Source organism: Halobaculum sp. EA56 (assembly GCF_051195075.1).
Lineage (GTDB): Archaea > Halobacteriota > Halobacteria > Halobacteriales > Haloferacaceae > Halobaculum.
Window position 1 is genome coordinate 1 of record NZ_JBNTJX010000010.1, and the last position, 55,340, is coordinate 55,340.

Genomic DNA, 55,340 nt, shown 5'->3' on the forward strand with positions numbered 1-55,340 from the left:
CGCAGGCTCCTCCGGTTGTAGTGCTCCCCCGCCAATTCCTTTAAGTTTCATCCTTGCGGACGTACTTCCCAGGCGGTCTGCTTCTCGGCTTCCCTACGGCACAGCGCTGGCTCGTAGCCAGCGCCACACCTAGCAGACATCGTTTACAGCTGGGACTACCCGGGTATCTAATCCGGTTCGAGACCCCAGCTTTCGTCCCTGACCGTCGGATCAGTCCTCCCGAGGTGCTTTCGCCATCGGTGGTCCGTCCAGGATTACGGGATTTCACTCCTACCCCGGACGTACCCCTCGGGTCTTCCTGTCCCAAGCCGAGCAGTTTCCGCCGGACGCCTACCAGTTGAGCTGGTAGATTTCCCGACGGACTTGCCCGGCCGGCTACGGACGCTTTAGGCCCAATAAGATCGGCCATCACTCGAGCTGCCGGTATTACCGCGGCGGCTGGCACCGGTCTTGCCCAGCTCTTATTCGTGCACCGCCTTAGGGTGCACAAAAGCGAAGGCACTATGCCTCCGCACTCGGAGTCCCCCTATCGCACTGTCGTGCAGTGTAAAGGTTTCGCGCCTGCTGCGCCCCGTAGGGCCCGGAATCTTGTCTCAGATTCCGTCTCCGGGTTCTTGCTCTCACAACCCGTACCGATTATCGGCACGGTGGGCCGTTACCCCACCGTCTACCTAATCGGCCGCAGCCTCATCCTACGGCGTCGGAACGTTTCCGGCTCCCTGCGTTCCAGCGTGGGAGCAGTATCCGGGATTAGCCTCAGTTTCCCGAGGTTATTCCGGTCCGTAGGGTAGATTGGCCACGTGTTACGGAGCTATTCGCCACGGGTCTGAACCCGTGCGACTAGCATGGCTAAATCGGACTCCGATAGCAATGGCCTCCGGCAGGATCAACCGGAATGTCTCCCCGTGAAGGGAGGGGTGGCGGGAAATCACGCGCGAAGCGTGACTTCACCATTGCGTGGTCCATGTTCGGCGACACCGATCGGGTGACACCGAACTATCGAGGCTCACATCAGATACCGTCTTGCGGCGGACCGCAGGGGCGGAATCCTCATCTCTTGCGGATTTGAACCAACACGTCCAGGGGACTTAATCCCTTCGGAGCGTGTCGGACGAGGCGAACCGCGGCGGGGTCGAACCGCCCTGGTTCGCGTCGTGTCTTCGCGTTCCGTTCGGACGCCCCGTTTACTGAAAAGGGCATCGGAACGGACTCCGACACACCCCGAAGGGGTGTGCCGTGTCGCCCGGGAGCGTCCCGTGCGACCTTCGCATCCTATCGGATGGGAGGGGAACATAAAAGGCCGTCGTCTCGGCGCCGCTACGTCATGCGGTTTCACGGCGGGGGTCGGGGAAGGACCGTGTAGGATCGGCCGGGTCCGGCCGGAGAGGCGTCGCCGGCGACCTCGGCGGCGACGGGGGCGCTCCGTGACGGGCGCTGCGGCTGCCGGGTCGGGTCGAAAGAACCACGGCGCGTGTCGGGATCAGCTCTCGAGGTGCTCGATGCCCTGTTTCGAGACGTTCGCCTCGGTGATCTCGTCGGGCATCCAGTCCGGCTTGTTGTCCGGCGCGGTCTCGCGCCAGGACCAGCCCTCGTAGATGTGGACCTTGTCGGTCCCCTTCTCCCGCAGCCGGAGCTCGACCCGTTCGGCGTCGTCCTCGGAGCTCGCCGGCTCCAGTCGGCGAGCCGCCTTCAGCGCGGCCTGTCGCGGCGTGTTGCCGGAGAAGACGCTCTCCTCGGTGCCGTCGCCCTCGCGCAGCGCGAAGTTCCGCTTACCGTCCTCTCGTACCATGGTTTTTGCCTCCGTGTGAACGGAACACACACGGTGTCATAAACGTATCGGGGAAATTACCGCTCGTCGGCGAAAATTATATATATCGGATCGACGCCCCCGGGCGGTTTTGCGGGGTTGGACGCCGAGCGTCGGGGGGTAACACCCCCGCCGCTCGCTCGCGCGTGCGGAGGTCGACCGTGGCGGGCGATCGACCGCACGGAACCGACCCTCCGTAAACAACACTTATGTGTCTCGTCCGGCGACTCTCGGGACACCGAAGGCGATGGTCCGGAAGAAGACGCTCAGCCCGAGTGGCGCCAAAGACGAGGACGGCGAGTACCACAACGTCCACGTGAACCTCCACGAGGACGAACTCGCCGTCGCCGGCATGGACATCGGCGACGAGGTGTTCGTCCGCGTCCGTGACGGCAAGATCATCATCCAGAAAGCGGACCCCGACGAGGTAGAACACGACTTCTGAGGCCGGGCGACCCCCGCAGTTCAAGAGCGTGCCGCCGCGATGCACGGTCGAGCACCCCGATGAAGGCCTACGACCTGGCGAAACCGGCGCTGTACGCGCTTCCCGCCGAGACAGCCCACGAGGGTACCCAGCGACTCCTGCGCGCGGTGCAGGGGACCCCGGTCGAATCGTTCCTCCGCGACCGCTACGCCGTCGCCGACGAGCGACTGGAGACGGAAGCGTTCGGCCTGTCGTTCCCCACGCCCGTCGGCGTCGCCGCCGGCTTCGACAAGAACGCCCGCGTCCCCCGCGCGCTGGCCGCACTCGGCTTCGGCCACGTCGAGGTGGGCGGCGTCACGGCCGAACGCCAGGCCGGCAACCCCCGTCCCCGGATGTTCCGCCTGCGCGAGGACGAGGCTATCGTCAACCGGATGGGCTTCAACAACGACGGCGCCGACCGCGTCGGCGACAGGCTCGACCGCGAGCCGGCGCCCGAGGTCCCCCTCGGCGTCAACGTCGGCAAGTCGAAGGCCACCCCGCTCGCGGAGGCGGCCGACGACTACCTGTACACGTTCGAGCGCGTCGGCGACCACGCCGACTACGTCGCCGTCAACGTCTCCTCGCCGAACACCCCCGGGCTCCGATCCCTGCAGAACCGCGAGTCCCTGGAGCAGATCCTCGGGACGCTCTCGGACGCGGGCGCCGACCCCCTCCTCGTGAAGTTCTCCCCCGACCTCCCGGAGCCCGCCGTCGAGGAGGCGCTCGCCGTCGTCGACGACCTGGACCTCGACGGCGTCATCGCCACCAACACCACGACCGAACGGCCAGACGGCCTCCGGAGCCCGCAGCGGGCCGAGCGTGGGGGCCTCTCGGGCAAACCAATCGAGGAGCGGTCCACGCGGATGGTCCGCTTCATCGCCGAGCGGACGGACGTGCCGGTGGTCGGCGTCGGCGGCGTCTCCGACGCCGCGGGCGCGTACGCGAAGATCAGGGCGGGCGCGAGCCTCGTCCAGCTGTACACGGGTCTCGTCTACGAGGGGCCGAGCGTCGCGCGCGACATCAACGAGGGGCTGGCTGAACTGCTGGAGCGCGACGGCTTCGACTCCGTCGCCGACGCCGTCGGCGCCGACCTGTAGCCGAGCGGGGCGGGCAGATCCGATCCGGTCCGGTCCAGCCCGGTCCGGTCCGGTCAGGCCCCCAGGAGCACCGCCCCCGTGAGGGCGGCCGAGAGGACGCCGGAGGCGACGCCGACGGCGACGAACAGGGGCCGGGTCGCGAGCCCGTTCAGGTCGTCGCCCCGGACGAGCGCACGCGCGAACACGCCGGCGACCAGGAGGCCGCCGAGCACGGAGAACAGCGGGTTCGCGGGGGCGTCGCCGCCGGCGTACATGGCGACCCCGAGGAGGACCTGCGAGACGCCGGCGAGGACGAAGCCGCCGAGCGAGAGGGCGCGTCGGTTCACGGGTGGACGTCCGGCCGCGCCGAGAAGACGGTTGGGGTCGACGGAGGGAACGCCGTCGGGACCGACCCCGTGAGACGCCCGAGGTGGACGCCTACCCGTCGTCGTGGACGACGACGACCGCGTCCTCCGGCTGGAGCAGTTCGCCCTCGCCGGAGTACCGGCGCTCGCGCTCGACCTCGAAGAGATCCGCGCCGAGCGTCTCGCCGGCGACGCGGAGCTCGCCGTCGACGATCTCGTACTCCTCCCGCGCGATCGCCGCCTCGATGTCGCCCACCTTCTCGCCGAACTGCGGGCCGACCTGCGCGTAGTCGAGGTCGATCCCCGCGATCACCGACTCGATCTCGGGGGCGTCCTCGAGCACGGTCAGCTCCCGGACGTTCATCACGCCGCGGACGTCGTCGGCGAACGCCGCGAGGTCGCCCTCGCCGTACACCTCGACGCGGTCGATCTCGGCGTTGAGCGGGAGCCCGCGGTCGCTCTTGTACCGGCGGAGCGCGCCGACGACCGACATGGCGGCGACGCCCGCCTCGTGGTCGGCCTCGACGCCGAGCGGTTCGGGCCAGTCGCGCAGGTGGACCGAGTCGAAGTCGTCGCCGGGGCGCTCCTCGGCGTACATGTCCTGCCACAGCTCCTCGGTGACGTGCGCGAGCATGGGCGCGAACAGCTTCAGGAAGCGCTCGTGGGCGACCGACAGCGTGTACCGCGCGGCGGGGTCGTCGTCCTCGGCCTCCCGGACGCGGGTCTTGGCCACCTCGAGGTAGTCGTCACAGAACGTGTGCCAGAAGAAGCTCCGGAGGCCGTCGCGGGCCTTCGAGAACTCCCGGTTCTCCAGCTGCTCGGTGAGCGTCTCGGTCAGGTCGTCCAGCTCCGCGAGCAGCCAGCGGTCCAGCTCCCGGAGGTCCTCGTGGGCGAGGTCGGGGCGCGCCTCGCGGCCGGTCGCGTCGCCGTCGCCGCCCACGAGCGACTCGACGAGCTTCGAGGCGTTCCACAGCTTCTGGAGGAGCTTCTCGCCGGCGCGCAGCCCCTTCTCGTTGTACGGGAGGTCGTCGCCGACGGCGGAACCGGCCGCCCAGAAGCGCGCGGCGTCGACGGGGTACTGTTCGAGCACCTCCTCGGGGAGGACGACGTTCCCCTTCGACTTGGACATCGCCTCGCGGTTCTCGTCGAGGACCATCCCGTTGATGAGCGTCTCGTGGAACGGCACCTCGCCGGTGTGCTCGTAGCACTTGACGACGGTGTGGAACAGCCAGAAGCTGATGATGTCGTGGCCCTGGGGCCGCATGTCGAAGCGGTACAGCTCCGGGTGCTCCATCGTGTACTCCCCGGTCTCCTCGTCCCAGTCCCAGCCGGCGTTGATGAGCGGCGTGAGGCTGGAGGTGGCCCACGTGTCGAGCACGTCGTCCTCGGGGACGAACTCGTCGTGGCCGCACGCGGGACACGCGTCGACCGGCGGGTCGTCCGAGAGCGGGTCGACCGGGAGGTCCGCCTTCTCGGCGATGACCTCCTCGTCGCAGTCGGCGCAGTACCACACCGGGAACGGGATGCCCGAGGAGCGCTGGCGGGAGATGAGCCAGTCCCACTGCAGGCCCTCGACCCAGTGCTCGTACCGGGTGAACATCTTCTCGGGGAACCACTCCATCTCCCGGCCGGCCTCCAGGTACTCGTCGGCCTTGTCGAGCATCCGGATGTACCACTGCTCGGTGACGAGGAACTCGACGCTCGTCCCGCAGCGCTCGTGGACGTTGACCGTGTGGGTGATGGGCCGGCGGTCGAGCAGCGCGCCCGCCTCGTCGAGGTCCTCGACGATGGCCTCGCCGGCCTCGGCCGAGTGCATCCCCTCGTACTCGCCGGCGACCTCGGTCATGTGGCCGGACTCGTCGATGGCGACCCGGAGGTCCAGGTCGTGGACCTGGTACCACTCGATGTCGTTCTGGTCGCCGAAGGTACAGCACATGACGATGCCCGACCCCGTCTCCACGTCGACGCGGTCGTCCGCGAGGATGGGGACCTCGTGGCCGAACAGCGGGATCTCGGCGGACTCGCCCACGAGGTGCTGGTTCTCGTCGTCGTCCGGGTGGACGAAGACGGCGACGCAGGCCGGGAGCAGTTCCGGTCGGGTGGTGGAGATGGTGAACTCCTCGTCGCTGTCGGCGACGCCGAAGGCGATGTCGTGGAAGTGGGAGTCCTGCTCGTCGTCCTCGGTCTCGACCTGCGAGATGGCCGTCTCGCACTCGGGACACCAGATCGCGGGCGCCTTCTCGCGGTACTCGCGTCCCTGCTCGTAGAGGTCGACGAACGAGAGCTGCGAGATGCGCTGGACGCGCGGCTCGATCGTCTGGTAGGTGTGGTTCCAGTCGACCGAGACGCCCAACCCCTGGATGTTCTCGGTGAACTGCTCCTCGTACTGCGCGCACACCTCGCGGCACTTCCGCTGGAACTCCCGGCGCTCGAAGTCCTGGTGGCGGATGCCGAGTTCGTCCTCGGTCAGCCGCTCGGAGGCGATCCCGTTGTCGTCGTAGCCGAACGGGAAGAACGTCGTCTCCCCGTTCATCCGCTCGAAGCGGGCGACGAAGTCCTGCAGGGTGAACCCGTACAGGTGGCCCATGTGGAGGTCGCCGGATACCGTCGGCGGCGGGGAGTCGATGGAGAAGACGGTGTTCGGGTCGGTCGCGGCCTCCTCGTCGTACGCGTACGTCTCCTGGTCGACCCAGCGCCGCTGCCACTCGGGCTCGGCGGTCTCCGGGTCGTAGTCCCCACTGGGCATTACACCCCGTATTTTCCCGGAACGCCTGTTAAGCGACTCGGTTGTCAGGGGGACGGTGACACGGTCCGGCGGGACGCGAGCGCGGCGGCCCGGGACGGAACGAGCGGGCGCGAGGGACCCGGCGGAGCCGGGGGCCGCGCCAACGGTTATGGATCGCGCGGCCGACCGCCGGACCATGCAGACCGCAGTCATCGCGGGCGTCGGACCGGGACTGGGCGAGTCGATCGCGCGGCGGTTCGCCGCGGAGGGCTGTGCCCTCGGGCTCATCGCGCGCACCGAGGGGTACGTCGAGGAGCTGACCGCCGACCTGCCGACCGATGCGGTCGCGGCCCCCGCGAACCTCGCGGAGCCGTCCGACATCGAGGCGGCGTTCGACCGGATCCGCGGGGAACTCGGGCCCGTCGACGTGCTCGTGAACCACGCCAGCGCCGCCGGGTGGACCGGGCTGCTGGACACGGACCTCGACGCGTACGACCGCGCGTACAAGGTCGGGCCGCGGGCGGGCTTCCTCTGCTCGCAGGAGGCGGTCAAAGACATGCGCGCCGGCGCCGCCGCGGGCGAGGACGGCACGGCGGGGACGATCATCTTCACGGGCGCGACCACGTCCGTGCGCGGGCGCGAGGGCGCGGTGGGGTTCTCGATGGCGAAGTTCGGCTCCCGCGGCCTCGCGGAGTCGATGGCGCGGGAACTGGGCCCGGAGGGGATCCACGTCGCCCACGTCGTCATCGACGGGGGCATCCTCACCCCGGGCGTGGAGACGGACACCCCCGAGGAGTACCTCGACCCGGACGCCATCGCAGACAGCTACTGGCACCTCGTCCAGCAGGACCGCAGCGCGTGGACGCTGGAACTGGACCTGCGGCCGCACGTCGAGGACTTCTAACGAACCTCTTTTCTGACGAGGGGTTTCCTCGGTCGCCTCCGGCGACCTGCGGGAACCCCTCGTTGAAAACCCGTTCATGTCGTCGGATTCCGTAGGAATCCGACTACTAACCAGAATCGCGAAGCGATTCTGGTAATGCCAAAACGTCCGCTCGCTCGGCCTACGGCCTCGCTCACGGTTCGAGACGTAGTGACCCGCTGTGGCGCGCGGCCGGCCGCGCCCCGTGCGCGGCCGCCGCGCGCGAGGGATGAGCCGAGCGGTAGCGAGGCGAATCGGCTGGGGAGGACGTGGGCGTAGCGGTGCTGTAGGGTGGGACTGAAGAGGGTCGCGGCTGTGCGCGAAGGCGCGAACCGGCGAGCACCGCAGCGAGGCCGAAGGCCGAGCGAGGAGCGTAGTTCGAAAGGCCGGCAGAGCCGGCCGTTCATCATCACGAGAGAGCTTCGCTCTCTCGAACGACAGCGCTCGCACCGAGCGCACAGCCGCGAAGGCTTTCACGGTCCGTCGGTACGATTCGGACACGATGACCGATCGACCGCGGAGGGAAAGGTTCATCCGCCGAACCGCCCCGACGTACTCGTAGTTGCCGGCGCGGTCCGCCGACGCGATGTGATACGACGTGACTCGGTCCGACTCCGCCGGCCCCGACCCGCGCGGACTGCGCCACCCCGAGAGCCAACCGCCAATGACGACACCCAACGAATGAAAGTCGCAGACGCCGTCCCGGAGTTCGCCGACGCGTTCGGGTTCGAGGAGTTCAACCGGATGCAGCGGGAGGCGCTGCCGGCCATCCTCGAGCGCGACGACAACGTCGTCGCGGCCGCGCCCACCGCCTCCGGCAAGACCGCGCTCGCGGAACTGGCCATCTGCGAGACGCTGAAGGACGGCGGCACCGCGCTGTTCATCGCGCCCCTCCGGGCGCTCACCAACGAGAAGGAGGCCGAGTGGGACCGCTTCGAGGAACTGGGCTACTCGGTGTACGTCGTCACCGGCGAGCGCGACCTCAACCCCCGGCGCGCCGAGCGCGCGGACATCCTCGTGATGACGCCCGAGAAGACCGACTCGGCCACCCGGAAACACGAGTCCGCCCGCTACGAGTTCGTCACCGACGTGGACTGCTGCGTCATCGACGAGGTCCACCTGCTCGACTCCGACAAGCGCGGCGCCGTCCTCGAAGTGACCGTCTCGCGCCTGCGCCGCCTCTGTGACCCCCGCGTCGTGGCGCTGTCCGCGACGATGCCCAACGTCGGCGACGTCGCCGAGTGGCTCGACGCGCCCCCGGAAACCACCTTCCAGTTCGGCGAGGAGTACCGCCCGGTCGACCTGGAGACGGGGGTGAAGACGTACACCCACGGCGACAACTCCTTCGCGGACAAGTACCGCCGGCTCTACCGCGCGCTCGACCTCGCGGAGCCGCACATCCGCGAGGAGGGGCAGGCGCTCGTGTTCGTCTCCTCCCGGCAGGACACCGTCATGGCCGCCAAGAAGGCCCGCGACGAGGTCGGCGAGCGCGACCTCGAGATGGGCGCCCGCGGCGACTACGACTTCCACACCGCCGCGAAGGAGCTCGACAACGACACCCTCCGGCACTCGGTCGTCGACGGCGTCGCGTTCCACCACGCCGGGCTCTCGAAGAACGACAAGGACCTCGTCGAGGAGTGGTTCAAGGAGGGGAAGATCCAGCTCCTGTTCTCCACCTCGACGCTCGCGTGGGGCGTGAACCTCCCCGCCCGCTGCGTCGTCATCCGGGACACGAAGTACCACGACCCGCTGGAGGGCGAGGTCGACATCAGCCCGCTGGACGTGCTTCAGATGCTCGGGCGCGCCGGGCGGCCGGGGTACGACGACGTGGGCTACGGCTGGGTCGTCTGCGACCGCGCGGACGCCGACAAGTACCGGAGCCTGCTCCGGGAGGGCAAGGAGATCGAGTCGCGGCTGGCGGCGGATCTGGACTCACACCTGAACGCCGAGATCGCGCTGGGCACCATCTCCGGGCTGGACGACGTGATGTCGTGGCTGGAGACGACGTTCTACTACGTCCGCGCGGGCACCGAGCCCGAGGCGTACGACTTCGAGGGGATCCGCGACCGCGTCCGCGACACGCTGGACTCGCTGGTCGACCGCGGGTTCGTCGAGACCGACGACCGCCTCGGTATCGAGGCGACCACGCTGGGCCGGCTGGCCTCGAAGTACTACCTGCGGATGGAGACGGCCGAGCGCTTCGCCGGCCTCGGCGACCGCGGGGCGATCGACGAGGACGCCGTCCTCCGGACGGTCGCCGCCGCCGCGGAGTTCGACTCCGCCTCCTCGCGCTCGTCGGAGGCCGACGCCGTCGACCGCGTGCTCTCGGACGTGGACACCGACCTGGAGGGCGGCAACCGGAAGGTGCTCGCGATCCTCCACGCGGCGGTCCGCGGGTCGACGCCCTCCGACCTCCGGTCGGACGCGTGGATCATCCGCCAGAACGCCCTGCGCCTGCTCGCGGCGCTGCGGGAGTTCGCCGACGCCGTCGCCGGCCCGCGCGCCGCGAACCTCGTCCGCCGGGTCGAGGCGCGGGTCGAACACGGCGTCAAGCGCGAGGCCGTGGGGCTCACCGCCATCGAGGGCGTCGGCGAGGGGCGCGCGGAGTCGCTGGCGGCGGGCGGGCTCACCACCCCCGCCGACGTGGTCGCCGCCGGCGCCGAGCGCCTGACCCGCGCCGGGCTCTCGGAGGGGGTCGCCGAGCGGGTGATCGCACAGGCCGAGGACCTCCCGAACGCCGTCGTCGAGTGGGGCGAGTTCCCCGACGCCATCGGGACCAGGGAGAACCAGATGTGCGAGGTGACCGTCCGGAACGTCGGCGGGAGCGCCCGCGCCGGGATCCGCGTCACGGCCAACGACGTCGAGATGACCGAGAAGACGCTGTACCTCAGCGACGAGACGACCGTCCCCGTCGGGGTGTTCGGCGCGCCCGGCGAGGCGGAGATGCGCTACGAGGTGGAGGTCGTCTACCCGGACCTGCCGCTGCTGCCGGAGACGGACTCGCGGATCGTCCGGGTGGAGTGACGCACCGCCCGGTACAGCGCCTCGGGGTCGTCCCGGTCGAGCGCGACGACCTCGTCGGCCGCCGAGAGGTCGCTGTCGGCGTTGTGGTCGTCGCGGACGGCGATCGTGTACGCGCCCGAGCGGGCGGCCGCCCGAACCCCGTTCTCGGAGTCCTCGACGGCGACGGCGCGGTCGACCGTCCCGCCCAGGTCGCGGATCGCCTCCTCGTACAGGCCCGGCTCGGGCTTGCCCGGGCCGTCGAACTCCTCTGCGGGCGCGACGAGGTCGAACGCGAGGCCGAACCGGTCGAGGACCACCTCGATCCAGTCGCGCGGCGACGACGAGACGAGCGCGACCGGAACCCCGGCGTCGCGCAGGTCGTCGACGAACGGCCGGGCGCCCGCCAGGAGTTCGACCCGCTCGCCGTAGATGTCCTCCGCCGTCTCGTCGTACAGCGCCATGAACTCGTCCTTGTCCACGGCCACCTCGTAGTGCTCGGCGAGGTAGTCGTAGATCTCGCCGTAGTACATCCCCGTCACCTCGTCCAGGTCGGGGGTGGGAGACCCGTCGGCGAGCACGCGCGGCAGGATCTCCTCGCGCTCGGCCGCGTGCCAGTAGTCCTCGGAGTCGACGAGGACGCCGTCCATGTCGAAGCAGACGACGACCGCGGCGCCCTCGGGAGGGTGTTCCGCGGCCGAGCCGCCGGCCGAGTCGGGGACGTCCGACGCCGAGTCGGTCGTGTCGGCCGCGTCCGTGGCGTCGGGGGAGTCGGTGCCGCTGCGCGAGTCGGCGGCGTCGCCGCCGGATGACTCGGACATACCGGACCGTTCCCGCCCGGCGGGATGTGCGTTCCGGCCCGCGGGGGCGGCGGCGGGGTCCCGGACCGAGGCGGCGTCCCGCGACCTCCCCCTCCCTCGCTGCGAGGGTCCAAGTAGGGGAACGGCACCAGCACCCCCATGCCAGCGACCTCCACCGTCCTCGCGGGCGACTGCACGACGCGGTTCGAGACGACGACCGGCGACACGCGGGTCCAGCGCGGGCGCGTCGTCGTCCTCGCGAAGCCAGACCGCACGCTCCTCGTCCACGACCGCTCGGGCTACCAGCCGGTGGCGTGGCTCACGCGCCCCGACTCGCTCACCGTCGAGGCCGACGACGAGGGCTTCGCCGTCACGGCCCGCGACGCCGGGCGCACCCTCTCGGTCCGGTCGCACGACGCCGGCGAGGCGGTCGAGTTGCCGGTGAGCGACGCCGGGGTCCCGGTCGGCGAGTGTCCGGACCCCGACTGCGGCGCCGCGATGGTGCGCGCCGGCGGCGACGTGGTCTGTCTCGGCTGCGGCGACGCCTACGGCCTGCCGTCGGGCGCGACGGTCCACGACGACGCCACCTGCGACGACTGCGGGCTCCCGGAGATGACCGTCCGCCGCGGCGAGGAGTTCCGCCTGTGTATCGACTACGCCTGCGACTCCCTCGTCGAGGTCGTCCGCGGGGCGCTGGACCGCCGGTTCGACTGCCCCGACTGCGGGCGCGACCTCCGGGTGCGGGAGCACCGCGGCCGGGCGTTCCTCGGCTGCGACGGCTACCCCGACTGCGAGGCGGCGTTCTCGGTGCCCGCGGGCATCTTCGCGGGCGAGTGTGCCTGCGGCCTCCCGCGCTTCGAGACGGCCACCGGCGTCCGCTGTCTCGACGGCACCTGCGACCTCGACCGCCCGGCGGACCCGGAACACGGTCCCTGAGCGGCCGTCGACGCGGCGATGTGGCGACGCGGCGACAGCCGGATGCCCGGCGCGGACTCGTGCGAGCGGTATCCCACGAGCGACGGAGCCGGAGAGCCGCCGGCGACGAACCGCGTCCGGGCCACGGGTGGGACTGAAAGGGTCCGGGGGCTTTCGCGGTCCGGTGCGGGGTCGGGGCGTCGAGAGCGACGGCAGCCTCGCAGCGGAGGTCACGGAAGACGTCGGATCGGACCATCTCGTGGCACACCCACACACACGATCACAGCCCCTATACCCGAACCCCTCCCCACACGAACCGATGAACGCGACACTCGACGGCGACGTCGTCCGCGCGGGCGGCGACGCCCGCCAGCGCTTCCACGACGCCCGGGGGTACGGGCGGGCCGACGGCCCGGACGTGACCCTCGCGCGCGTCGAGGCGGCGCACCTGCTGTACCGCGGCGACCTCGACGCGGTGTCGGGGATGGGCTTCCGGGCGTTCTTCCGCGACAGCGTCGCGAGCGAGCCCGGCTTCGCCGCCCGGTTCCTCGTGTACGCCGACCTCCGCGAGCGGGGCTTCTACCTCGCGCCCGCCCGCGAGGGGTGGCCCGGCGCGCGCGTCGGGGGCGACGAGGACGTCCTCGTGTTCGAGCGCGGCGAGAAGCCCGGCGGGCCGGTCGCCCACCGCGTCCGCGTCGTCGGCGAGCGCGAGGAACTCGCGGCCGCGGACCTCGTCGGCCGGACGCTCGCGGTCGTCGACGAGGAGAGCGAGGTGTCGTACTTCGGCTGCGAGGCGGGCGGCGGCTTCGACGGCCGAACCGAGTACGACCTCCCGGCCGACATGGAGGCGGACCTGCTCGACGACCGCGTCGTCTGCTGGTCGCCGCCGGCCGCCCTCTACGAGTCGGCGTTCTACGGCCAGCCCGTCTCCGGCCGCGACGACGCCGACGTTGACGCCCTTCAACTGTCGCTGCTGGAGGCGGCCGACCTCGCCGCCCGCGGCGCCGTCGACCTCGACGCCGAGGCGGTGATCGAACGGGGGCGCGAGGTTGAGGGCGAGCGGTTCGACCGACGGCTCTCGGTGTACCGGGAGCTTCGCGACCGGGGCGTCGTCCCGAAGACCGGCTACAAGTTCGGCGCCGACTTCCGCACCTACGACGCGGTGGAGACCGTGGCGGAGCTTCCCCACTCCGAGCGTCTCGTGCGGGTGGTGACGCCGGACCACCGCTTCCACCCCCGGGAGCTCGCGCTGGACGTGCGCCTCGCGGGCGGCGTGCGGAAGCGAATGGTTTTTGCGCTCGCCGGCGACGACTCGAACGACTACCTGACGGTCGAGCGACTCACCCCATGAGCGACGACACCACCGGCCCCGAACGGGGCACCGACGGAACCGACGGCGAGGAGAACCGGGCGCGAACGGACGGCGGTGAGGAGCGCTCGCGCTCCGAGGGACGTCGGGCCGTGCCCGACGGCGGAACCGGCGTCGCGCTCGACCCGTGGGGCTCGGCGACCGTCGACGACTACCGCGACCTGTTCGAGGAGTTCGGCATCGAGGAGTTCGAGTCGATCATCGACGAGGTGCCCGAACCGCACTACCTCATGCGCCGCGGCGTCATCTTCGGCCACCGCGACTACGGCGCCGTCGCCCGCGCGCTCGCGAACGACGAGCCCGCCGCCGCCCTCTCGGGGTTCATGCCCACCGGCGACCCCCACATCGGCCACAAGCTCGTGTTCGACGAGCTGATCTACCACCAGGAGCAGGGCGCCGACACGTACGGCCTCATCGCGGACCTGGAGGCCCACTCCGCCCGCGGGATGACGTGGGCGGAGATCGACGAACACGCCCGCGACTACCTCCTCTCCCTGCTCGCGCTGGGGTTCGACCCCGAGGAGGGGGAGCTGTACCGCCAGTCGACGAACCGGCGCCTGCAGGACCTCGCCTTCGAGCTGGGGTCGAACGCCCGGTTCGCGGAGTTCGAGTCCATCTACGGCTTCGACGGCGAGACGTCCGTCTCGCACATGCAGTCGGTCGTCACGCAGATGGCGGACATCCTCTACCCGCAGCTGGACGAGCCGAAGCCGACGGTGATCCCCGTCGGCCCCGACCAGGACCCGCACGTCCGGTTCTCGCGGGACATCGCGCGCAAGTCGCGCTACTTCAAGGTGACCGAGGCGTTCGCCAGCCCCGAGTTCGACGCCGCAGAGCGCGTGCTCGTCCGCCGGGCCCACGACGAGCGCGAGGCGTGGGCCGAGGACCCAGAGACGCCGCGGTGCGGCGACGCCGCCGACTGGCTCCGGGCGGCCGAGGTCGACTCCGAGTTCGAGACGGCCCGCGCGGGCGCAGTCGAGAAGCTGGAGAACGCCGGCATGGAGCCGCTCCGGCCCCGCACGCGCTTCCTCGACCGCAACGCCAGCGAGGCGGCGTTCGAGGCGCTGATCGAGGCGGTGCCCGGCGAGAAACGCGTCTTCGAGGGACACGTCGACGCCTTCGACCTCGACCGCGACGAGGCCGAGGAGCTGGCCCGCGAGGTCGAGGTGGACAACGGCGGCTTCGGCTTCCACACGCCCTCCTCCATCTACCACCGGTTCATGACCGGGCTCACGGGGGGAAAGATGTCCTCCTCGATCGAGGCGAGCCACATCTCGCTGCTCGACGACCCCGAGGAGGGGTACGACAAGGTGAAGTCGGCGACCACCGGCGGCCGCGAGACGGCCGAGAAGCAGCGCGAGCTCGGCGGGAAGGCCGACGAGTGCCCCGTGTACGAGCTGTACGCCTACCTGCTGGCGGGCGACGACGACGACTTCGCCGAGCGGGTGTACGAGGAGTGCGTCGGCGGCGAGCGCCTCTGCGGCGACTGCAAGGAGCAGGCGGCGACGCTGATGGAGGAGTTCCTCGCAGAGCACCAGGAGAAGCGCGCGGAGGCCGAGGAACTGCTCGCGGACCTCGACATCGACCTCGACGTGGACGGGTCGCGGCGGGGGATCCCCGGCGACGAGGAGTAGCGAGGTCGAACGAGCGAAGCGAGTGAGACCTCGGCCTACGGCGGCGAGGTCTCCGTGCCGAGCCGCCCAGAAGGAATAGTGAGACGCGAGCGGAGCGAGCGTCTCGGCAGAACGGCGGAGCGGTCCCGTGCCGCTCCGCCCGGAGGACAGCGAGGCCGACCGCAGGGAGGCCGCGGAGGGACGGCGTTCACAAATCGCACAGCGATTTGTGAGCTCACGAGACCTCCGGTCTCGTGAACGGCGAGGTCTTCGTGCCGGGTCGCCCTGAGACGCCGGCCGTCGCCTCAGAACGCGACCTCCTCGCCGTCGTCCGCGTCCGCGACCCGCCACAGGTGGTTCGCCGTCGCCGTGTCCAGCACCGCCGAGCCGACGCTCTCGACGACGATCACCTCGTCGTCCGACTCCCGACCCGCGTCGCCCTCGAACACCGCCGACAGCGGGACGATCCGCTCCGGGCCCACGTCGTTGTCGAGGACGTCGCCGATCCCGGCCACCTCCTCGGGCACGTCCGCGAACACCCGGTCGGCACGGTCGAACGTCGCCCGGTCGAGTTCGCACATCCCGGCCTCGTAGGCGCCGACGGCGACGACGAGCGCCCCGTCGGCGAGCGTCTCGCCCGGGAACACCGGCGTCTCGCTCGTCGTCGCCGTGACCACCACGTCGGCGTCGCGGACGGCCGTCTCCGGGGACGCGACCGCCTCGGCGTCGATCCCATCCGCCCGGAGGTCCGCCGCGCAGCCCTCCCGCGAGTCCGGGGTCGGGGAGTAGATCCGGGCGGCGTCGACGCCGCGGGCCGCCGCGATGGCGCGCGTCTGCCAGCGGGCTTGCTGGCCGGCGCCGATCACCGCGAGGTCGACCGGGCCCGACCCGGCACCGAGTTCGCGGGCCGCCAGCCCGCCGATACAGCCCGTCCGCGCGTTGGTGATCCGCTCGCCCGCGAACAGCGCCAGCGGGGCGCCGTTCGCGGCGTCAGTGAGCACCACCTGCGCCTGCACCGTGGGGCGGTCGGTATCGGCGTTGCCGGGGTGGACCGACGCGAGCTTCGTCGCGTACGCGGGGTCGCCGTGGACGTACGCCGGCATCGCGAGGCCCGTGCCGGCGGGCTCCGCGCGGCCGTCCAATCCCTCGCCGACCGGGAAGTGCGGCCGCTCGGGACGCTCAACCTCGCCGCGGTCCTGCTTCAGGAACGCCGTCTCGATGACGGGCAGGAGGTCCTCCAGCGAGAGCAGCGACGCGACCGCGTCGTCGTCGAAGACGTGCATGGACGGAGGGTCGGCGGGGCGGGACTTCGGTGTTTCCGCGGGGATCCGACGGGGACGGGACGAGCCCGGACCGGGAGCGCCGGGGCGACGCGGCGGCAACGCTTTGTGAGGCACTCCCGTGGACTCCCCCATGCACGTGGCCGTCGTCGGCGGGGGCATCGTCGGCGTCGCGAGCGCGTACGAGCTCGCGGCCCGCGGCGCCGACGTGACGCTCCTCGAACGGGGGAGCCTCGGCGCCGGCAGCACCGACCGCGCGCTCGGGGGTATCCGCGCGCAGTTCTCCACCCGCGTCAACGTCGAACTGTCGGTCGCGTCGATCGAGGTGTGGGACGAGTTCGAGGAGCGCTTCGGCGTCGACATCGACCGCCGGCGGACGGGCTACCTGTTTCTCACCCGCGACCCCGACACCGCCGACGCCTTCGCCGAGCAGGTGGCGATGCAGAACGAGTACGGCGTCCCGAGCCGGACCGTCTCGCCGGCGGAGGCCGCCGACCTGTGCCCCGGCCTCCGTCCCGAAGAGTTCGTGGGCGGCACCTACTCGCCCGAGGACAGCTTCGCCGACCCGCACCTCGCGCTCCAGGGCTACGCCCGCGCCGCCCGCGAGGCGGGGGTCGAGATCCGGACGAACACGCCCGTCGCGGGGGTGGACCCCCGCGAGTCGGGCGTTCGGGTCGAGTTGGCGGACGGGGGCGAGGGCCCCGTCGAGGCCGACTACGCCGTCAACGCCGCCGGCGCGTGGGCGCCCCGGGTCGCCGCGACCGCGGGGTACGACCTCCCCATCGTACCCCACCGCCGCCAGACCGCCGTCGTCGAGTCGGAGCGACCCGTCCCGGAGTCGGACCCGCTGGTCATCGACGCGGACACGACCGCCCACTTCCGGCCCGAGCGCGACGGCCGCGCGCTCGTCGGCGGCCACTTCGCCGAGACCGACCCCGTCGTGGCCGACCCGGACCGCTTCTCGGAGAAGCCGGACACCGACTGGGCCGTCGAGGCGGTCGAGCGCGTCGGCGCGGTCGCCGACTACTTCGGTCCCGACAGCCGCCTCGCCGGCGGGTGGGCCGGGCTGTACGCCGTGACGCCGGACCACCACGCGATCGTCGAGGAGTCGGTCCCGGGCGTGGTCACCGCCGCGGGCTTCTCGGGCCACGGCTTCCAGCACGCGCCGGCGACCGCGCGGGTCGTGGCGGAACTGGTGTTCGACGGCGAGGCGTCGACGGTGGACGTGTCCGGCCTCGACAGGGGCCGCTTCGATCGCGGCGACGGGCGGGTCGAGCGGAACGTCGCGTGAGGGGGACGAGAGGCGGGCGCGTGACCGTCGGGGGTCGGGAGGCCGACGCCGCGCGCGGCTCAGTCCCGCTCGGGGTCGTCGACCGGCCCGTCGAACTCGGTCAGCTCCGGCTCCGGGTCCGAGTCGCCGCCGTCGCCCGCGCCCGTCCCCTCGCGGAGCGTCGTCGGGTCGCGCGGGCGTTCGGAGTCGGTCTCGCTCGGGCCCGCGAACTCCTCGTTGAGGAACGCGCCGACGAAGCCGCCCACGGCGCCGAGGATCCCGCCGTATACGACCGTGACGGCCAGGATCACGAGGAAGAACGCGAACGCGACGAGGATCCCCGATCGCTGACCGGGGCCGGCGATGACGAACACGGAGGCGATCAGGGTACCGAGGACGGCGCCGGGGACCGCCGCGAACACGCCCGAGAGCCCGCCGACCTTGGCGCCGGCCCCTCGGTGGGGGCCGTGGAGGTAGCCCGCGACGCCGCCGCCGAGCACCGGCGAGAACGGGAGGAAGAAGGTCACGAGCGAGACGACCGCGCCGACGAGGGCGTGCTTCAGCGAGTCGCCGGAGGCGAGCGAGGACGGGGATGCCATGTCGACGCGATCGGTCGCCGAACTGATAAACGATGTGCGCCGCGTGATAACCGGTGTCGGTGACGGGCGCGTCGCTACCGCCGGCGACGCCGCACGCACGGGAGAGGGACGGGGAGGGCGCCGAGGAAGGAGACGGGGAGGGGGACAGGGAGGGGGCCGGGGAGCGGGTCCCGCCCGAACGTTTTTGTCCGCCGACGCGAGAGCGCGAGTATGGCGACCGGACCCGCCACGCCGCCGCAGGTACCGTCCCCGACCGCCGCCAGCGACGGGTCCGCGCTCTTCTTCCCGCGCCGCTGACCCCGGCGGAGCGCGGTCGGGTCCCGACGGATCCGGCCGCGCGAAACCGACACCGGGTCTCCGGCGCGGGGCGCCGTCCGAGCCGCGTCCGTCCGGCGCCGCCGATGCGGGGCGGAACGGACCGGAGCGGAGCGGAACGGAACGACACGACTAACCACCGACCACACGGACACGCACACAACCGAATGCGACTCCCACAGGCGCAGGTCGCGCTGCTGGAGGCCGCCAGCGCGACCGACGCGAAACCGATCGAACAGCTCGCCAGCGACACGGACCTGAAGCCGGAGACGGTCACCCGTGCCGCCTTCGACCTCCGCGACGAGGGGCTCGTCGCCGTCGAGGAGCGCGCCGAGGAGTCGGCGACGCTCACCGACGAGGGCGAGACGTACCTGACGGAGGGGCTCCCCGAAGTCCGCCTCTACCGCGCGGCCCTCGACGCCGGCGGCGACATCGGGATGGGCGAGGCCGTCGGCGCCGCCGGGCTGGAGGGCCCGGAGGTCGACATCGCGCTCGCGAACTACGCCCGCAAGGGGTACGGCGTCGTCGACTCCGGCGAGGTGTCGGCGGACCCCGACGCCGACCCCGACGCCGACCCGGAGGCCGCCGCGCTCTCGGCGCTCGCCGACGGCGAGGCCGTCGCGGACGACGACGTGCTCGACCGGCTGGAGAGCCGGGGACTGGTCGAACTCCACGAGCGGACCGTCCGCTCGGTGACGCTCACCGACGAGGGCGTCACCGCGCTGATGGAGGGCGTCGAGGCTGCCGAGACGGTCGACCGTCTCACCCCCGAGTTGCTCACCAGCGGCGAGTGGCGGAACGTCGAGTTCGCCGAGTACAACGTCGAGGCCGACGCCCCCGCCGTCGAGGGGGGACGCGAGCACGTCCTCCGGAACACCGTCGAGCGGGTGAAGGACGTGCTCGTCGGGATGGGATTCCGGGAGATGGACGGCCCGCACGCGGACGCGGACTTCTGGATCAACGACTGCCTGTTCATGCCCCAGGACCACCCCGCGCGGACCCACTGGGACCGCTTCGCGCTCGACGTCCCGCCCGTCCGCGACCTCCCCGAGAGGCTCGTGGACCGGGTGGAGTCGACCCACCGCGACGGCGTCGGCGAGGACGGCGACGGCTACCACTCGCCGTGGTCCGAGGACTTCGCGCGGGCGATCGCGCTGCGCGGGCACACCACCTCCCTGTCGATGCGGTACCTCTCGGGGTACGCGGACGCCGACATCGACCCGCCGAAGCGGTACTTCTCGGTGGAGAAGGCGTACCGCAACGACACGCTCGACGCGACCCACCTGCTGGAGTTCTACCAGATCGAGGGGTGGGTGATGGCCGAGGACCTGTCGGTGCGCGACCTGATGGGCACCTTCGAGGAGTTCTACCGGCAGTTCGGCATCGAGGACATCCGGTTCAAGCCCCACTACAACCCCTACACGGAGCCGAGCTTCGAGCTGTTCGGCGAGCACCCCGAGACGGGCGAGGAGATCGAGATCGGCAACTCCGGCATGTTCCGCGAGGAGGTGCTGGAGCCGCTCGGGATCGAGTGCGACGTCATGGCCTGGGGGCTCGCCGGCGAGCGGCTCGCGATGCTCACGACCGGCGCCGAGGACATCCGCGACCTGCACGGGACGCTCGCGGACCTGGAGTTCCTGCGGAACGCGGAGGTGACCTACTGATGCCAGTCGTCGACATCGACACGGACGAGCTTCGGGGATTGACCGGCGAGGAGAAGAGCGACGAGGAGTTCGTGGAGGACCTGTTCGCGCTCGGCCTGGAGTACGAGGGCGACACGGAGGACGGCCTCCTCCAGTTCGAGTTCGGGCCGGACCGCCTCGACCGCCTCTCGGTCGAGGGGGTGGCGCGCTCGCTGCGCTACCAGTACGGCGCCGACCGCGGGGTGTACGTCCCGGAGACGAACGACGCCGACTGGACCATCGAGGTCGACCCCTCGGTGCCCGAGGAGCGCCCGTACGTCACCGGCGCCGTCGTCCGCGGCGTCGAACTCGGGGAATCGGGGCTCGACTCGCTCATCCAGCTCCAGGAGAAACTGCACGCGACGATGGGTCGCGGCCGGGCGAAGGGCGCCATCGGCGTCCACGACCTGACGATGCTGAAGGGGCAGGCGCTCACCGAGGAGAGCGAGCCCTCCGGCACCATCGACGCCGCCACCGCGGATCTGGGCGCCACCGAGAAGACGATCACCTACCGCGGGGTCGAGCCGGACGGCGACCGCTTCGTCCCGCTGGACGCCAACGCGGAGATGACGCCCGCTGAGGTCCTGAGGGAGCACGACACCGGCGAGACGTACGCCGACCTGGTCGCGGACCTCGACCGGTACCCCGCGATCTACGACGAGCTGGGGCTGTTCTCGTTCCCGCCGGTGATCAACGGGAAGCGCACGGAGGTCGACACCGACTCCCGGGACCTGTTCATCGAGCTCACCGGAACCGACCAGTGGACCATCGACAAGATGTGCGTGGTCCTCTGTTACGCCCTCTCCGCGCGCGGGGGCACCGTCGAGGAGGTGCAGGTCGAGTACCTCGACGGCGCGACGTACCCCGACGAGTACGGCCCGGAACTGCTCCGGCCGGACCTCGACACCGACGAGAAGTCCGTCGCCCACGACCGCATCGAGGCGATGCTCGGGATCGACCTGGAGCGCGAGGCGGTCGTCGACCTGTTCGAGCGCTCGGGGCTGGACGCCGCGTACAGTCCGGGCGAGGAGGAGACGGTGTACGACGTGGAGATCCCGCCCTACCGCGTGGACGTGCTCCACCCGCTGGACCTGATCGACGACGTGGGCCGGGCGTACGGCTTCAACGACCTGGAGCCGTCCTACCCCGACATCGGCACCATCGGCGGGCGTCACGAGCGCTCGCGGCTGGAACGGGCGGTGCGCACGAGCCTGATCGGCCTCGGGTTCGAGGACATGCTCAACTTCCACATGACCTCCCCCGAGGAGAACTACGACCGGATGCGGGTCGAGGAGCGCGAGCCCGGGTCGGACCTGTCGGAGGCGCCGCTGGGCGCCGAGCCGCGCGCCGAGATCACCAGCCCGTACAGCGAGGACTACACCCAGCTGCGCACCTGGGCGCTCCCCTCGCTCGCGCAGGTGCTGGAGAACAACACCCACCGGCGCTACCCGCAGGACCTCGCGGAGGTGGGATTCGTCGCCCACCGCGACGACGACGTGAACACCCGCGTCGCCGAGGAGCGCCGCGTCGCGGGCGTGCTCGCGCGCACGGACGCCACCTACGAGGACGCGAAGGCGCGCCTGCAGGCGGTGTGTGACGACTTCGACGCCGACCTGGAGACGCCGGCGACCGAGCACCCGAGCTTCATCCCCGGGCGCGTCGCCGAGGTGTCGATCGACGGCGAGACCGTCGGCGTCGTCGGCGAACTCCACCCCGAGGTGCTGGTCGACCGCGACGTGGAGGTTCCCGTGGCTGCGTTCGAGTTCTCGCTGTCCGCCCTCGCCGGCGACTGACGGCGAGCGGGGGGACCGGGGCCGCCGGCTACTCCTCGCGCTTCGAGGCCTCCTCGAGGAGGAGGATCGCCCCGCCCAGCAGGGCAACGTTCTTGAGGAAGTTGATCTCGTTGTGGTGACGCTCCTCCCCCTCCATCGTCCAGAAGTCGTGGATCGCCGGCGTCGTCCCGAGGAAGAACACCACGAGCGCGCCGGCGGACGCGCGGGGGAACTTCCACAGGAGCACGCCGAGGTTCGCGACGAACAGCATCCCCGTGACGAACGGGACGAGCACCTCCGGCATCGGGACGCCCTTCTCCTCGGCGACCGCGACGCGCTTGTCGTTGTTGCGGAAGCCGTCGACCGCCATGTACGCGAGGATCCCGGCGTACAGCGTCCGCCCCAGCCGCGAGGGCGCGTCCGCGGGAGCCGTCGCGGAGCCGGGGGAGTCGCCGGCGGCCTCCGTCGCGTCGTCGTCGCTCACGACTCCACGACCTCGATCCGGCTGACGTTCGCCCCGACCCGCCCGACGGTCTCGTACTCGCCGCCGTCGCTCCGGCGCGCGATCCGACCCTCGACGTCGTCGCGCTGGTCGGGGACGTCGAAAAGGCCCGAGCCGCAGATCACGTCGCCGTCGAGGACGGCCCACGTCTCGACGACCTCGTGGGGCTCCCCGGGGAACGGGACGCGCTCGAAGTCGCGGCCGAAGTTCGTCGACTCGAACAGGGCGGCCTCGTGGTCGTCGTTCACCCACGCCGGCGGCGCCTCCTCGCCGCCGGAGAAGAAGACGCGGCCGTCGTGGACGAACACCCGCCGGATGTACGAGAAGTCGTTGCCGCGGTCGACCCGCGTCCACGAGTCGCCGGCGTCGGTCGTCCGCCAGAGGCCGCCCTCGCCGACGGCGTGGCCGAGACCGAGGTTCTCGAGGTCGTGGTCGAGGTACCCCGTCGTCGCCAGCCAGACGTCCTCGGAGACGGGGAGGACCTGGTGCACGTCGTCGACGATGGTGTCGCGCCGGTCGATCCACGTCCGTCCGCCGTCGCGGCTCAGGTGGATGCCACCGGCCTCGACCCCGGCGATCAGGTGGTCCGGCCGCCCCGGAACCGTCTCCAGCGCCCGGAGGCGCGCGTAGTGCGGGTCGATGGGCGACTCCCAGTGGCCGCGCGAGGGGAGGTCGCGGAACCCCTTCAGCTCCGACCACGTCTCGCCGCCGTCGACCGAGCGGAACACGTAGGGGTCGTTCGTCCCGGCGTACAGCGCGCCGTCGCGCGTCGCCAGGACCGACCACACCTCGCTCTGGCCGGCGTGCCAGAACCGGTCCCCGAGGGGGACGCCGAGGTCCTCCCAGGTACGGCCGCCGTCCAGCGATCGGTACGCGCCCGTCGTCGAGGCGACGAAGACGCCCTCGGTGTGGTCCCACGACTTCACGGCCGTCACGACCTCGCAGTCGAGCACGCGGTCGAGGCCGTCGCGGTCGAACGGGACGCCCTCGGCGCGGTACAGCCCGTCGTCCGTGCCGATCAGGAGTGTCATGGTCGTGTGTGTACGTTGACCGGCTAATAAAGTTTTACCAAGCCGTAAAACGCTAAGTGTCGCCGGGTCCAACGGCCGGCACCCGCGCCTCGACGGCGTCGGCGCGGTCGCGGTGCCGGCGCCCGACGTGCGGCCGGAGACCGGCCGCCGCCGACTCCGCAGATCCGCCGCCGACGCGACGGACCCGCCGGACACACTACAGACCCACCGATGACTCCACAGGACACCACGGCCCGACCGACGGACGCCTCGTACCTCGACGACGACCTCGACCTCCCGACGGAGCTGCTCAACACCCCGTGGATCGACGGCCACAACCACGCCCAGACGCTGTCGTGGGCGGACCGCGAGCGGTACGCGCTCTCGGGGTGCGTCGGGATGGTGATGGTCGCCTCGGGGTACCACTGGACGCCGTACAAGCCCGTCCGGGCGTCGGACGTCCGGTACCTCTGGGACGACGCCGTCAACCGCCGCGCCGCCATCGAGCGGAACCACTTCTTCGACGCGCGCCTCGGCCTGGGGGTCCACACGGGCGTCCGGGTCGAGAACCCCGAAGAGCTGCTGGACGCGATGGCCGACTACTGTGCCCTGGAGGAGGTGGCGGCCGTCGGCGAGACGGGCGTCACCCCGACCCAGCACGTGGCGGGGTGGGACCTCGACGAGCAGCGCGCGGTAGTCGAGACGCAGCTGGAGCTGGCGCGCGAGCACGACCTCCCGGCCATCCTCCACACGCCGAACACGTCGCCGCCGGCCGAACGCTCCTACCGGCCGGAGCTGGGGACCCCCGGCTACGAGAAGAACCCGGGGCTCGCCACCGAGCCGGTCATCGACGGCGACAACCCGGCGCTGGAGGCGGTGAAGATGGACGTGGAGGCGGCTCACGAAGCCGGGCTTCCCGAGGAGCGCCTGGTCGCCTCCCACGCCGACGAGAACAACACGGCGTACCTCATGGAGGAGACCGACTGCTACCTCAGCTACACCATCGGCCACTCGTGGCTCGTCGGCGTCGACGCCGCGACCGTCGCGGACGCCATCGACGAGTACGGCCCCGAGCGGATCATGGTCGACACCGACTGCGCCAACGTCCTCCGGACGGACCCCTACGCGGTCAAGCGGGCGATGTTCGAGCTGTACCGCTACGGCGTCGACGTGGAGGACATCCGGACGGTCGTGTGGGAGAACCCCCGCGAGGTCTTCGGGTTCGACGGGTAGCCGTCGGGGCGGGGGTCCCGCCCGGCTCAGTCGAACGCGCAGTCGTTCGTCAGCTCGCCCAGCCCCTCGACGCCGACCGTCACGCTGTCGCCCTCCTCCAGCAGGACGGGCGGCTCCCGGTAGACGCCGACGCCGGGGGGCGTCCCCGTGAAGATCAGGTCGCCCGGCTTCAGCGTGAACGCCCGACTGCACACGGAGACGAGCTCGTCGATCCCGAAGATGAGCTCGGCCGTCGACGACTCCTGGAGGCGCCGGCCGTTCACCTCCGCCCAGATGTCGAGGTCGTGGGGGTCGCCCACCTCGTCGGTGGTGACGAGGTCGGGACCGATCGGCGCGAACGTGTCGAGGCTCTTGCCGCGCACCCACTGGCCGTCGCCGTGCTGGATGTCGCGCGCGGAGACGTCGTTGCCGACGGTGAATCCCGCGACGTGGTCGAGGGCGTCCTCGGAGTCGACGCGCCGGGCCTCCTCGCCGACGACGGCGACGAGTTCCGCCTCGTAGTCGACCTGCTCGGTGAACTCGGGGTCCCACGACACCGTGCTCCCGGGGCCGGTGACCGCCGTCGGGAACTTCGAGAACAGCACCGGCTCGTCGGGGACGTCGTGGTCGCCCTCCTCGGCGTGGTCGCGGTAGTTCAGCCCGACGCAGACGACCTTCTGCGGGTCGGTGACGGGCGCCGCCCGCGTCAGGTCCGCCGGGTCGCGGACGCCGACGCCGGTCTCGACGGCGTACTCGACGGCCAGTTCGGCCTTGCGGCGCCACTCCCAGTCGGCCAGGAGGTCGACGGTCCGGCGCGGTACGTCGACGCCGGCGGCCTCGCCCGCCGTCGCGAGGTCGACCACGCCGTCGTCCGTTCGCACGCCGCTCCACGGCTCCTCCGCGTCGTGTGTTCGGTATTGTCCGAAGCGCATGGTGGATGTGGATACCTCGGATCGTGTCTGTTCGTCGGAGGGACTACAGGTCGAGCCCGGCCTCCTCGATCAGTCGCTCGCCGGAGGCGACGAACCGGTCGAACTCCTCGCGGACCTTCGGGTCGGTCAGCTCGCCGTCGCGCTTGACGACGTCGCCGTCGACGAGCACGGTGTCGACGTGGGAGGGGTCCGACTGGAACACGATGGTCTGGACCGGCGAGTGCGACGGGGCCGTCGTGAAGTCGCTCGCGTCGAGCACCACCACGTCCGCGCGCTTGCCCGGCGTGAGCGTCCCGATCTCGTCCTCCAGGCCGAGCGCCCGGGCGCCCTCGATCGTCGCCATCTCCAGCGTGTCGCGGGCGGTGAGTCCCAGTTCGGTGACCTCCTCGCCGGCCTCCAGGATCTCCTGGTTGCGGAACATCCGCTGGACCTGCATCCCGACCCGCATCTGGCTGCCCAGGTCACCGGTGACGTTCGAGCAGACGTCGACCCCCCACGCCGGGCGCCCGCCCGCCTCCAGCACCTTGCCGGTGACGGGGATGCCGTGGCCCATCTGCATCTCGACCTCCGGCGTCGACGAGAACGAGACCCCCTGTTCGACGGCGTGGTCGACGTCCTCCTGGGCGAAGTGGTTCCCGTGGGCGACGTTCACGTCCGGGCCGAGCATGTCCTCGTAGGCGCCGAAGCCCTGGTACTCGGGGTTGTACTCCGAGGAGGTCCACTGCGCGGCGCCCATGTGGATGGTCGCGAGCGCGTCCAGCTCGCGCGCCAACTCCAGGTCGGCGCAGGCGGTCTCGTCGACGCAGAAGTCCGGCCCCCGGAGCCCGATCGCCAGGCTGAGCAGGTCGTCGTCGCGGATCTCCTCGGCGTACAGCTCGCGGACGTTCTCCTCCGGGAGGCCCACGTCGCTGTCGTACCACCACGTCGCCGCGTCGTCGCCCGGCGGGCCGTAGGTGTACACCGCGCGGAGTCCGGCGTCCTTCAGCGCGTCGACGGCGCGCTCGCCGTGTTCGAGGGTGTTCGGGTACGACCAGTCGAGGGCCGTGGTCGTCCCGGTGTGGAGCTTCTCGAAGGCGCCGAAGAGGCCGCCCAGGTACATGTCCTCGGGCCGGTAGAGCCCGGTGATGTTGCCGAGCATGTGCTCGAAGTACTCGCCCATGAGCGACCAGTCGCCGGCGATGCCCCTGACCTGGGTCTGGGCGAGGTGGATGTGGGAGTCGACGAGCCCGGGGAAGACGATCTTTCCCGAGGCGTCGATGGTCTCGGCGTTCGAGGCCGTCAGCCCCGTTCCGACCTCGACGATCTCGCCGTCCTCGATCAGCACGTCCGCCCCCTCGAGCGTCCCGATGTCGGGGTCGAGCGAGACGACCGTCCCGTCCTGGATGATCGTTCGTGTCATGTACGGACCCACGGTTTGACCAAGAGGTTAAAAGTTTACCGCACAGTAAACACGAGCGTCGATCGGAGGGATCGTCTTATGTGCCCGACCGTCCGAGGGCCCGTATGAGCGATTCCCGCGAGACGGTCTCCTCCAAGGACACCAAGGAGGTGATCATGGAGGCCACCTTCCGTGCGCTGAGCAAGCACGGGTACACCGACCTCCGGATGCGCGACATCGGCGAGGAGATGGACCTGACGCGGCAGGTGATCCACTACCACTTCGACGGGAAGTACGACCTGCTCTCGTCGTTCCTCGAACACGTCATCGACCAGTACGAGGGGAGCGTCGAGGTCGACGCGGACGCCGACCCCCGCTCGGAGCTCGACGCGCGGATCGACCAGTGCCTGTTCGGCCCGGAGTTCGAGGAGTTCGGCCACTGGGACCGCATGAAGGTGTACCACGAGCTGTACACCTACGCCCAGAACGACGAGGAGCACCGCCGGATCTTCAACGAGCACTACGAGCGGATCCGCGGGAGCATCGTCGAGGTCGTCGAGGAGGGCATCGAGTCGGGGGAGTTCCGCGACGTCGACGCGGAACTGATGGGCCAGCTCGTCACGGACGTGATCCACGCCGCCCGCGGGCGGCGGATCGCGCTCGGCCACGAGGACGCCCCCGAGCAGGCGCGCCGCGCCGTCGACGAGTTCGTCCTCGACTCGCTGTACGACGGGGAGTAGTCCCCCGGACGACGGCGGTCGCCCCGGCGGTCATCCCCCCTCGTCGGGGTCGCCGAACACGCCGGCCTCCTCCATGCGGTCGATCTCCTCCTCGGTGTAGCCGTGCTCGCGGAACACCTCCCGGTTGTGCTCGCCCAGCAGCGGCGGCGGGAGCTCGAAGCCGCTGTCGGCGTTGCCGAACTTGAGCGGGTGCTCGATCACGGGGATCTCGCCGAGTTCCGGGTGTTCGATCTCGGTGACCGTTCCGCGGGCGTCGATCTGGGGGTTGTTCAGCGCCTCCTCGACGTCGTACACCGGGCCGGCGGGGACGCCGGCGTCCTCGGCGATTATCTCGATCCACTCGTCGGTCGTCCGCTCCCGGAGGGTCGCCTCGATCTCGGCCTCGAGTTCGTCCAGGTGGTCGACGCGGTCCGCGTTCGTCTCGAAGCGGTCGTCCGCGGGGAGGTCGGGCCGGTCGAGCGCCTCGCACAGCTCCCCCCAGAGCTTCTCGTTGAGGATGCAGACGTTGATGAACCCGTCGGCCGTCTCGAACGTCTGGTACGGCGCGAGCACCGGGTCCTTCGTGCCCATCCGCTTCGTCTCCTCGCCGGCGAAGACCATGCCCGCCTGCTTGGTGAGCCACGGGAGCGTCGCCTCCAGCATGCCGAGGTCGATGTACTCGCCCTCGCCGGTCCGCTCCCGCCGGTACAGCGCGGTCACGGTCCCGAAGGCGGCCCACATCGCCGTGACGAGGTCCGTCATCGGGAGGCCGACCTTCACCGGCTGTCCCCCCTCCTCGCCGGTGACGCTCATGACCCCGCTCATCCCCTGGATGAGCAGGTCGTACCCCGACCGCTCGCGCCACGGGCCGGTCTGTCCGAACGCCGAGATGGCGAGGTAGACGAGGTCCTCGTTGTACTCCGAGAGCGTCTCGTAGTCGACGCCGAGCCGCTCGGCCGTCCCGGGCCGGTAGTTCTGGACGAACACGTCGGCCTCCTCGACGAGCTCGTACAGCGCCGCCGTCGCCTCCGGGTTCTTCAGGTCCAGTTCGAGGCTCTTCTTCCCGTAGCTCAGCGTCCAGTAGTACGGCGACTCCCCCCGGATGAACGGCGGCCCCGAGTGGCGGACCGCGTCCCCGTACCCGGGCTGTTCGATCTTGACGACCTCCGCGCCCTGGTTCGCGAGCATGGCCGAGCAGAACCCGCCGGTGACGAACGTCGAGCAGTCGAGGACCGTCACCCCGTCGAGGACCTTCCCGTCCCCGCTCATGCACGCCCCCCGTCGCGCGATCCCCGGTACAGGCTCGGGGCCGTACACGCGGAGCGGCTATCGGGCGGGCGCTCGCCTCCGGTCCCCGCCGGCGCGCGTGTTCCTGCCCCCTCCGCCCGGGTCGACGTGGTATCCGTTGCCATTCGTACCGCGTAGTTCGCTTACTGTCTGGTAAACCCTTCGTCGGTGCCGGATCCGTTCCCGTCCGAGGCACCCGATGTGTCCCCGGCTCGGACCTTCCCCGAACCGGCGGGCTCCACCGGAAGCCGGGGGGTCCACGGCGGGGCGGTCGCGGCCGACCGGTCGGGCGCCGAGGGCGCCGGTTCCGCGTCGACGACGCCCCGCAGTCACGGCGGCGGAATCCCGAGAGGGCGCGCCGAGCGGACCCCGTCCGAGGGGAACACCTTTCACGCCCTCCGACGCAGGCACCCGTATGAGCCTGACCGTCGAACGCGTGTTGGTTCCCGTCGACGGGAGCGACGAGTCGCTGACGGCGGTGGAGTACGCCGTCGCCGTCGCCGAGCGGTACGGCGCGGAGGTGCACGCGGTGTACGTGCTCGGCGAGGAGGTCGTCCGGGCCATCGAGGAGGAGGTCGTCGACCGGGGGGAGATCGCCGAGGACACCGAGGCGTTCACCGACACGATCCGCGGGATCGCCGAGCGGGAGGGCGTTCCGGTCTCCAGTTCCATCGCCTACGGCTTCTCGACGAAGCGCAAGACGACCCATCCCGGGTCGGTGATCCTCGACACCGCCGAGGACGTCGACGCCGACTTCGTCGTCATCCCCCGCGAGCCGCTGACGGGCGAGCCGGGGGAGGTGCTGGAGAAGGCCGCCGAGTACGTGCTGCTGTACGCGAGCCAGCCGGTGCTGTCCGTCTGACGCGGGGCGGCGGAGGACGCGAAGCGGGGGCGACGCCGACGCCGGGGCGTCGACGCCGGACTCCCGGCTACTCGGGGGGTGCGAGCCGGGCGGTCATCTCCAGTTCGAACGACTCGGCGTCGCTGGTCTCGAACCCCATCTTCTTGTAGAGGCCGACGGCGGCGCGGTTCCACCGCTCGACGGTGAGCCACACGTGTTCGACGCCGTTCGCGGCTCCGTGGCCGAGCAGCGCCTCCATCAGCCGGGTGCCGATCCCCGCGCCCTGGTACGCCTGGAGGACGAAGATGGCGAGCTCGTGGACGTCCTCCCCGGGGGTCGCCTGGGTGTCGGGGACCAGCGTGGCGTGGCCGGCGACGGCGTCGCCGTGCCACGCGACGACGTTGTAGCCGTCGCCGCCGAGGATCGTCTCCAGCCACGAGCGCACGTCCTCCTCGCGGCCGGGCGGGATGCCCTGCGCGCGGTCCGCGGGGTCGAACGCGGTGTACATCTCGACGAGCGCCTCGAAGGCGTCCTCGCCGGACTCGCCGTCCGCCTCCCCGGGGTACGGCCGGATCTCGATGTGGCGGCCCTCGCGGTCCTCGAACGACAGCGGGGGCGGCTCGAACGGGCCGGCCGGCTCGTCGGGGTAGATGCGGTCGCCGCTCATCTGACCAGCTTCACCGAGACGTGGGAGTTCAGGAGGACGAACTGGGCGATGCTGCCGAGGTTGATCTTCCCCATCGGGCTGGTCTGGCCGCCCCCGATGGCGATCATGTCGAACCCCTCCTCCTCGGCGATGGCGACGATGCGGCTCCCGGCGTCGCCCTCGACGCGGCGCACCTCGGCGTCGAGGTCGGCCCCCTCCAGCACCGAGCGGACGCGCGCCTCCACCTCCTCGGGAGTGCGGTCGGACTGGGGGTTCTCGACGACGGCCACCGTGAGGTCGTCGCCGGCGGCCCGTGCCCGTTCGACGGTGTCCTCGAGCGCGCGGAGGGAGTCCTCGCTCCCGCCGACGCCCAGCAGCACCTTCATGCGCCGACGCTCGGCTGGGCCGGACAAAAGCGTGCCGCCGTCGGGGTCGATCGCGGGCCGGTGGCGGGGCCGCGCCGTCGGGCCGCCGGCCGACGCGGGGACGGCTTTTTCTCGGTCGGTCGGCTACGGGGTCCCATGACCGACGACTCCGGACACGAGCAGGACGCCGAGGCGGCCGCGGGCGCGGCCGTCGCCGGCGCGAGCGACGAGGAGCCGGCGAGCGAGGAGCCGGCCGGGGCCCCCGAGGGGGACGCCGCGGCCGACGCCGCCGCGGAGGGCGGCGCCGACATCGGCGGCGACGGCGCCGACGGCGAGCGGGAGCGCGATGGCGAGGGCAGGGGCGACGATCAGGCGGCGACCGACGGCGCCGCCGACGCGGACGCCGAGGCCCCGTCGGGGGACGGGGGCGGCGCAGACGGGGGCGCCGCGGGGTCGGTGCCGGGGCCGGACGTGGGCGCGGACGTCCCCGACGACCTCCCCGAGGAGGTGCCTGACGATGTGGCGAAGTACGACCGCTTCCAGAAGATGGAGCGGGCGGAGTACGACCGCGTCAACGAGTTCCTGCGCGACCGCACCTACGTCACCGCCCGCGAGTGGGCGATCGCCCGCCTGTGTGCGGACTTCCGGACGGAGACGGGCGTCGAGATGACGAAGATCGGCGAGAACCTCCCGCGGCTGGTGCCGTTCATGACCGACACCTACACCCCGCAGGCGGTGAACCAGGCGCGCGCGTCCTTCGAGGAGAAGGTGCGGAAGGCGGGCGCCACCTTCCTGTACGGCGCGATGTCCGGCTTCTTCACCGCCGAGGACCTCGACGACGTGATGTACGAGTCGACCGAGATCGCGAAGTTCCTGCTGGAGGTCGAGGGCGCGGACCTGAGCGTCGAGGAGGAACTGGCCGCAGAGGACAAGATCTCGTCGGTGATGCGCGACGTGCGCGAGGCGAGCGCGGAGGTGCGCGGGGAGGAAGTGAAGTGCCCCGAGTGCGGGCACGTCCACGAGCCGTGAGCGGGCCCGGCCCCGCGCGGGCGGCCGCCGCTCCGACAGTTTAAACCCGAAAACCCCGATACTCCGGGTGATGAAACCCTCCGACCTCTCGACCCTGCCCGACGGCGTCCCCGGGGCGCTGGAGGCGGAAGGGATCGAGGAGTTCTACCCGCCGCAGGCCGACGCCGTCGAGAAGGGCGTCGCCGACGGCGAGAGCGTCGTCGCCTCGGTCCCCACCGCCTCCGGCAAGACGCTCATCGCCGAGCTCGCGATGCTGTCGGCGGTGAAGCGCGGCGGGAAGGCGCTGTACATCGTCCCGCTGCGCGCGCTCGCCAGCGAGAAGAAGGCCGAGTTCGAGCGCTGGGAGGAGTACGGCGTCGACGTGGGCGTCTCCACCGGCAACTACGACTCCGACGGGGAGTGGCTCGCGAGCCGGGACGTCATCGTCGCCACGAGCGAGAAGGTCGACTCGCTCGTGCGCAACGGCGCGCCGTGGGTGGACGACCTCACCTGCGTCGTCGCCGACGAGGTCCACCTCGTCGACGACAGCGGCCGCGGCCCCACCCTGGAGGTGACGCTCGCGAAGCTCCGGAGGATCACCCGCGACCTCCAGGTCGTCGCCCTCTCGGCGACCGTCGGCAACGCCGACGAGGTGGCCGACTGGCTCGACGCCGCCCTCGTCGAGTCCGACTGGCGGCCGATCGAGCTGAAGACGGGCGTCCACTACGGCAACGCGATCAACTTCGCAGACGGGAGCCAGCGCGAGGTCCCCGTCGGGAGCGGGGAGAAGCCGACCGCCGCGCTCGTCGCGGACGCGCTCGACGAGACGGAGGGCGGGACCCGCGGCTCATCGCTCGTGTTCGTCAACTCCCGGCGCAACGCCGAGGGCGCGGCCAAGCGCCTCGCGGACGTGACCGCCGAGCGGCTGGAGCCGGGGGAGAAGCGCGAACTGGAGGAGCTCGCGCGGGAGATCCGGGACGTGTCCGACACGGACACCTCCGAGGACCTCGCCGACTGCGTGCGAAACGGCGCGGCGTTCCACCACGCGGGGCTCGCCGGCGAGCACCGGAGCCTGGTGGAGGACGCCTTCCGCGACCGCCTGATCAAGTGCATCTGCGCGACGCCCACCCTCGCGGCCGGCGTCAACACGCCCGCCCGGCGGGTGATCGTCCGCGACTGGAAGCGCTACGACGGCGAGTTCGGCGGGATGGCGCCGCTGGACACCCTGGAGGTCCACCAGATGATGGGCCGGGCCGGCCGCCCCGGGCTCGACCCCTACGGCGAGGCGGTGCTGCTCGCGAAGGACCGCGACACGATGGACGAGCTGTTCGAGCGGTACCTGTGGGCCGAGCCGGAGGCCGTGCAGTCGAAACTGGCGGCCGAGCCGGCGCTGCGGACGCACGTGCTCGCGACCGTCGCGTCGGGGTTCGCGACGACGCGCGAGGGCCTGCTGGCGTTCCTCGACCGCACGCTGTACGCCAGCCAGACCGACGACGACGACCGGCTCGCCGAGGTGACCGACCGCGTGCTGGAGTACCTCGAAGCCAACGAGTTCCTCGACCGCGACGGCGACACGCTCACGGCGACGGGGATCGGCCACACCGTCTCCCGGCTGTACCTCGACCCGATGTCGGCCGCCGAGATCGTCGACGGGCTCCGCGAGGGCGCCGCCGCCGGCGGAGCGAGCGCCGGGTCGAAGCCGCGGTCGAGCCAAGCGAACGCGGCCGGCGGCGCGCCCGACGACCCCGAGGAGGCCGGGTTCGTCACCGGGAGCGACCTCGCGGCGGACGCCGGCGGCGACGGCGACGGAGCCGGGGACGGGGACGACGTCGAACTCACCCCGCTCGGCCTGTACCACCTCGTCGCGCGGACGCCCGACATGTACCAGCTGTACCTGAAGTCGGGCGACCGCGAGAGATACGAGGAGCAGTTCTACGAGCGCGAGGCGGAGTTCCTCGGGCACGCCCCCTCGGAGTTCGAGGACGTCGCCTGGGAGGACTGGCTGGCGGCGCTCAAGACCGCCCGGCTGCTGGAGGACTGGGCGAGCGAGTTGGACGAGGACGTGATCACCGAGCGCTACGGCGTCGGCCCCGGCGACATCCGCGGGAAGGTCGACACCGCCGAGTGGCTCCTCGGCGCGGCCGAGCAGCTGGCGAACGAACTCGACCTCGACGTGGTACTCGACGTCCGCGAGGCCAGAAAGCGCGTGGAGTACGGCGTGAGCGAGGAGCTGCTGGACCTGACAGGGGTGCGCGGCGTCGGCCGCAAGCGCGCCCGCCGGCTGTTCGAGGCCGGCATCGAGACGCGCGCGGAGCTGCGGGAGGCGGACAAGTCGGTCGTACTCGGCGCGCTCAGGGGGAGAGAGAAGACAGCCGAGAACGTCCTCCGAGCCGTCGGGCGAGGGGACCCCTCGATGGACGACGTGGAGTCGGACGCCGCGGCGTCGGCGGCCGCGACCGCCGGGAGCGAGGGCGACAGCGCGGGGCGAAGCCCCGCGAGCAGCCGGGCGGAGTCCGGCGACGACGAGGACGGCGGGCAGGCCACCTTCGGTGATTTCTCGTGAGGCTCGTCGAGGGCGCGGCCCGCGTCGACGACCTGGACGCCTTCCTCGCGGACCTGACCGCGGTCGGCGCGGAGACCGGCTGTACCGTGCAGGCGTTCGACGCCCGCTACGTCGTGGACCGCGAGCACCTGGCGCGGGCGCTCGACCTGGCCGACCGCGCGATCGAGCGCGGCGAGAACGTCGCCCGCGACCGCGGCGTCGAGGTCATGCTGTACGCCGCCGGCAGGCGCCAGATCGACCGCGCGCTGACCATGGGCGTGCGCGAGGACGGCGGGCCGGTCGTGGTGCTCGTCGCCGCCGACTCCGCCGCGGGCGGGGCGGGGGACGACGGGAGCGGCGGCAGCGGGGAGGACGACGGACGCGACGGCGGCCGCGAGGACGCCGACCCGTCCGAGCGCGAGGCCGAGGCGGCAGAGCGCGTCGCCGACCTGCTGGAGCCCGCGGAGACGCTCGGGGAGTACGACGAGGCCCTCGTCCGCGACTACTTCGACGTGAGCGAGACGGAGCTGACGGCGACGGCCGGGACGCTCGCGGACGTGGTCCACGAGCGCGTCGCGCTGCTGGACGTGCGGAAGTAGACAGCGGAGGAGCCGGCCGGCCTCGCGGCGGCGACGCGCCTCAGGACGCGGCGTCGTCGTCGGCGGGGACGCCCTCGGGCTCGACGAACATCCGCCGGATGCGCTCGCCGTCGATCTGTTCGATCGTCACCGCGATGCCGTCGAGGTCGACGCGCTCGCCCGAGCGGGGCACGCGGCCGAGCCGGTGGTACACGTAGCCGGCGAGCGTCCCCGCGTCGGCGGGGGCGTCGGCCGCCATCGTCGTCCCGAAGACGGCGTCGAGACGGTCGAGGAACACGTCCCCCCGGACCATCACCCCGTCGGCGACGGCGCGGACGCTCGCCCCGGTGCCGACGTCGAGCAGGTCGCCGACGACCTCCTCCAGCACGTCCTGCATCGTCACGAGCCCCACGACCGCGCCGGCGTCGTCGGCCACGACCAGCGCCATCCGGACGCGCCCGTCCTGCATCCGCTCCAGCAGGGTGTCGATCGGCTCGGACACCGGCACCGTCAGCGTCGGCGTCGCGAGCCGCTCGATCGGCACCGACTCGTCGAGCGCGAGCGTCCGCTCCAGGTCGCGGAGGTCGACGACCCCGCGCGGCTCGTCGAGCGAGCCGTCGTACACCGGGAGCCGGGTCACGCGCTCGTCGGCCGCCAGCGTCGCCGCCTCCCGGATCGACGTGCTCGCGTCGACGGCGACGACGTTCTCGCGCGGGACCATCACGTCGCCGGCGGTGATCTCGTGGAGGCGCAACACCGACTCCACGATATCGCGCTCGCCGGCGTCGATCTCGCCGCCCCGCTCGGCCGAGCGGACCAGCGCCGCGAGCTCGTCGCGGGTGACGTACGGCGCCTCGATCGCCGGCTCGCCGCCGACGACCGCGCTCAGCCGGCGCGTCACCAGGTCGAACGCGGTCACGACCGGGCCGGCGACGCGCTGGAACCGCCGGACGGTCGGCGCCGTCCGCAGCGCCCACGACTCCGCGTTCGCCACGCCGTAGGACTTCGGGACGATCTCTCCGAACACCAGCACGACGACGGTCAGCAGGACCGTCGCGACGGTCACGGCGACGCCGGCCGGGAACGCCGACACGAGGATCGCCGTCGCCACCGACGACATGGCGATGTTGACGACGTTGTTCCCGACGAGGATCGTCACGAGCAGCCGGTGGGGGTCCGAGCGGAGCGCCTCCAGCACGGCGCCCTCGCCGCCCCCCTCGGCGAGCACGCCGACGCGGTAGCGCTCCACGCTGAATATCGCGATCTCGCTGCTGGAGAAGAACGCCGAACACGCGAGCAACACGAGGATGACGCCCGCCCCGACGACCGGGAGCGAGAGCGGATCGAGGGCGACCATGCGCGGAGGTGACGCCCGGGACGTAAAGCGGTCGGGGACGGCGCGGGGACCGAGGTCGCCGGGGGCGACAGCGACCCGTGTGGCGTGTAACCGATCGCGCCCGGGGCCGCGCGAGTCGGGAGTCGACAGACCCCCTCGTTTCGTGTGGAAACCGAGCCACTCCGGAGGGAGTCGGTTCCACGCGAAGCGCGTAAAGGGAAGTAGTCCATCCTGGATTCGAACCAGGGTCGTTGCCCCCAGAAGGCAACAGGATTGGCCGCTACCCCAATGGACTGACACGTTCTCCATCGGTCCGCCCGATGGGCTACATCGGGAACGAGGCGAGTGGAATATTTGAGTGTTGCGGAGTCGTCGCCGGGTTCGACACGCTAGCACGCGCCCCCACGGTACCGACAGGCACTCTCCTCCCGGGGTCGAGCCCGTCCGTCGGTCCCCTCCGTCGTCCCCGCTACCAGTACCGCTCCCGGATCGACTCGGCGTGATCCAGCGTCCCGTACGACCCCGGGTCCTCCTCGGCCTCGTAGACGAGCCAGTCGATCCCCAGGTCGCGGACGGCGCGCACGGCCGCCGCCACGTCGAGGTCGCCGTCGCCGACCTCGACCACCTCGCCGCGCTCGGCGTCGTAGTCCTTCAGGTGGACCGAGTCGATCCGGTCGGCGTGGCGGCGCAGCAGCGCGACCGGGTCGTGGCCCGCGGCGCCGGCCCACCCCACGTCGAGTTGCAGGCGGAGGTCGTCCGTCTCGGCCAGGAGGTGCGACAGCGCCGGCTCGCCGTCGACGGCGCGGAACTCCTGGTCGTGGTTGTGGTAGTGGAGGGTCGCCCCGGCCGCCGAGACCCGGTCGGCGAGCGCGGAGAGCCGCGCTGCGGCGTCCGCGACGGCGTCCCGGGACGCGAAGCAGTCGGGGTCGAGCCACGGGACGACGAGGTCGTCACAGCCGAGCGTGTCGTACGTGTCCGCGACGCCGTCGGGGTCCCCCTCCAGGACCGCCGCGTCGACGTGGGCGCTCGGCGCGGCGAGGTCGGCGTCGGCCAGCGCGGCCGCGACGTCGGAGGCCGTCTCGTCGCCGAGGCCTGCGAACTCGACGCCGTCGAATCCCGTCCTCCCCACGCGGTCGAGCGTCTCCGTGAGGGGGTCGTCGACCGCGTGGAGGCTGTAGAGCTGGAACGCGAACGAGGTCACGTCGGTCCTCCAGTCGGCTCGCGGGATAGGTGTGTCCCATCCGGACGACGGGGCCCGGAGGGCCGGCGGCGGCGCCCGCCGCGCCGTCGGCCTACCGGCGGTACGCCTCCCGCAGGAACGCCAGCGCCGCGCCGAACATCGCGAGGTTGCCGAAGAACGCGAGCCGCTCGCCGCTGGCGTCGCCCTCCTCGTTCCAGAAGTCGTGCATCGTCGGCGTCACCACCGCGAGGAAGGTGACGACGGCGCCGGTGGCGACGCGCGGGAACCGCCACACCGCGACCCCGAGGCCGCCGGCGAGCATCATGCCGGAGGCGAACGGGGCGGCCAGTTCGGGCATCGGCACGCCCGCCGACTCGGCGTACTCGACGGTGTCGTCCATGTCGCGGAAGTCCTCGGAGGCCTGCAGCGCGAGGCCGAGGCCGAACAGCAGCCGGCCGAGCCGCGAGGGGAACGCGCGCTCGGTCGTCGCCGTGGCGTCGGTGTCGTCGGCCGCGTCGGTCGGGTCGCTCATGTCCGACGACACTTCTGCCGTCGTGAAAAGCCTATGCGCGGCGGCTCACCCCCCGTCGGGGGAGGACCCGTCGGTCGCGGCGGGCCCGTCGGTCGCGGCGAACTCGTCGATCCGGCCGTGGAGCATCGACCGGACGGGCGTGACGACGTCGAACTCGGCGGTGTGTCGCTGGAGCATCGCGCCCGTGAGCGTCGCGAGCAGCCAGGCGCCGGCGGCCTCGGGGTCCGCGCGCTCGTCGATGACGCCCGCCTCGACGCCGTCGGCGACAGCGTCGGCCAGCCGCTCGCGGAGGTGGCGGTCGATCCGGGTGAACTCCTCGCGGAAGCGCGGCTCCGCCACCGCCTGCGCGCGGAGGTCGATCATCGCGCGCTGCGCCTCGGTCATCTCCTCGTCCAGCTCGGCGCCGAGGTAGATGTCGACGAGCGCCCGGATCCGCTCCAGCGGGTCGGCGGCCTCGCGCTCGGCGGCCTCCAGCATCTCGATGAAGTGGGCGCCGGCGAACGAGAGGAAGCCCGCGAGCAGGTCGTCCTTCGAGTCGTAGTGGTAGTACAGCAGCGACTTGCTCTTCTCGAACTCCTCGGCGATGTGCGAGACGCTCAAGTCGGCGTAGCCGTGGGTTCGCAGCGCGCGGTACGTCGCCTCCATGATGAGGGTGTTCACGTCCGGCTCCCCGTCGGCGCCGTCGTCGGTCGAGCCCGCGGCCTCGCAGTCGCCGCCGCTCCCCCCGAGCGCGTCGCCTCCCCCCTCGGTCCCGTCACTCATCCGTTGGCCCCCATCGCGGCCGGGCGGGTATTAACCCCGCGAAATCGGGGGGTCGCCACGGGAGGACGGGAACACAGCCGGCGGAGCCGTCCGCGGAGCGGTCCGGTCCGGTTCGGTTCGGTCCGGTTCGGTTCGGTTCGTCGCGGTTCCCCGACCGTGCATACATCACTACCTACTTGTCCCCGGAGTGGGCACACTCGTGTATGTACATCGGACGCTTCGTGGTCGTCGGGCCGAAGGTGGGCGCCTACCGCGTTTCCTCTCGGTCGTTCCCGAACCGGAAGGCGACCCGCCGCGACGACGACACGCTGACGGTCGTCCCGACGGCCGAGGCCGAGGAGACCGACAACCCCTACGTCTCGTACAACTGCGCGCGGCGGGCGGGCGACGGGGCCGTGATCGGCAACGGGTCGCACGTCGACCCGATCGCCGAGAAGTACGACCGGGGGTACCCCGCGCGCGACGCGCTCGTGGAGGCGCTGCACGCGATGGACTACGAGAAGGACGACTACGACACCCCGCGCGTCGCGGGCGTCGTCGAGGCGGACGCCGGCTACGTCGGCATCGTTCGCCGCGACGCCCTGCTCGTGCGCGAGGTGGACGAGCCCCACCTCGTGGCGACGTACGAGGAGGACGAGCCCCGGCCGTTCGAGTTCGAGCCGCGGACCGCGGTGGCGGCCGCGCGGACCGCATACGGCCTCGACTACGAACACGCCGTCTGTGCGGCGGGGGTCCACGTCGGCGAGGAGAGTGTCGGGTTCGCCGTGCAGAACACGAGCGAGGACGAGTGAGCGAGCGAACGCGAGCGAACGAGTCCTCGGCAGGACGGCGGCGAGGTCCGAAGGGCCGAGCCGCCCACGAAACGAGCGAGGACGAGTGAGCGAGCGAACGAGTCCTCGGCAGGACGGCGGTCCCGGATCGCGGCGCGATCCGTGCGCTCGCGTGATCTCCGGTCTCGTCAGCGACGACGTTCCGGGAGCGGCCGGCGGCGTTGTGTTCCCGGGAGATCGGCGTCGGTTTCCTCGTTGTACCGGTATATCGACCGTACTCCGCCCGGATCGCTGCACATCGATTCATCCTCCCGAAAAGGCAATACCTAGTCACACGGTAGCGTGATACACGCCCGACGCCCTATCCGAACAGGGGTAGGGGCGGACCGCAGCCGAACAGAGGGGACCCACCGACGGACCGGAGCTCCGACCGTGGACGGCTCACACGACCTCCGAAACGGACACGACAGGAACCGATCCCATGAGCGCGACGGCTGACGACGGGGACGAACACGCGGACCGCGAGGTCGCCGAGGGAGTCCACCGGTTCGGGACGCGCCGGGTCAACTGGTACGTGGTCGAGGGCGACGACGGGGTGACGGTCGTCGACGCCGGCCTTCCGGCACACTGGCAGCAACTGGTCGACTGGCTCGACCGCACCGGCCGCGAGGTGGACGACGTCGTCGCGCTCGTGTTGACCCACGCGGACGCCGATCACGTCGGGTTCGCCGCCCGGCTGGCCGATCGAGGAGTGCCCGTCTACTGTCACCCGGACGACCGTCCGCTTCTCGGAAGCCATCCCCAGAGCCCCCCGGGGTGGTTCTACCGGAACCTCTGGCGTCCGGGGTTCCTCCGCTACGCCGTCGAACTGCTGCGAACCGGCGTCACCGACGTGGAAGCGCTCGACGACGCCGAACCGCTCGTTGACGGCGAGACTCTTCCCGTCCCCGGCGAACCGCGCGTGATCGTCGCACCCGGTCAAACCCCCGGATCGTGCGCGTTGCTTCTGGAAGACCGCGGGGTACTCCTGTGCGGTGACGTGCTCGCCACGCGGGACATCTACGCGACCGGGAGGGGGAGCCCCAGCTGCTCGGCCCGGCCGACGAGGACCACGACGAGGCCCGAGCGTCGCTCGCTCGACTCGAAGGAGTGGGGTCGGCGACGCTCCTGCCCGGTCACGGCGACCCGTGGCGCGGGGACATCGAGTCGGCCCTCGCGCTCGCACGGTGACGCCGACCCGGCGCCGGAACTACCACGATAGCGCCCGTCCCGTCCCCCATGCGACTCGGCGTCATCTCGGACGTCCACGGCAACCGCGTCGCGCTGGAGGCCGTCCTCGCGGACATGCCGCCCGTCGACGGACTCGTCTGCGCAGGCGACGTGGTCGGCTACAACCCCTGGCCCGCCGAGTGCGTCGCGGCGGTCCGCGAGCGCGCGGTCCCGACCGTGATGGGGAACCACGACCGCGCGGTCGCCACCGGGTCGGCGTTCCGCTTCAACTCGATGGCGGCCGCGGGGGTCGACCACGCCCGCGAGGCGCTGGACGACGACGCGCTGGCGTGGCTGGCCGACCTCCCCGACCGACGGACCGTCGCCGACGGCCGGGTCGCCGTCGCCCACGGCCACCCGGTCGACCCCGACCGCTACACCTACCCCCGGGAGTTCTCCGGCCGCCTGATCGAGCGCGCCGCCGACCGTCTCGGCGACGGCGTCGACGCCGCCGACCTCGACGCGCTGGTGTTGGGACACACCCACGTCCAGGGCCACCGCGTCTTCGACGAGGGCGTCGTGCTCAACCCGGGCAGCGTCGGCCAGCCCCGTGACGGCGACCCGCGGGCGGCGTACGCGCTGCTCGAGTTGGGGGACGACGGGGACGGAGCGACGGTGGAGGAGCGGCGCGTCGAGTACGACGTCGAGGCGGTCGCGGAGGCGGTCGCCGACGCCGGGCTCCCCGAGCGGATCGGGGACCGGCTGTTCGAGGGGAAGTGAGCGACCTCCGGGCGGTTGACGCGGGCGCCCGCGAGACTACGACGGCGACGCCGCTCCCGTCGGCTCGCGGACGGGGCTGACCGCGACCCACAGCAGGCCCCCGAGCAGCGCCACCGTCACACCCGTCGCCGAGAGGAAGGCCAGCGGCCCGACCGCGCCCGCGACCCGCCCGCCGAGGACGTTCGCGGTCCCCGAGACGAGCGTGAGCGCCATCGACACGCCGGACAGCACCGTCGCCCGTCCCACGTCCTCGACCCGGTCGTTCACGTACTCGGTGCGGACCGGGCGGGTGATCCGCTGGAGTCCGCGCCGACAGAACAGCGCGGGGACCAGCAACACCGGCACGAGGGCGAACGCGCCGTAGGCGATCCCCACGACGGGGACCAGCAGGAACAGCACCCCGCGGGTGCCGAGCCGGTCGTGGATCGGCCCGGTCAGGCCGGAGGCGACCGCCGAGACCAACTTGAACCCGGCGTACAGGACGCCCAGCCCCGCGACGGGCACGCCGACCGACCGCATCGCCGGCTGCTCGAACACCCGCGTCACCGAGAAGACGAGGTTGAACAGCGCCGCGTACGCGACGATCCACCGGATCGACGGCCGCGAGAGCTGTGCCCGGAGGACGCCGGCCGCCTCGCGGACCCCGATCGGGTCGGGGGTCGCGTCACGGCCGCGGTCGCCGTCGGGGGCCGCGTCGGTTCCGTTCGTCCGGCCCGTGTCGTCGCCGTCGCGGCGCGTGTCATCCGCCGTGTCCGCGTCGGCGGCGTCGTTCACGGGAGCGGAGTCCGCGTCGTCCGCGGCCCCGGAGTGGTCGTCGGAACCCTGTGTCCGCGGCAGCGTGAACAACACCGGCAGCCCGACCGCGGCCAGCCCGGCGTTCGCGAGGAACGGGATCGCGGGGTCGACGGTGTACAGCAGGCCTGCCGACAGCGCGGCGGCGCCCGAGACGAGGCGCAGGGTCGAGTCGGCGCGGCCGCTGATCCGGGAGAACTCGTCCTCGTCGCCGTGCGTCGCGAGCAATTCGTACAGCCACGCGTCGGCGGTGCCGGTCTTGAACGTCCAGCCGACCGCCCAGAGCGCGTAGACGACGGCGAAGTCCGCCGTCGAGTCGGCGAGCGCGAACCCCGCCATCACGGCGACGCTGACGACGCTCCCGAGCGCGAGCGCCGCCCTGCGGCCGAGCCGGTCGCCGAGGTAGCCGGTCGGGAGCTCCCAGACGACCATCGAGAACAGGAACGTCCCCTGGACGAACCCGATCTCAGGGAGCCCGAGCCCCTTCGACTCCATGTAGACGACCGAGACGGGGATGTAGAAGCCCGACGACAGCGACGCGCGGTAGAGGTAGTACCGACGGACCAGCGACACCATATCGGCGCTACTCGTGTCGCCCCGAAAGGCGTTCCCGGAACGCGGTTTCAGTACCGCGAGTTACTGAAACTCGTTTCCGTCGTCGCGACGGCGGGAGGCGAAACCCGTCCGACCGCTCAGAACACCGAGTCGGCCGTCGCGGCGCCGACCACGGAGAACACGGCGCCCACGGAGACGGCCTTCAGGGTCACGAACAGCTGCGGCATCGTCCCCGAGCCGTACTCCTCGGCGAGGAACGTGTTCGGGGCGTCGAACGCGAGCGCGAGGATCACCACCGAGAGGTACGACACGAGCACCAGCGAGATGAACCGGACCGGGACGCCCGCGACCTCCGCCTCGCGGTCGGGGTCGCGCTCGTCGTCGGCCTTGTACAGCGCGCCGTAGCCGATCGCGAAGACGATGGCGACGGTGCCGAGCGCCTGGAACCAGGCCATGCTCCCCGCGAGCGTCCACACCTCCTCGGTGACGACGAACGGCCCCGCCAGGAGGAAGCCGCCGACGATCTGCTGGGCGGAGTCCGCGAGCGCGTACCGCCTGTTCCGGCCGACCATACCCGCCCGTCGGCGGCCCCGCTGAAAACTCCCCCGACGGCGGCGACCGGTTCCGTCGACGGCCGGTCCCGGCCGTCGCGGCCGGGCCCCCGACCGCCGCCGGCGACCATTGCGAGAGAGGACAGCGTTAAACGCGAACCCGTGCTACCGGGCGCCATGAACCACCGACACGCCGACGTCCACCGACCGCTCGTAGGGGTGCGCGCCTGATGCGCGTCGTCGCCAAGTTCGGCGGCACCTCGCTCGGCTCCGGCGACCGGGTCGAGCGCGCCGCCGACTCCATCGCCGCCGCCGTCGAGCAGGGCCACGAGATCGCCGTCGTCGCGTCCGCGATGGGGTCGACCACCGACGACCTCCTCGACGAGATCACCTTCGAGGTCGACGACAAGGACCGCGCCCAGATCGTCTCGATGGGCGAGCGGACCTCCGTCCGGATGCTGAAGGCCGCCCTCGCCGCCCGCGGCGTGAACGCCGTCTTCCTCGAACCGGGGCGCGACGACTGGCCCGTCATCACCGACGACGTCGGCGAGGTCGACGTGGCGGCGACGAGGGAGCGGGCGGCGACCCTCGCGGCACGGATGGACGGCGTCGTCCCCGTGATCACGGGATTCCTCGCGCAGACGCTGGACGGCGAGGTGACGACGCTGGGGCGCGGCGGGTCGGACACGACCGCCGTGATGCTCGGCAAGTACATGGACGCCGACGAGGTCGTCATCGTTACCGACGTGGAGGGCGTCATGACCGGCGACCCGCACGTCGTCGAGGGGGCGCGCAACGTCGCGAGCATCACGGTGGACGAGCTGCGCAACCTCTCGTTCCGCGGCGCGGAGGTGATCGCCCCCTCGGCGCTCGTGTACAAGGACGAGGACCTCGACGTGCGCGTCGTCCACTACCAGCACGGCGACCTCCTCGGCGGCGGGACCCGCATCGAGGGGAGCTTCGAGAACCTCATCGACATGCGCGAGGAACCGCTGGCGTGCATCACCGTCGCCGGGCGCGCGATCCGGAACCGGCCGGGGATCCTCGCGGACCTCTCGGGGGCGCTGCGCGACGACGAGATCAACATCGACGCCGTCGCTTCCGGGATGGACTCGGTGACGTTCTACGTCGACGTCGAGGTCGCCGAGCGCGCGGAGGCGGCCCTCCACGACGAGGTCGTCGTCGGCGACGGCTCGCTGTCGTCGGTCAGCGTCGAGGGCGACTACGCCGTCATCCGCGTGATGGGCGGGGAACTCCCGAACCGGCCCGGCGTCGTCTCCGACATCGTCGGCCCCGTCGCCGAGGCGGGGATCAACGTCCACGACATCATCACCTCCGCCACCTCCGTCGCCATCTTCGTCGACTGGGGCGACCGCGAGGAGGTGCTGGAGATCGTACAGGGCGAGTTCTGACCGTCGAGGCCGTCCCGGTCTCCGCCCCCGAGTCCGGCGGCCCGCCCCCCAACGGAATTTAAGTTCGCTCGGCCGGAGGAACGGGCATGGACTACACGCTCGCCGTCGGCGACACCGACACCGTCATCCCCGGCGGGACGGGGGTACTCCTGCTCCACCCGAGCATCGGCGAGACCGACCGCATCGACACGGACTTCCTGAAGGCCGACACCGACCACTTCCTCGTCGTCTCCACGCGGACCACCGCCCGCGAGGTCGAACAGAAGCTCGAACACTACGACGTCGACGAGTCGCGCGCGGAGATCCTCGACACCATCTCCGTCGAGCGGGGCTACTCGCGACGCAGCGCCGACCACTTCCACTACGTCTCCGCCCCGGACGACCTCGACGGCGTCGTCCGGCAGGTCGAGACGTTCCTCGCGTCCCACGCCGGCAAGCGTCGGGTGAGCGTCGACTCGCTCACCGAGCTCGCGTACTACGCCGATATCGACGGCGTGTACGACGCCACGGAGGCGATGCTCGACCTGCTGGCCGAACACGACGCGGTCGGCCTGTTCCACCTCTCGCGGGAGGTCCACGACGACGACGAGATCCGGCGGTTCCGCGGCCTCTTCGACGTGGTGATCGACCTCCGCGACGACGGGTCGGTGACGGTCGAACTGCCGGACGCGTAGCGCCGCCCGCTCCTCCCGTGGGGGCGAGCCTTCCCCGTCTCGCTTACTCCCCGAGCTTCTCGAACGTCCGCTCGGCCCACCGGACCGCGTAGTCGGCGCCGTGCTCGCGGTAGGCGGCGGTGTCGAGCGCCGAGAACGGCGCCGGGAGGTCGAGGTCGTGTTTCACAGCCGCGCAGGCGTACTCCGTCGCGGCGGTGAACGAGAGCTCCCCGCGGGCGACCTCGCCCGCGAGGTCGTCGAGGCGCGGGACCAGGCGCTCGCCAGCGTCGACCCACGCCGCGTGGATCTCGGGGTGTGGACCGCTGTCGGCGACGTGGTCGGCGTCGCGGTCGGCGTCCTCCCCCCAGCCGGCGAACTCCTCGCGAGTGTGGAGCCCGACCCACGCGTCGAACAGCGCCGCCGCGAGCTGGTACGTCTCGTTCGGCCCGAGCGGCGTCGCCGCCGCGAGATCCGGGTACTGCTCGCCGAAGAACGGGAGGAAGTGCTCCGGGACGTCGAGCGACAGCTCGACGAACGCCTCCGCGAACAGGAACCCCAGAAAGTCCTCGGGGGTTCCCTCGGCGCGCTTCTTGGCGATGACGGTCGGGGGGACCGTCTGGCGAGTCCACACGACGGTGCCGTCGCCGGGCATGCCGATCGTGAAGTCCGACCCGGCGAACCGACGGAGCTGTGCGGGGGCGTCGTCGGGGACCCAGTCCGTGGGGTACGCGGCCGGGTCGAGCGAGTCGACCAGCAGGCCGAGTTCCTCGGCCGCCTCCGGCGGGAGCGTCTCGAAGTCCGCCCCGGCGTCGAGGACGAGACAGTCCGGGGCGTACGACTCGCGGACGGCCTCGACGGGCGGCGCGAGCGTCCGCCGCTCGAAGCCGGCCATCTACCCGAACGCGAGAACGAGGATGATGCCGACCGAGAGGACGGCCGAGACACCGACGGTACCGAGCACGATCTTCGTCGCCTTGCTCATGGTTCCGGTTCGCATGGCGTGGTGCATAAACCCTTCAATCCGCGTCCGTCGACGCCCCCACGTCAGACTCGCGGGCGACCCGCTTCCACGCGTCGCTCCAGTAGCGAACGAGATTGACGACCGCCCGGGCGTACAGGTCCGCGACGATGGCCGCGAACACGGTCGTCAGCCCCAGATCCATCCCCGGGAGCGGGACGACCAGCGGCGCGAGCCCCAGCGTCGCCGCGAGCGGTCCGGCGAACAGCGTGACGGCGTAGCCGGCCGGCAGCGCGAGTACCGCGATCGGGAGCCGGAGGGCGTACGTGCCGAGGAGGCCGCCGTACAGGGGCCACCGCGTGTCGCCCGCCCCGCGCAGGCCGCCGCGCATCGTCCTGGCGATCGCGAACCCGGCGACGCCGAGGCCGAACACCCGGATGAACGTGACCGTGAGATCGAGGCTCTCGGAACCGAACGCCGCCGCGATCGGCCGGGCGGCGGCGGCGATGGCCGCCCCGATGAGCAGTTGCGTGACGAGCGCGAGCCGGAGTACCTGCCAGCCGTACTCGTCGGCCTCCTCGTCGTCGCCGGCGCCGATGGCCTGCCCGACGAGCGTCGACGCCGCCGTCGAGTAGCCCCACGCCGGCATCAACGCGAGCAGCATCACCCGGCGACCGATCGCGTACGCGGCGACCACCTCGGTGCCGAGCACGCCGAGCACGAACAGGAACGGGAACCGGCCGAACGTCCGCGAGAGCCGGGTGCCGGCGAGCGGGAGGCTCACCCGCACGAGTTCGCGGGCGATGTCGGCGTCCCACTGCTTGCCGCGGACCGGGAGCCTGACCGAGTAGCGACCCGAGAGCAGCGCCCACGCGAACACGACCCCCGCGAGCGTCGTGGCCGCGACGGTCCCCCAGGCGGCGCCGACGACGCCGAGTTCCGGGAACGGACCGAGCCCGAAGACGAGCGCGGCGTTGAGGCCCACGTTCGTCGGGAGCGTGAGCAGGCGGACGTACATCGGGGTGCGGGTGTCGCCAGATCCGGCGAGCGCCCGGGCGGCGATCATCGACCAGAAGCGGAACCCGACCGAGTACATCACCACCCGGAGGTACGCGCCCCCGAGTTCGATCGTCCGGGCGTCGTCGGTGAGGACGCCGACCAGTTCCTCGGCGAAGAAGTGCGTGAAGACGGTGATCGGGACTGCGAGCGCGAGTGCGAGCCACAGCGACTGCTTGATCGCGAAGTTCGCCTCCGCGGGCTCGTCGGCCCCCTGGAACCGCGAGACGACGCTGATCGTCCCGGAGGTGAGCGCGAGCGCGAGGCCGAACGGGACGAAGTAGTACTGGAAGCCGAACTCCAGGGCCGCGACGGCGGCGCCGCCGGCGTACACCCCGACCATGAGGAAGTCAGCGACCCGCAGGAGCGTCCGCAGGCCGCCGGTCACCATCACCGGGACGGCGAGGTCGAACGCCTCGGTCCCCTTCTTCCGGTCGATCAGTCCCAGCCGGGCGAGGGCGGCCGGGAACGCGAACGGGACGGAGCGGAGGCGCTCGCGAAGCGAGGACGACATCCACGCGCGAGTGACGACGGACGTGGCAAGGGCCTGTCGGTAGCGGGCGGTTTCGGGCGGATCGGTCGGGGTCCTGAGCGGAGGAGTACCTGTGGAGCACTTCGGTTCCGGTGAAGGGGTCGGTTTCAGGTGTAGGGGTGAAGTTCGGGTATACGGGTGCAGTTCGGGAGTGGGGGTACATTTCGGGTGGAGCCGGTGACGGGCCGGTCGAGGATGATGGGGATCGGTTCGGACGTAACCGAGGGTTGACCGGTCAGAATAGCGAGAAATCGCCGGTTTCGGGTGCTCGGAGCTCGCCACGTCCGCGATCGGCGGACTGTCCGTGGACCTCCCGCGACCGCCGGACCGGGCCGGACTTCGGTCGACGGAACCGCCCGGACGTGGATCGTCGCGACGGCCCGGTCCCTACGGGGTTCGGGCCGAACCGATTCAGCGGTCGTCCCAGCCCTCGGGCATCTCGATGACGTACCGGCCGTCCTCGCGCAGCGAGATGATGTACTCCTCGCGGTCGTACAGCTCCATCAGGTTCAGTTCGTACTTGCCGGGGCTGACGATGCGGATGGACTCGAACTGGTCGTTGAGCTTCCGGCGGAGCGCGTCGAGGTCGGGGTCCGCGGCCTCCGTCTCCCCCTCGTCGACCACCGGGTCGTCGCCGGCGGGGTCGTCGCCGGGCCCGTCGCCGGGGCCGGTCGACCCGGCCGCCGCCGCGATCTCGTCCTCGGAGACCACCTCCGAGCGTGCGCTCGCCTGCGCGCCGTCCTCGTCGGCGGTTCGGGCCGTCTCCGCGCTCTCGGCGGATCCGGCGACGTCACCCTCGTCGGCGCCCCCCGTGAACGCCTCCCCGTCTGCAGGACCAGCGGGACCGTCGCCTCCGGGGGCGTCCCCGGCGGTGTCGTCCGGCGAACCGCCCGTCGTCGGGTCGACGGTCGACGCCGGTCCGTCGGCGTCCGCCGGACGGAACTGGAACTTGTTTCCGCCGCAGTCGGGGCACCCCGAGAGCATCTCCTTCGAGCCGTCGGCGAACGTCCGCCCGCAGTTGGTACACTGGTGGGGCATGTTACTTCCGGGAGACGAGCGCGCTGATGAGGTCCTCGTCCTTGTGGAGCGTCTCGATCTGGTTGGCCGGCCCGATGACGGTCAGCTTCTTGGCCGACTCCTCCTTGCCGAGGAGTCGACCGACGAGCCCCTGGTTCGGCTTCTGGGTCGACGGGTACGTCTCGATCTCGATGCCGGAGAAGTCGTCGGGGCTGATCTCGGTCATCGTGACCTCGATGAGCTTCGACTCCTCCTCCGGGCTGAGGCCGGCCTCCAGGACCACGATGTCGCCGTCGCGGACCGAGTCGAGGATGAGCCGGATCTTCTCCATCGAGGTGAGCCCCTCCATTCGGGCGCCGCTGATCAGGTCGATCCGGACGCCGTCGTCGCCGTTGTCCGGGGTAGTTGCTTCCGGCATTATCCGAAGTACTCCGCGATCTTCTCGTACACTTCGTCCATGTTGTCGCCCTCCAGCGCCGACAACGGAACCGTCTCGTGCTGCGGGAAGGCGTCGGAGATCCGCTTCACGTCCGCCTCGTCGAGGTCGACCTTGTTCGCGAAGATGAGCACCGGCAGGTCCTGGCTCTCGATGATCCCGATGAGCATCGTGTTGACCTGCGTGAACGGGTCGGTGGTGGAGTCGAGGACGTAGATGACGCCGTCGACGTCCTCGCGGAGCCAGTGCATCGCCTCCGCGACCCCCTCGGTCGCCTCGCGCGACCGCTTGACGGCGTCGTCCTTCTCCATGTCGTGGTCGAGGAACTCCTTGTAGTCCACCTTCGTGGTCACGCCCGGCGTGTCCACGATGTCGATGGTGACGGTCTTCCCGTTCCGTTCGATGGTGACGTTCTCTTTCCTGCGCGCGCGACGCGTCTCGTGCGGGATGTGACTCTCCGGCCCCACCGCGTCGCCGGTCCAGTCGCGGGCGATCCGGTTCGCCAGCGTCGTCTTCCCGGCGTTCGGCGGGCCGTAGATCCCGATCCGTTTGGGTTCGTCGTCGGCGAAGAGCCGATCGGTGACCCGTGTGATACTGTCCCTGAGGTTAGTGAGCAGACCCATCCTGGCCTCCATCCCCCTCCGTCCCGTGTGGAGGGCGTTATCCCCCCAAACCAGCCGCGTCACTTAAGCGCTACGTCAGACGTTGCTTCGAGCGTTCTCGACGGGAACGGACGGGTCGACCCGACCCGCCGGGTCGTTCCTCTCCACCGGCGTCGTTCGATCGAAACCGAGGGGTTCCCTCGACTAGAAACGGGGGTGGGGAACGGTCGGCATGCCGGTTCCCCATCCCGACCGGTTCCGACCGCGGACGCGACGTCCCGGCTTCGGGGCGACGGCTCGGAGCGGGGAACGACGCGGGACGACGAGCCGGCGGATCGGACGGGAGAGAATCTCCGGGTGATCCGACGGCGTCCCGACTAGCGTCCCGTGGTTTCGTCGGCCGTGAACGATCCCTCGACGATAGCCGCCGTGTCCGACTGGTCGGACCCGGATCGAGTGTCGCGGTGTGAACACTTCCGGCGCCGAACCGTGGAGAAGCTGTCGGGTGATGACCACCCCCACCCCTTCGTTTCGAGTGGAACCCGGCGGGACGGTGGGGCAGGGAGGGCAGTCACGACGTTATCTTCCCCTCACTCACACCCAAACAAAATCTATCTGCTAGTCGTGCGGATATTGTTGGCTAGCATGTGTGATAAAGGTGTCGCAGTCTAAACGACCCCATCCCCCACCCCGTCCTCGACGGTCTCCACCGGAAACGAAGGGGTGGGGGGCGGGGGAACCCCCGACCCTGCCGGCATCACCGACCGCTCTCCGCCACGATGGAACCTCCCCCCTTTCTAGTCGAATCCGGTTACATACGACTACCTCGCCCGAGCTGTCCGTCTCCCCCGACGGACCGCCGCGACCGAATCCTCGAGCGATCCTCCGGACGCCTCGCCGGGCCAGCCGTCACACGATCTCCCGCCGATCCACGCTGCCACGGATCCACGGTGCCGCCGATCCCGGACACGTCGATCCCGGACGTTCGGGTGGAACTGTTGGTGTCCGGCCCGTCTCCTGTCGGCCCGTAGCGACGACGGTCCGGCTACGGACGTCGGGGCTGTACGGTGCCGACAGGGATGTTCCGTCCGAGAGTGCGAGCACACGTCGGTCCCGTCTCGAACTCCGACACCTCAACAACTCCGACACCCCAAGGTTTCTCCTCGACGTGAGCGGCGGGGAACCCGGGGAGGATCCGATCCCGCCGAACAGTAACGTTTTTTAACAGGCTGCCCATCCATTTCGGTTGCATCATTTGGACGCCAGCCGGCGTCTCACCGGACACGAATGAGAGGGTATGCGTTCTGACGCGCCCCGATTCGTCGGATGTCCGGTGCGGGCTCCAGTCGAAACGAGGGGGTACCACGAACGGATGACACGGGACGACGGAACGGAACGAGGCTCGAACGGCGGCGAGAGCGACGACCCTCCGGGGTCGGCGGACGACCCGGACGTGACGGGGGACTCCACCGGAAGCGACGGTCGGTCCCCGGACACGGACGTCGCCACCGACGACGAGGGGGCCGTCGACACGGACGTCGGCGACGGGGACGTCGCAGACGATCCTGCCGGCGGCGAACACTCCTTCGAGTTCGGTTCCGGCTCGCGCTCGCGCGCCGACGTGGACTTGGACGTGGACGAGGTGCTCGGCGACGACGACGACGAGGCCAGTACCGGCCTGTTCGACGATCTGCTGTCGGGCGAGCCGATCTTCGAGAACAAGGAGGTGTTGCGTCCCTCCTACACGCCTCACGAACTCCCCCACCGCAACGACCAGATCAACAAGATGGCGACCATCCTCGTGTCCGCGCTGCGTGGGGAGACGCCCTCGAACATCCTCATCTACGGGAAGACGGGGACCGGGAAGACCGCGTCCGCGAAGTTCGTCTCCCAGGAGCTGGAGTCCACGAGCCAGAAGTACGACGTCCCCTGCGAGGTCGAGTACATCAACTGCGAGGTGACCGACACGCAGTACCGCGTGCTCGCCCAGCTCGCGAACAAGTTCATCGAGAAGAACGAGGCGGTCATCGACGAGCGCCTCGAGGAGCTCCGCGAGCTCCGCTCGGCGGCGACGGACCGGTCGGACGCTCTGGCCGACACCGAGTTCGACTCGGTTTCCGACGTGGACGAGCGGATCGCCGAACTCGAGGAGGACCGCGAGGGGATGGAGGAGGTGCCGATGACGGGGTGGCCGACCGACCGCGTCTACTCGACGTTCTTCGACGCCGTCGACTACCACGAGCGCGTGGTCGTCATCATGCTCGACGAGATCGACAAGCTCGTCGAGAAGTCCGGCGACGACACCCTGTACAACCTCTCGCGGATGAACTCCGAGCTGGACAACTCCCGGATCTCCATCATGGGCATCTCCAACGACCTGAAGTTCACCGACTTCCTCGACCCCCGGGTCAAGTCGAGCCTCGGCGAGGAGGAGATCGTCTTCCCCCCGTACGACGCGAACCAGCTCCGCGACATCCTCCAGCACCGCTCGGACATCGCGTTCAAGGGCGACGCGCTCACCGAGGACGTGATCCCGCTGTGTGCGGCCTTCGCCGCGCAGGAACACGGCGACGCCCGTCGCGCGCTCGACCTCCTGCGGACCGCCGGCGAGCTCGCCGAGCGGTCCCAGTCTGACCTGGTCGAGGAGGCCCACGTCCGCCAGGCGCAGGACAAGATCGAACTGGACCGCGTGGTCGAGGTCGTGCGCACGCTCCCGACCCAGAGCAAGATCGTCCTCTTCTCGATCATCCTGCTGGAGCAGAACGGCGTCCACAACGTCAACACCGGCGAGGTGTTCAACATCTACAAGCGGCTCTGTGAGGAGATCGACGCCGACGTGCTCACCCAGCGTCGCGTCACCGACCTCATCTCCGAACTCGACATGCTGGGCATCGTCAACGCCGTCGTCGTCTCGAAGGGCCGCTACGGCCGGACGAAGGAGATCAGCCTCTCGGTCCCCATCGACGAGACGGAGGCGGTCCTCCTGTCGGACTCCCGTCTCGGCGACATCGAGGACGTCCAGCCGTTCGTCCAGGCCCGATTCGACAACTGACCGACCGGGACACCCCCCGTCGTCGGCCGGATCGAACCCCCATCGTTTCGCCTCCGCTCTCGTACCGACGTACGGCAGTTCGCCCATCGCTTCGATTCCAATCGAAACTGGGGACTGTACCGAAACCCCGACGGACTGTACCGGACAACTCCGGCCCGACGACCTCGGCCCGGGACTCACCCGGTCGCCGCAGTTACGTTCCCCGCGTCGGCACCGAGCGTCGGCTCGCTCGGGCTCGGCGGCGTGGCCGTTTCCGTCGTCGGAGCGCTCGGCCCCGTCGTCGGTTCGCTCGACCCCGTCATCGGCTCGCTCGGGGCGGACGCGACGCCGCCGGGCGACCGCGCCACCACCGCCTCCGAGAAGACCAGGCGGACGTAGCCCAGGTACGGGACTCGGACGCGCGCGACGCCGTGGACCCACTCGGCCCGCACGACCGGCGCGATCCCGCTCACCTGGTCGTACTGGGCGTTCGCGTCGCCCTTCGTGATGAACCCGTCGTACGGCGCCGGGCAGGCGGGGACGCTGTCGCACGAGTCTGCGGGGAGGTAGTCGGGGTTCGCGCGGTCGATCCAGTTCTCCCCCTCCTCGACGTGGAACCGCGCGCGGTGGATGATCGGCGGACCCCCCTCCCCTGGCGGCCGGTAGACGATCACCGACCCGGGGGCGCCGAACGTCGAGTAGCCCCGTTCGGCCCCGACCTCGTAGGTGACGACGCCCGTCTCCCCGTGGGCGAACTCGGGAGAGAACCGGTCCGGTTCGGTGATGAACACGAGGTCCCCGCGCTCCATGTGCGGCTCCATGCTGCCGGACTCGACGGCGACCATCGGGGGCCAGACGCCGGAGACGGCGAACAGGAGCAGGCCGACGAGCGCCACGGCGAGCGCCGAGGAGAGCACCTCCCGGAGGAACATCAGCCCCCCCGTCTCGGCGTGGAGAAACCGCGTCAGCGGGTCGTCGGGCGACCGCCCGTCGTCGCTCATTACCACGTCCCACCCGGTGTGCGGTGTTGAAGCTTCTGTTACCCGGCGCGGTCGTGCGCCCGCCCGACCCGGCCGCGCCGCGGCCGTCCGACATCGGCTCCACGTCCGTCCGCTATCCTTTTGCCCGGGGACGGCCCACCTCGGCCCGTGCCGCTGGAGACGTCCTCGCGGGTCGTGCAGGCGCTCGCCAGCCGCGGCTACAACGCCGAGCGGGAGGCGGTCACGCTCATCGCCGAGTCGGAGGCGCCCGACCGCGCGCTGGAGGCGGCCGTCGAGGCCGCCCCGGACGACGCCCTCGTGCTCACCGTCGCCCACGTCCGGGAGGCGCTCGCCGCCGACCCCGTCCCCGACCCGCCCGCCGTCGACGGCGCCCCCGACGGCCCGGCCCGCGACGGCGTCGCGGACGCCGGTACCGACGAGCTTGCCGACGGATCGGCCGACCCGTCCGCCGCGGACGACGCGGCCGGCTCGGGCCGGAGCGACGGCCGCTTCTCCCCCGAAGACCCCTCCGTTTCGAGTGGAACCTCGGCGCCGAACTCGCCGGACGTGCCCGCCGAGTCTCCACCCGAAACGGGGGGGTCCGCCGTCGGGGGTCGCTCGCCGGAGCCGCCGGTCGTCTCGAACGACATGACGGGCCAGTCGACCGGGACGGGGGCCTACGAGGAGTTCGTCGGCGTGTTCCGCGACCGCTACGAGCGCCTCTCGGGGCAGCTTCGCGGCCGGGTGAACCACCGACCGGCCGACTCCGTCGAGGCGATGGGCGGCGGCGCCGACGTGGAGATCATCGGCCTCGTCAACGACATCCGGTCGACAGCCTCGGGCCACTGGCTGGTCGAGCTCGAGGACACCACCGGGACGTTCCCGTGTCTGGTGATGAAGGACCGCGACATCGCGGACCTGGTGGACGAGCTCCTGCTCGACGAGTGCATCGCCGTCTCCGGTACCCTCGCGGACGACGCGGGCATCGTCTTCGTCGACGCGATCCACTTCCCCGACGTGCCCCGCACTTACCGCCCGAGCACCGCCGACCGCCACGTGCAGGCGGCGCTCATCTCCGACGTGCACGTCGGGTCCCAGGAGTTCCTCGCGGACGCGTGGTCGCGCTTCGCCGACTGGCTCCACACCGAGGAGGCCGAGCGCGTCGAGTACCTCCTGATCGCGGGCGACATGGTCGAGGGGGTG

49 protein-coding genes, 1 tRNA gene and 1 rRNA gene (1 of these 51 running past the window's edge) are annotated in these 55,340 nt (G+C 71.2%); 23 read left to right on the forward strand and 28 right to left on the reverse strand.

Features of this window, described 5'->3' with window-relative positions; all coding sequences use genetic code 11:
* Both ACQUQ1_RS15420 and ACQUQ1_RS15425 read right to left on the reverse strand, forming a co-directional pair.
* Positions 1–897 (reverse strand): 16S ribosomal RNA (locus ACQUQ1_RS15420); the annotation flags it as partial.
* 583 nt (positions 898–1,480) lie between these two features.
* On the reverse strand, positions 1,481–1,789 hold the full coding sequence (locus tag ACQUQ1_RS15425) for a non-histone chromosomal MC1 family protein (RefSeq protein WP_435065207.1): 309 nt from the start codon (positions 1,787–1,789) through the stop codon (positions 1,481–1,483).
* A 265-nt stretch (positions 1,790–2,054) separates the two neighbouring features.
* On the opposite strand from ACQUQ1_RS15425, the gene ACQUQ1_RS15430 reads away from it, so the two are divergent.
* Together ACQUQ1_RS15430 and ACQUQ1_RS15435 are read left to right on the forward strand one after the other, a co-directional pair.
* The gene (locus ACQUQ1_RS15430; RefSeq protein ID WP_435065208.1) at positions 2,055–2,252 is read left to right on the forward strand and encodes a hypothetical protein; all 198 of its coding nucleotides are present in this window, start codon (positions 2,055–2,057) and stop codon (positions 2,250–2,252) included.
* 59 nt (positions 2,253–2,311) lie between these two features.
* Entirely contained in the window at positions 2,312–3,367 is a 1,056-nt protein-coding gene (locus tag ACQUQ1_RS15435) for a quinone-dependent dihydroorotate dehydrogenase (RefSeq protein ID WP_435065209.1), read from the forward strand.
* 53 nt (positions 3,368–3,420) lie between these two features.
* Here ACQUQ1_RS15435 and ACQUQ1_RS15440 read toward each other — a convergent pair whose 3' ends face one another.
* Positions 3,421–3,693, reverse strand: a complete 273-nt coding sequence (locus tag ACQUQ1_RS15440) for a hypothetical protein (RefSeq protein WP_435065210.1) — start codon at positions 3,691–3,693, stop codon at positions 3,421–3,423.
* A 91-nt stretch (positions 3,694–3,784) separates the two neighbouring features.
* Entirely contained in the window at positions 3,785–6,457 is a 2,673-nt protein-coding gene (locus ACQUQ1_RS15445; RefSeq protein ID WP_435065211.1) for a valine--tRNA ligase, read from the reverse strand.
* Positions 6,458–6,632: 175 nt separating this feature from the next.
* On the opposite strand from ACQUQ1_RS15445, the gene ACQUQ1_RS15450 reads away from it, so the two are divergent.
* On the forward strand, positions 6,633–7,340 hold the full coding sequence (locus tag ACQUQ1_RS15450; protein WP_435065212.1) for an SDR family NAD(P)-dependent oxidoreductase: 708 nt from the start codon (positions 6,633–6,635) through the stop codon (positions 7,338–7,340).
* 699 nt (positions 7,341–8,039) lie between these two features.
* A complete protein-coding gene (locus ACQUQ1_RS15455) occupies positions 8,040–10,382 on the forward strand; it encodes a DEAD/DEAH box helicase (protein ID WP_435065213.1) in 2,343 nt (780 codons plus the stop codon).
* Here ACQUQ1_RS15455 and ACQUQ1_RS15460 read toward each other — a convergent pair.
* Positions 10,325–11,179, reverse strand: a complete 855-nt coding sequence (locus ACQUQ1_RS15460; protein ID WP_435065214.1) for an HAD family hydrolase — start codon at positions 11,177–11,179, stop codon at positions 10,325–10,327. The genes ACQUQ1_RS15455 and ACQUQ1_RS15460 overlap by 58 nt on opposite strands.
* Positions 11,180–11,317: 138 nt before the next feature.
* Between ACQUQ1_RS15460 and ACQUQ1_RS15465 the strand changes: the two genes are divergently transcribed.
* From ACQUQ1_RS15465 to ACQUQ1_RS15475, 3 genes are all read left to right on the forward strand, one after another.
* On the forward strand, positions 11,318–12,094 hold the full coding sequence (locus tag ACQUQ1_RS15465; protein ID WP_435065215.1) for a topoisomerase DNA-binding C4 zinc finger domain-containing protein: 777 nt from the start codon (positions 11,318–11,320) through the stop codon (positions 12,092–12,094).
* A 298-nt stretch (positions 12,095–12,392) separates the two neighbouring features.
* Positions 12,393–13,424, forward strand: a complete 1,032-nt coding sequence (endA, locus tag ACQUQ1_RS15470) for a tRNA-intron lyase (RefSeq protein WP_435065216.1) — start codon at positions 12,393–12,395, stop codon at positions 13,422–13,424.
* The gene (locus ACQUQ1_RS15475; protein WP_435065217.1) at positions 13,421–15,076 is read left to right on the forward strand and encodes a tryptophan--tRNA ligase; all 1,656 of its coding nucleotides are present in this window, start codon (positions 13,421–13,423) and stop codon (positions 15,074–15,076) included. The genes endA and ACQUQ1_RS15475 overlap by 4 nt, the downstream gene beginning before the upstream one ends.
* Before the next feature lie 284 nt (positions 15,077–15,360).
* On the opposite strand, the gene ACQUQ1_RS15480 is transcribed toward ACQUQ1_RS15475, so the two are convergent.
* Positions 15,361–16,338 (reverse strand): ornithine cyclodeaminase family protein, encoded by a 978-nt coding sequence (locus tag ACQUQ1_RS15480; protein WP_435065218.1) that lies wholly within the window; start codon positions 16,336–16,338, stop codon positions 15,361–15,363.
* Between the two features lie 130 nt (positions 16,339–16,468).
* Between ACQUQ1_RS15480 and ACQUQ1_RS15485 the strand changes: the two genes are divergently transcribed.
* On the forward strand, positions 16,469–17,626 hold the full coding sequence (locus tag ACQUQ1_RS15485) for an NAD(P)/FAD-dependent oxidoreductase (protein ID WP_435065219.1): 1,158 nt from the start codon (positions 16,469–16,471) through the stop codon (positions 17,624–17,626).
* Between the two features lie 59 nt (positions 17,627–17,685).
* Here the strand turns inward: ACQUQ1_RS15485 and ACQUQ1_RS15490 are convergent, their stop codons facing one another.
* Positions 17,686–18,204 carry a DUF5518 domain-containing protein gene (locus ACQUQ1_RS15490; RefSeq protein ID WP_435065220.1) on the reverse strand — a complete coding sequence of 173 codons (519 nt, stop codon included), beginning with the start codon at positions 18,202–18,204 and terminating at the stop codon, positions 17,686–17,688.
* A 482-nt stretch (positions 18,205–18,686) separates the two neighbouring features.
* Here ACQUQ1_RS15490 and ACQUQ1_RS15495 point away from each other — a divergent pair, with 482 nt between their 5' ends.
* Positions 18,687–20,183, forward strand: coding sequence for a phenylalanine--tRNA ligase subunit alpha (locus ACQUQ1_RS15495; protein ID WP_435065221.1), 1,497 nt, complete (start codon positions 18,687–18,689; stop codon positions 20,181–20,183).
* A complete protein-coding gene (pheT, locus tag ACQUQ1_RS15500; RefSeq protein WP_435065222.1) occupies positions 20,183–21,994 on the forward strand; it encodes a phenylalanine--tRNA ligase subunit beta in 1,812 nt (603 codons plus the stop codon). The genes ACQUQ1_RS15495 and pheT overlap by 1 nt, the downstream gene beginning before the upstream one ends.
* 28 nt (positions 21,995–22,022) lie before the next feature.
* Here the strand turns inward: pheT and ACQUQ1_RS15505 are convergent, their stop codons facing one another.
* Positions 22,023–22,457: a DoxX family protein gene (locus ACQUQ1_RS15505; protein ID WP_435065223.1), complete on the reverse strand. Its 435-nt coding sequence runs from the start codon at positions 22,455–22,457 to the stop codon at positions 22,023–22,025.
* Positions 22,454–23,506, reverse strand: coding sequence for a WD40/YVTN/BNR-like repeat-containing protein (locus tag ACQUQ1_RS15510; protein WP_435065224.1), 1,053 nt, complete (start codon positions 23,504–23,506; stop codon positions 22,454–22,456). Before ACQUQ1_RS15510 ends, ACQUQ1_RS15505 begins: the two co-directional genes overlap by 4 nt.
* A 210-nt stretch (positions 23,507–23,716) precedes the next feature.
* Between ACQUQ1_RS15510 and ACQUQ1_RS15515 the strand changes: the two genes are divergently transcribed.
* Positions 23,717–24,718: a TatD family hydrolase gene (locus tag ACQUQ1_RS15515; protein WP_435065225.1), complete on the forward strand. Its 1,002-nt coding sequence runs from the start codon at positions 23,717–23,719 to the stop codon at positions 24,716–24,718.
* A 26-nt stretch (positions 24,719–24,744) separates the two neighbouring features.
* On the opposite strand, the gene ACQUQ1_RS15520 is transcribed toward ACQUQ1_RS15515, so the two are convergent.
* Together ACQUQ1_RS15520 and ACQUQ1_RS15525 are read right to left on the reverse strand one after the other, a co-directional pair.
* Positions 24,745–25,629, reverse strand: a complete 885-nt coding sequence (locus tag ACQUQ1_RS15520; protein WP_435065226.1) for a fumarylacetoacetate hydrolase family protein — start codon at positions 25,627–25,629, stop codon at positions 24,745–24,747.
* Between the two features lie 43 nt (positions 25,630–25,672).
* Entirely contained in the window at positions 25,673–27,028 is a 1,356-nt protein-coding gene (locus ACQUQ1_RS15525) for an amidohydrolase family protein (protein ID WP_435065227.1), read from the reverse strand.
* A 104-nt stretch (positions 27,029–27,132) separates the two neighbouring features.
* Here ACQUQ1_RS15525 and ACQUQ1_RS15530 point away from each other — a divergent pair, with 104 nt between their 5' ends.
* Positions 27,133–27,747 carry a TetR/AcrR family transcriptional regulator gene (locus ACQUQ1_RS15530; protein WP_435065228.1) on the forward strand — a complete coding sequence of 205 codons (615 nt, stop codon included), beginning with the start codon at positions 27,133–27,135 and terminating at the stop codon, positions 27,745–27,747.
* 30 nt (positions 27,748–27,777) lie between these two features.
* Here the strand turns inward: ACQUQ1_RS15530 and ACQUQ1_RS15535 are convergent, their stop codons facing one another.
* Complete coding sequence (locus tag ACQUQ1_RS15535; RefSeq protein WP_435065229.1) at positions 27,778–28,995, reverse strand: CaiB/BaiF CoA transferase family protein; 1,218 nt, start codon at positions 28,993–28,995, stop codon at positions 27,778–27,780.
* A 433-nt stretch (positions 28,996–29,428) separates the two neighbouring features.
* Between ACQUQ1_RS15535 and ACQUQ1_RS15540 the strand changes: the two genes are divergently transcribed.
* Positions 29,429–29,875 (forward strand): universal stress protein, encoded by a 447-nt coding sequence (locus ACQUQ1_RS15540; RefSeq protein ID WP_435065230.1) that lies wholly within the window; start codon positions 29,429–29,431, stop codon positions 29,873–29,875.
* A gap of 67 nt (positions 29,876–29,942) precedes the next feature.
* Here the strand turns inward: ACQUQ1_RS15540 and ACQUQ1_RS15545 are convergent, their stop codons facing one another.
* Positions 29,943–30,521: a GNAT family N-acetyltransferase gene (locus ACQUQ1_RS15545; protein ID WP_435065231.1), complete on the reverse strand. Its 579-nt coding sequence runs from the start codon at positions 30,519–30,521 to the stop codon at positions 29,943–29,945.
* Entirely contained in the window at positions 30,518–30,886 is a 369-nt protein-coding gene (locus ACQUQ1_RS15550; RefSeq protein ID WP_435065232.1) for a universal stress protein, read from the reverse strand. The genes ACQUQ1_RS15545 and ACQUQ1_RS15550 overlap by 4 nt, the downstream gene beginning before the upstream one ends.
* Positions 30,887–31,021: 135 nt before the next feature.
* Between ACQUQ1_RS15550 and ACQUQ1_RS15555 the strand changes: the two genes are divergently transcribed.
* From ACQUQ1_RS15555 to cgi121, 3 genes are all read left to right on the forward strand, one after another.
* Positions 31,022–31,894, forward strand: coding sequence for a DUF5806 family protein (locus ACQUQ1_RS15555; RefSeq protein WP_435065233.1), 873 nt, complete (start codon positions 31,022–31,024; stop codon positions 31,892–31,894).
* Between the two features lie 70 nt (positions 31,895–31,964).
* Positions 31,965–34,436: an ATP-dependent DNA helicase gene (locus ACQUQ1_RS15560; protein WP_435065234.1), complete on the forward strand. Its 2,472-nt coding sequence runs from the start codon at positions 31,965–31,967 to the stop codon at positions 34,434–34,436.
* On the forward strand, positions 34,433–35,014 hold the full coding sequence (gene cgi121, locus ACQUQ1_RS15565; RefSeq protein ID WP_435065235.1) for a KEOPS complex subunit Cgi121: 582 nt from the start codon (positions 34,433–34,435) through the stop codon (positions 35,012–35,014). Before ACQUQ1_RS15560 ends, cgi121 begins: the two co-directional genes overlap by 4 nt.
* Before the next feature lie 40 nt (positions 35,015–35,054).
* On the opposite strand, the gene ACQUQ1_RS15570 is transcribed toward cgi121, so the two are convergent.
* From ACQUQ1_RS15570 to ACQUQ1_RS15590, 5 genes are all read right to left on the reverse strand, one after another.
* Positions 35,055–36,350 (reverse strand): hemolysin family protein, encoded by a 1,296-nt coding sequence (locus ACQUQ1_RS15570; RefSeq protein ID WP_435065236.1) that lies wholly within the window; start codon positions 36,348–36,350, stop codon positions 35,055–35,057.
* A gap of 201 nt (positions 36,351–36,551) precedes the next feature.
* Positions 36,552–36,624 (reverse strand) — tRNA-Gln (locus ACQUQ1_RS15575).
* A 174-nt stretch (positions 36,625–36,798) separates the two neighbouring features.
* Positions 36,799–37,530 (reverse strand): sugar phosphate isomerase/epimerase family protein, encoded by a 732-nt coding sequence (locus ACQUQ1_RS15580; RefSeq protein WP_435065237.1) that lies wholly within the window; start codon positions 37,528–37,530, stop codon positions 36,799–36,801.
* 91 nt (positions 37,531–37,621) lie between these two features.
* Positions 37,622–38,041, reverse strand: coding sequence for a DoxX family protein (locus ACQUQ1_RS15585; protein WP_435065238.1), 420 nt, complete (start codon positions 38,039–38,041; stop codon positions 37,622–37,624).
* A 45-nt stretch (positions 38,042–38,086) separates the two neighbouring features.
* Positions 38,087–38,803: a TetR/AcrR family transcriptional regulator gene (locus ACQUQ1_RS15590; RefSeq protein ID WP_435065239.1), complete on the reverse strand. Its 717-nt coding sequence runs from the start codon at positions 38,801–38,803 to the stop codon at positions 38,087–38,089.
* Between the two features lie 203 nt (positions 38,804–39,006).
* Here ACQUQ1_RS15590 and ACQUQ1_RS15595 point away from each other — a divergent pair, with 203 nt between their 5' ends.
* From ACQUQ1_RS15595 to ACQUQ1_RS15605, 3 genes are all read left to right on the forward strand, one after another.
* Complete coding sequence (locus tag ACQUQ1_RS15595; RefSeq protein ID WP_435065240.1) at positions 39,007–39,594, forward strand: IMP cyclohydrolase; 588 nt, start codon at positions 39,007–39,009, stop codon at positions 39,592–39,594.
* 460 nt (positions 39,595–40,054) lie between these two features.
* Positions 40,055–40,834: an MBL fold metallo-hydrolase gene (locus ACQUQ1_RS15600; RefSeq protein ID WP_435065241.1), complete on the forward strand. Its 780-nt coding sequence runs from the start codon at positions 40,055–40,057 to the stop codon at positions 40,832–40,834.
* A gap of 17 nt (positions 40,835–40,851) precedes the next feature.
* Positions 40,852–41,562 (forward strand): metallophosphoesterase family protein, encoded by a 711-nt coding sequence (locus tag ACQUQ1_RS15605; RefSeq protein ID WP_435065242.1) that lies wholly within the window; start codon positions 40,852–40,854, stop codon positions 41,560–41,562.
* Positions 41,563–41,598: 36 nt separating this feature from the next.
* Here the strand turns inward: ACQUQ1_RS15605 and ACQUQ1_RS15610 are convergent, their stop codons facing one another.
* Both ACQUQ1_RS15610 and ACQUQ1_RS15615 read right to left on the reverse strand, forming a co-directional pair.
* On the reverse strand, positions 41,599–42,930 hold the full coding sequence (locus ACQUQ1_RS15610; RefSeq protein WP_435065243.1) for an MFS transporter: 1,332 nt from the start codon (positions 42,928–42,930) through the stop codon (positions 41,599–41,601).
* Positions 42,931–43,046: 116 nt separating this feature from the next.
* Complete coding sequence (locus ACQUQ1_RS15615; protein ID WP_435065244.1) at positions 43,047–43,481, reverse strand: DUF2391 family protein; 435 nt, start codon at positions 43,479–43,481, stop codon at positions 43,047–43,049.
* Positions 43,482–43,690: 209 nt separating this feature from the next.
* Between ACQUQ1_RS15615 and ACQUQ1_RS15620 the strand changes: the two genes are divergently transcribed.
* Both ACQUQ1_RS15620 and ACQUQ1_RS15625 read left to right on the forward strand, forming a co-directional pair.
* A complete protein-coding gene (locus ACQUQ1_RS15620; RefSeq protein ID WP_435065245.1) occupies positions 43,691–44,872 on the forward strand; it encodes an aspartate kinase in 1,182 nt (393 codons plus the stop codon).
* Between the two features lie 86 nt (positions 44,873–44,958).
* Complete coding sequence (locus ACQUQ1_RS15625) at positions 44,959–45,546, forward strand: DUF7090 family protein (protein WP_435065246.1); 588 nt, start codon at positions 44,959–44,961, stop codon at positions 45,544–45,546.
* 43 nt (positions 45,547–45,589) lie between these two features.
* Here the strand turns inward: ACQUQ1_RS15625 and ACQUQ1_RS15630 are convergent, their stop codons facing one another.
* The 6 genes from ACQUQ1_RS15630 to ACQUQ1_RS15655 all read right to left on the reverse strand — a co-directional run bounded on the left by ACQUQ1_RS15630 (position 45,590) and on the right by ACQUQ1_RS15655 (position 50,147).
* Positions 45,590–46,417 (reverse strand): DUF7089 family protein, encoded by an 828-nt coding sequence (locus ACQUQ1_RS15630; protein WP_435065247.1) that lies wholly within the window; start codon positions 46,415–46,417, stop codon positions 45,590–45,592.
* Entirely contained in the window at positions 46,418–46,507 is a 90-nt protein-coding gene (locus ACQUQ1_RS15635; RefSeq protein WP_432765008.1) for a hypothetical protein, read from the reverse strand.
* Between the two features lie 34 nt (positions 46,508–46,541).
* A complete protein-coding gene (locus ACQUQ1_RS15640; protein WP_435065248.1) occupies positions 46,542–48,053 on the reverse strand; it encodes an MATE family efflux transporter in 1,512 nt (503 codons plus the stop codon).
* Positions 48,054–48,482: 429 nt separating this feature from the next.
* The gene (locus ACQUQ1_RS15645; RefSeq protein ID WP_435065249.1) at positions 48,483–49,109 is read right to left on the reverse strand and encodes an OapC/ArvC family zinc-ribbon domain-containing protein; all 627 of its coding nucleotides are present in this window, start codon (positions 49,107–49,109) and stop codon (positions 48,483–48,485) included.
* Position 49,110: 1 nt separating this feature from the next.
* The gene (locus ACQUQ1_RS15650; RefSeq protein WP_435065250.1) at positions 49,111–49,506 is read right to left on the reverse strand and encodes a DUF2073 domain-containing protein; all 396 of its coding nucleotides are present in this window, start codon (positions 49,504–49,506) and stop codon (positions 49,111–49,113) included.
* The gene (locus tag ACQUQ1_RS15655) at positions 49,506–50,147 is read right to left on the reverse strand and encodes an Era-like GTP-binding protein (RefSeq protein WP_435065251.1); all 642 of its coding nucleotides are present in this window, start codon (positions 50,145–50,147) and stop codon (positions 49,506–49,508) included. The genes ACQUQ1_RS15650 and ACQUQ1_RS15655 overlap by 1 nt, the downstream gene beginning before the upstream one ends.
* Before the next feature lie 1,351 nt (positions 50,148–51,498).
* Between ACQUQ1_RS15655 and ACQUQ1_RS15660 the strand changes: the two genes are divergently transcribed.
* Positions 51,499–53,178 carry an AAA family ATPase gene (locus tag ACQUQ1_RS15660; RefSeq protein ID WP_435065252.1) on the forward strand — a complete coding sequence of 560 codons (1,680 nt, stop codon included), beginning with the start codon at positions 51,499–51,501 and terminating at the stop codon, positions 53,176–53,178.
* A 176-nt stretch (positions 53,179–53,354) separates the two neighbouring features.
* Here ACQUQ1_RS15660 and ACQUQ1_RS15665 read toward each other — a convergent pair whose 3' ends face one another.
* Complete coding sequence (locus ACQUQ1_RS15665) at positions 53,355–54,158, reverse strand: S26 family signal peptidase (RefSeq protein ID WP_435065253.1); 804 nt, start codon at positions 54,156–54,158, stop codon at positions 53,355–53,357.
* Positions 54,159–54,305: 147 nt separating this feature from the next.
* Here ACQUQ1_RS15665 and ACQUQ1_RS15670 point away from each other — a divergent pair, with 147 nt between their 5' ends.
* Positions 54,306–55,340, forward strand: the 5' portion of a protein-coding gene (locus tag ACQUQ1_RS15670; RefSeq protein ID WP_435065254.1) for a DNA-directed DNA polymerase II small subunit. Its footprint extends 624 nt past the window's final position; only the first 1,035 of its 1,659 coding nucleotides appear in the window; its start codon is at positions 54,306–54,308; its stop codon lies off the right edge, out of view.

What these genes read in the sequence shown, in the direction of transcription:
- ACQUQ1_RS15425 (WP_435065207.1), bottom strand. Translation starts at nt 1,789, where the DNA reads ATGGTACGAGAGGACGGTAAGCGGAACTTCGCGCTGCGCGAGGGCGAC.
- ACQUQ1_RS15430 (WP_435065208.1), top strand. Translation starts at nt 2,055, where the DNA reads ATGGTCCGGAAGAAGACGCTCAGCCCGAGTGGCGCCAAAGACGAGGAC.
- ACQUQ1_RS15435 (WP_435065209.1), top strand. Translation starts at nt 2,312, where the DNA reads ATGAAGGCCTACGACCTGGCGAAACCGGCGCTGTACGCGCTTCCCGCC.
- ACQUQ1_RS15445 (WP_435065211.1), bottom strand. Translation starts at nt 6,457, where the DNA reads ATGCCCAGTGGGGACTACGACCCGGAGACCGCCGAGCCCGAGTGGCAG.
- ACQUQ1_RS15450 (WP_435065212.1), top strand. Translation starts at nt 6,633, where the DNA reads ATGCAGACCGCAGTCATCGCGGGCGTCGGACCGGGACTGGGCGAGTCG.
- ACQUQ1_RS15455 (WP_435065213.1), top strand. Translation starts at nt 8,040, where the DNA reads ATGAAAGTCGCAGACGCCGTCCCGGAGTTCGCCGACGCGTTCGGGTTC.
- ACQUQ1_RS15460 (WP_435065214.1), bottom strand. Translation starts at nt 11,179, where the DNA reads ATGTCCGAGTCATCCGGCGGCGACGCCGCCGACTCGCGCAGCGGCACC.
- ACQUQ1_RS15465 (WP_435065215.1), top strand. Translation starts at nt 11,318, where the DNA reads ATGCCAGCGACCTCCACCGTCCTCGCGGGCGACTGCACGACGCGGTTC.
- endA (WP_435065216.1), top strand. Translation starts at nt 12,393, where the DNA reads ATGAACGCGACACTCGACGGCGACGTCGTCCGCGCGGGCGGCGACGCC.
- ACQUQ1_RS15475 (WP_435065217.1), top strand. Translation starts at nt 13,421, where the DNA reads ATGAGCGACGACACCACCGGCCCCGAACGGGGCACCGACGGAACCGAC.
- ACQUQ1_RS15480 (WP_435065218.1), bottom strand. Translation starts at nt 16,338, where the DNA reads ATGCACGTCTTCGACGACGACGCGGTCGCGTCGCTGCTCTCGCTGGAG.
- ACQUQ1_RS15485 (WP_435065219.1), top strand. Translation starts at nt 16,469, where the DNA reads ATGCACGTGGCCGTCGTCGGCGGGGGCATCGTCGGCGTCGCGAGCGCG.
- ACQUQ1_RS15490 (WP_435065220.1), bottom strand. Translation starts at nt 18,204, where the DNA reads ATGGCATCCCCGTCCTCGCTCGCCTCCGGCGACTCGCTGAAGCACGCC.
- ACQUQ1_RS15495 (WP_435065221.1), top strand. Translation starts at nt 18,687, where the DNA reads ATGCGACTCCCACAGGCGCAGGTCGCGCTGCTGGAGGCCGCCAGCGCG.
- pheT (WP_435065222.1), top strand. Translation starts at nt 20,183, where the DNA reads ATGCCAGTCGTCGACATCGACACGGACGAGCTTCGGGGATTGACCGGC.
- ACQUQ1_RS15510 (WP_435065224.1), bottom strand. Translation starts at nt 23,506, where the DNA reads ATGACACTCCTGATCGGCACGGACGACGGGCTGTACCGCGCCGAGGGC.
- ACQUQ1_RS15515 (WP_435065225.1), top strand. Translation starts at nt 23,717, where the DNA reads ATGACTCCACAGGACACCACGGCCCGACCGACGGACGCCTCGTACCTC.
- ACQUQ1_RS15520 (WP_435065226.1), bottom strand. Translation starts at nt 25,629, where the DNA reads ATGCGCTTCGGACAATACCGAACACACGACGCGGAGGAGCCGTGGAGC.
- ACQUQ1_RS15525 (WP_435065227.1), bottom strand. Translation starts at nt 27,028, where the DNA reads ATGACACGAACGATCATCCAGGACGGGACGGTCGTCTCGCTCGACCCC.
- ACQUQ1_RS15530 (WP_435065228.1), top strand. Translation starts at nt 27,133, where the DNA reads ATGAGCGATTCCCGCGAGACGGTCTCCTCCAAGGACACCAAGGAGGTG.
- ACQUQ1_RS15535 (WP_435065229.1), bottom strand. Translation starts at nt 28,995, where the DNA reads ATGAGCGGGGACGGGAAGGTCCTCGACGGGGTGACGGTCCTCGACTGC.
- ACQUQ1_RS15540 (WP_435065230.1), top strand. Translation starts at nt 29,429, where the DNA reads ATGAGCCTGACCGTCGAACGCGTGTTGGTTCCCGTCGACGGGAGCGAC.
- ACQUQ1_RS15545 (WP_435065231.1), bottom strand. Translation starts at nt 30,521, where the DNA reads ATGAGCGGCGACCGCATCTACCCCGACGAGCCGGCCGGCCCGTTCGAG.
- ACQUQ1_RS15550 (WP_435065232.1), bottom strand. Translation starts at nt 30,886, where the DNA reads ATGAAGGTGCTGCTGGGCGTCGGCGGGAGCGAGGACTCCCTCCGCGCG.
- ACQUQ1_RS15555 (WP_435065233.1), top strand. Translation starts at nt 31,022, where the DNA reads ATGACCGACGACTCCGGACACGAGCAGGACGCCGAGGCGGCCGCGGGC.
- ACQUQ1_RS15560 (WP_435065234.1), top strand. Translation starts at nt 31,965, where the DNA reads ATGAAACCCTCCGACCTCTCGACCCTGCCCGACGGCGTCCCCGGGGCG.
- ACQUQ1_RS15570 (WP_435065236.1), bottom strand. Translation starts at nt 36,350, where the DNA reads ATGGTCGCCCTCGATCCGCTCTCGCTCCCGGTCGTCGGGGCGGGCGTC.
- ACQUQ1_RS15585 (WP_435065238.1), bottom strand. Translation starts at nt 38,041, where the DNA reads ATGAGCGACCCGACCGACGCGGCCGACGACACCGACGCCACGGCGACG.
- ACQUQ1_RS15590 (WP_435065239.1), bottom strand. Translation starts at nt 38,803, where the DNA reads ATGAGTGACGGGACCGAGGGGGGAGGCGACGCGCTCGGGGGGAGCGGC.
- ACQUQ1_RS15595 (WP_435065240.1), top strand. Translation starts at nt 39,007, where the DNA reads ATGTACATCGGACGCTTCGTGGTCGTCGGGCCGAAGGTGGGCGCCTAC.
- ACQUQ1_RS15600 (WP_435065241.1), top strand. Translation starts at nt 40,055, where the DNA reads ATGAGCGCGACGGCTGACGACGGGGACGAACACGCGGACCGCGAGGTC.
- ACQUQ1_RS15605 (WP_435065242.1), top strand. Translation starts at nt 40,852, where the DNA reads ATGCGACTCGGCGTCATCTCGGACGTCCACGGCAACCGCGTCGCGCTG.
- ACQUQ1_RS15610 (WP_435065243.1), bottom strand. Translation starts at nt 42,930, where the DNA reads ATGGTGTCGCTGGTCCGTCGGTACTACCTCTACCGCGCGTCGCTGTCG.
- ACQUQ1_RS15615 (WP_435065244.1), bottom strand. Translation starts at nt 43,481, where the DNA reads ATGGTCGGCCGGAACAGGCGGTACGCGCTCGCGGACTCCGCCCAGCAG.
- ACQUQ1_RS15620 (WP_435065245.1), top strand. Translation starts at nt 43,691, where the DNA reads ATGCGCGTCGTCGCCAAGTTCGGCGGCACCTCGCTCGGCTCCGGCGAC.
- ACQUQ1_RS15625 (WP_435065246.1), top strand. Translation starts at nt 44,959, where the DNA reads ATGGACTACACGCTCGCCGTCGGCGACACCGACACCGTCATCCCCGGC.
- ACQUQ1_RS15630 (WP_435065247.1), bottom strand. Translation starts at nt 46,417, where the DNA reads ATGGCCGGCTTCGAGCGGCGGACGCTCGCGCCGCCCGTCGAGGCCGTC.
- ACQUQ1_RS15635 (WP_432765008.1), bottom strand. Translation starts at nt 46,507, where the DNA reads ATGAGCAAGGCGACGAAGATCGTGCTCGGTACCGTCGGTGTCTCGGCC.
- ACQUQ1_RS15640 (WP_435065248.1), bottom strand. Translation starts at nt 48,053, where the DNA reads ATGTCGTCCTCGCTTCGCGAGCGCCTCCGCTCCGTCCCGTTCGCGTTC.
- ACQUQ1_RS15645 (WP_435065249.1), bottom strand. Translation starts at nt 49,109, where the DNA reads ATGCCCCACCAGTGTACCAACTGCGGGCGGACGTTCGCCGACGGCTCG.
- ACQUQ1_RS15650 (WP_435065250.1), bottom strand. Translation starts at nt 49,506, where the DNA reads ATGCCGGAAGCAACTACCCCGGACAACGGCGACGACGGCGTCCGGATC.
- ACQUQ1_RS15655 (WP_435065251.1), bottom strand. Translation starts at nt 50,147, where the DNA reads ATGGGTCTGCTCACTAACCTCAGGGACAGTATCACACGGGTCACCGAT.
- ACQUQ1_RS15660 (WP_435065252.1), top strand. Translation starts at nt 51,499, where the DNA reads ATGACACGGGACGACGGAACGGAACGAGGCTCGAACGGCGGCGAGAGC.
- ACQUQ1_RS15665 (WP_435065253.1), bottom strand. Translation starts at nt 54,158, where the DNA reads ATGAGCGACGACGGGCGGTCGCCCGACGACCCGCTGACGCGGTTTCTC.